Here is a 54,714-nt window from a genome sequence, read left to right as displayed (position 1 = left end):
CACCAAACCCGCGCCCGCAGTAGCCATCACTGGAAACGCTGGCTCCACCACAACCACATCACGATCTAAACCGAAAAGCTCACTGTAGTACTAAGACAGGTCAATGCGACGCTTGAGACCCCGAGCGCATAACCGATCCCCATTTGAATTGCGCACCCGGCTCCGGAGGGTGGTAGCGCATCTCGGGCCGGTTATGGTCCTGACCTGTGGTCGGACAGGTAGCAGGGGAGTCGCTCCCTGGGCGCCATTCCGCGCATATTCCGCAGCCCGGTCGCACCGGTCCGGAGTGCTCTCCCGCGCGTACGGCGGGATGTTGTGACAGACATCAATCGCGCGGGTGAGTGCTCCGGCGCGCGGGGGCCTGGGGGCGGCGGAGCCCCCAGTGTCACACTCGGCCAGCCGATATGACCAACCGACCGCATCTTTTTCAGTTCGATCTTGGTCAAGGTGATCAAGCTGCGGGGCGACGCCGGCACATCCGCCTGCGATCGTGATCGTCTGGTGTTGTCTGCCGGTGTTGCCGTCACCGTTGCCGTCAGCAGCGCATGCGCTTACGGCCTTGCAGGCTTTTGAGCGAGGAAGGTGCCCACCGTCCTCTTCGCTCCTTCGCCGGGCTCTTGCAGGCGCGGTCCTGAGCCATCCCCGAGCCTGAGCGCCCCCGCCGGAGGCATCTTCTACAGCACTCCGCGATCTGGGGAGCGGGGCTGCCGTCTGATGGCCGTAGGCCACCCGTAGGGCGAGCGCATGCGAGTCTGCCGGCGGCCCTGCGCCCGTCCCGCGAGAGATCCAGGCCGATGCCGCTGGAGAGAATCCGCGGTTCGGTCTCCGCCTGGTGGGCCGCCCACGGCCGGAGGGACCGGCGCCCACGCCGCACGCCCGTAGGGCGTGCCGGAGCGGGCGGCCTGCGGCGGCGCGGAGCGCCGTCGCCTTGACGCCGGGATCGTGCGCATCGATGAGACGGTCTACGAACTGGGCCCGCTCGTGAAGGGCACGCCGAAATCCGAGGCCAGCACGCGCAAGGTCGCGATCCCCGATCTGATCATCCCGGACCTTCGTCGGCACCTGGAGGAGTTCGCCGCACCGGGTCCGGAAGGCTTCGTGTTCGTCGGGGTTAGGGGCAATCAACTGCGCCGCAGCAACTTCACGGATCCGTGGAGGCGGGCACTTGACGCGGCGGGCGGCCTGCCTGAAGGCATCCACCTTCATGACCTGCGGCATACCGGCAACACCTTCGCCGCCGAGTCAGGCGCGTCGCTGGCCGAGTTGATGAGCCGGATGGGCCACTCCTCGACCAGGGCGGCGCGAATCTACCTCCACGCTCGGCAGGAGCGGGACAAGGAGATCGCGGCGACGCTGGGCAAGATGGTCCGACGCGAACTCAAGCGCTCGCAGAAGCCGCAGAAGCCCGGCGACGCGGGCGGCGGGAAGCCTGACGAACGCTCGAGCACGCAACGGGCACGGAAGCGACGAAAGGCCTCGTGACGAAAGAAGCCCCAGCGCCTGGGATTCATGTCCTGGCCTGGGGCTTTGCTGTGTGGAGCGGGTGACGGGAATCGAACCCGCGCTACCAGCTTGGGAAGCTGGAGTTCTGCCATTGAACTACACCCGCATCGGTCGTCTTCTCCGGAGACCGCCCGCACATGCTACCGGAACCCGCGCCCTCCATGCTCAAGGGTTCCGGCGTCCCGCCGGACCGCCCCTGGGGTCGGAGAGGCAGGGGTGCTGGCCTGGACCCGTGGGGCGAGGATTCTGGGTGATCCGATCCGGCGTTTACGTGTCGGGGTGATTACCCGGTACTTTCTTGTCGTGCTGCTCTCCGATCGTGATCTCAAGGCCGAGATCGAGTCCGGGCGGATGAAGATCGATCCGTACGACCCCGGGATGGTTCAGCCGTCGAGTATCGACGTGCGTCTGGACCGCTACTTCCGGGTGTTCGAGAACCACAAGTATCCGCACATCGATCCGGCCGTGGAGCAGCCCGACCTCACCCGGCTCGTTGACGTGGAGTCGGACCAGCCGTTCATCCTGCACCCGGGGGAGTTCGTGCTGGCCTCGACGTACGAGGTGTTCGGCCTGCCCGATGATCTCGCCGCCCGCCTTGAGGGCAAGTCGAGCCTGGGTCGACTCGGGCTGCTGACGCACTCGACCGCCGGTTGGATCGACCCCGGCTTCTGTGGGCATGTGACGCTGGAGCTGTCCAACGTCGCGACGCTGCCGATCAAGCTGTGGCCCGGCATGAAGATCGGTCAGATGTGCCTGTTCCGGACGAGTTCTCCGGTCGAGGAGCCGTACGGGTCCAAGCGGCACGGGTCGCGTTATCAGGATCAGCGTGGCCCGACGCCGTCGCGCTCCTACCTCAACTTTCACCGCACGCGTATCTGATGGGCGGCGTGTCGGCCAGGCGGCTGCGTAAGGTGCCGGCGGTGGTGTTGCCGCGGTCGCCGGAGCCGCAGCGGTTGCTCGCCGCGATCCGGCTGTTCGATCCGGAGGCCGCGCCGGTCGACGGCGGGATCACCTTCGGGGCGGGCGTACGGCTGGCCGGGCCGCATCCGGTGACTCCGGACCTCGCCGCCAAGAGCAACCTTCCGCAGGGCCAGGCGTTCGTGGCCAGCGACTCGGGACCGTTCCAAAACTGGCTGGCGCGTGGGCTGGCGCGTCGGTTCGGCGGGTACGCGCATCTGCCGCAGGAGTTCGTCGCCGATGACCCGACGGAGGTCGTGGTGGTGCACACGCCGCGGAAGGTGTCGCCCGGGGAGCTCGCGGCGCGGATCAGCGCCTTCATCCCCGGGCTGGTGCCGAACGGAACGGAGGAGGACGGTTCCTCCTTCCTGACGACGCCGCGCGTGCCGATCAACATTCGCTGTGACGGGCCGGAGGTGCCGAGCCTGCGCTGGCTGCTGCCGTTGGCGCTCGGGCCGATGCGGCGCGAGCCCGGCCTGCACGGCTACCGGTTCGGCATCGCGGGGGAGCGTGACGCTCGGCTCGTACGGCTGGCGGCGACGGCGGCGCTCGAGCTGGCTCAAGGGGTGGGCGGCGTTACCACGGACCTGGACCGGTTCCGGGTCTTCGAGCCGGGCGATCCCGGCCTCTATCGCTGATCGGACCACCCCGGTTTCCCCGATCTTCCCAGGTCAAACCGATCACTAGCGGATTGTGATCGATCGCACACGGATGTGCATTCCTTTTTGCCTGGCGATAAAGTTCCTTGACGCATGACCCATTCGGTCGGTTGGCGACCACAAGAGTGACGTGCGTCACATCTTGTTCCCCTGGGTCGTACAGGCGAACCGGCGGTGGGAGCGGACCGGCGGTTCGCATCGATTGCCGCGCGGTCCGACGGAGGGACATACGACGCTCGGGACGGCGGCGCGGCCGGACCGAAAGGACGATGTGCCCAGAATCCGCGCGCAACATGTGTCAAAGATCTTTGGCCGACGATCGGCCGAAGCCCTCCGAAGAATCAGTCAAGGCGCCGAACCCGACGAGCTCCGCCGCATGGGCGTGACCGCGGCCGTCGCCGACGTCTCATTCGAGGTCGATGAGGGCGAGATCTTCGTCGTCATGGGGCTCTCGGGCTCCGGCAAGTCCACGCTGATCCGCATGCTGAACGGTCTTCTCGAGCCGACGGACGGCAGCATCGAGATCGACGAGGTCGACATCACCGCCATCGGCGGAAAGGACCTGCGCCAACTCCGGCAGGAGAAGGTCAGCATGGTCTTTCAGCACTTCGCCCTCTTCCCTCATCGCACCGTCCTGGAGAACGCGGCGTACGGGCTCGAGACCCGGAACGTTCCAAAGCAGGAACGACTGGCGAAGGCCAAGGAGTTCCTGGAGTACGTCGGCCTCGAGGGCTGGGAGGATCGCTACCCCGACCAACTCTCCGGCGGCATGCAGCAGCGCGTCGGGATCGCCCGCGCGCTCGCCGCCGAGACGGACATCCTGCTGATGGACGAGGCGTTCAGCGCCCTCGACCCGCTGATTCGGCGGGAGATGCAGGACCTCCTGCTCGACCTGCAGGGCGAGCTCGGCAAGACGATCGTGTTCATCACGCACGACCTGAACGAGGCGATGCGGCTCGGCGACCGGATCGCCATGCTGCGTAACGGACGCGTGATGCAGATCGGCACGGCCGAGGAGATCCTCACCGACCCGGCCAACGACTACGTCGCGCAGTTCGTCGCCGACGTCGACCGTACGCGCGTGCTCACCGCGCGCTCGGTCATGGAGACGCCGATCGCCGTCGTGGAGCCGAGCGGCGGTCCCCGCGCGGCCGTACGCGTCATGCGGGAGCAGCAGGCGTCGTTCACGTTCGTCGTGGCGAAGGACCGGCGGCTGGTGGGCGTGGTGTTCGCCGAGCCGGCGGCCAAGGCCGTACGGGAGGGCCGCAACACCCTCGACGGCATCATCGAGAACGGTTACCACCCGGTCGACCCCGACACCGCCGTGGCCGACCTGTTCACCTTCTCGGCGGAGAGTCCGCTGCCCGTGCCCGTCACAGACAAGAACGGCAAGCTCCTCGGGGTGATCCCGCGGGTGACGCTGCTTGCCGCGCTGGGCAACCTGAGCGGTAACGGCCACACCGGGAACGAGGAGGCTGCCGCGTCCGCCGAAGAGGAGAGCGACACCGTCCCGTCGGAGGTGAACGCCGATGCCTAGGATCCACTTCGGCAACTGGGTCACGGACACGGTCAACTTCCTGACCAAGCACGGCAAGCCGGTCTTCAGCGCGGTCAGTGACGTGGTCGGCGGTCTCGTGCACGGGCTGAGCCACGTGCTGACAGCGCCGCCGTCGCTGGCGTTGGCCGCGCTGGTGGCCATGCTGTGCTGGTGGCTGCGCGGCCTGCTCGCGGGCGTCCTGACGTTCGTCGGGCTGATGGTGATCGACGCGCTCGGCCAGTGGAACGCGGCCATGGAGACGCTCGCGCTGGTGCTGGTCGCGAGCCTCGCCGCCCTCATCGTCGGCATCCCGCTGGGAATCCTCAGCGCACGGGTGCCGTCGTTCGGGGCGGCGGCCCGGCCGGTGCTGGACTTCATGCAGACGATGCCGGCGTTCGTCTACCTGATTCCGGCGATCTCGTTCTTCGGGCTCGGGGAGGTGCCGGGCGTCGTCGCGACGATGATCTTCTCGATTCCGCCGGGCGTGCGCCTGACGGAGCTCGGCATCAAGCAGGTCGACAAGGAGATGGTCGAGGCGGCCGAGGCGTTCGGCACGCCGTCGTCGCGGATCCTCACGCGCGTGCAGCTGCCGCTGGCGCTGCCGACCATCATGACCGGCGTCAACCAGGTCATCATGCTGTCGCTGTCCATGGTCGTCATCGCGGGCATGGTCGGTGCGGAGGGCCTCGGCGCGAACGTCTTCGGCGCGATCACGCAGTTCAACCTGGGGGCGGGCGCCGAGTCCGGCCTCGCGGTCGTGCTGCTGGCGATCATCCTGGACCGCATGACGGGCGCTCTCGGGCAGCGTCTGGCGCCGGCCGCGCGGCGGCACGCCGAGCGGGCCGCGCACGGCGGCGTGTCATCCGTGCTGCGGTACCGCCCGCGTCCGGCGCTGGCCCTGTCCGGCGTGGTCATCTTCGCGCTGCTCGCCGCCACGCTCGGCGTCGTCGGCTCCGGTGGGAGCGGCGGCAAGGGCAAGCCGATCACGATCGGCTACATCCCGTGGGATGAGGACGTCGCCGTCACCCAGCTGTGGAAGACGGAGCTGGAGAAGAAGGGCTACCGGGTCACCCTCAAGCAGGTCGACGCCGGTCCGTTGTTCGCCGGGCTCGGCCAGGGCAACATCGACCTGTTCCTGGACGCCTGGCTGCCCGCCACGCACGCCGACTACTACAACCGGTACAAGGACAAGATCACCGACATCGGGATCTGGTACAAGAACGCCAGCATGCAGCTGGCCGTCCTGAAGGACGACCCGGCGAACTCCGTCGCCGACCTCAAGGGGCAGAGCTCCCGGTACCAAGGTCGCGTCGTCGGCATCGAGCCGGGCGCCGGCGAGATGAAGATCGTGAAGAACAAGGTGCTGCCCGGGTACGGCCTCGGCGACTACAAGCTCGTTCAAAGCAGCACCGCGGCGATGCTCGCGGAGCTGAACCGCTCGGCCCAGAGCAAGCAGCCGATCGTGGTGACCCTGTGGAAGCCGCACTGGGCGTACACGAAGTTCCCGATCAAGCCGCTGGCCGACCCGCAGAACGCCTTCGGCTCGGCGGAGAAGATCCACGCGCTCGGCCGTCAGGGCTTCGCGAAGGACTTCCCGCAGCTGAACGGCTGGCTGAAGAAGTTCACGATGTCCGACACCGACCTGTTCCCGCTCGAGGACCTGGTCATGAACAAGTACAAGGACACGCCCGCCCAGGGCGTCGCCGAGTGGGAGAAGCAGCACCCCGACCTCGTCAAGCGACTGACGAGCTGATCCGGCCTCCGGGCCCCTTCCGAGGGGCCCGGCACCGGCCGTCTCAGCAGTGGTCACCCGGATGACATCGTGATTCTTTCCACAACGGGTGGCCAAGCAGGATCAAAGTCGATAGTTTCGGACGACGCGTTACCGACCAATCCGGTTTACGTCGATCCTTGTGGTCTTCGTCACATCGGGGTGGGTACGTCAGGGCGGTGTCATCTCAAATCCCCGCTCCCCCGAGATGGCACCGCCTTTATACGTGGCAAGGGCCCGTCACCGACCGGTGACGGGCCCTTCGCCGTACGTCCTACTCGACGGCAGCGGGCTCGGCGGGCTCGCCCTTCACAGACTTGATCAGCAGCTGGGCGACGTCGACGACCTCGAGCGACTCCTTCGCGTCGCCGCTGTTCTTCTTCTCGTTGATGGCGTCGCCGAGCATGACGAGGCAGAACGGGCAGGCCGTGGAGACGGTGTCCGGGTCCGTGCCCAGCGCCTCCTCGACGCGCTCGGTGTTGATGCGCTTGCCGATGCGCTCCTCCATCCACATCCGCGCGCCGCCGGCGCCGCAGCAGAAGCCCCGCTCCTTGCAGCGGTGCATCTCCTGCGTCTGGACGCCGGGCACCTGGGCCATGATGTCGCGCGGCTGGGCGTACACCTTGTTGTGCCGGCCGAGGAAGCACGGGTCGTGGTAGGTGATCTTCTCCTCGATCGGTGTGACCGGCGTGAGTTTGCCGGTCTCGACCAGGTGCGACAGCAGCTGCGTGTGGTGCACGACCTCGTACGTGCCGCCGAGCTGCGGGTACTCGTTGGCGAGCGTGTTGAAGCAGTGCGGGCAGGACGCCACGATCTTCTTGACGCCCGCCTCGTTGAGCGTCTCGACGTTCTGCTGGGCGAGCATCTGGAAGACGAACTCCATGCCCAGGCGGCGGGCCGGGTCACCGGAGCAGGCCTCCATCGGGCCGAGCACCGCGAACTTCACGCCCGCGATGTGCAGCAGCTCCGCGATGGCCTTGGTGGTCTTCTTCGCGCGGTCCTCCAGCGCTCCGGCGCAGCCGACCCAGAAGAGGTACTCGGTGTCCTCGGGCATCTTCTCCTCGACCACCGGGACCTCGAAGTCGAGCTCCTCGATCCAGTCGAGGCGCTTCATTTCGGACATGCCCCAGGGGTTGCCCTTGTTCTCGAGGTTCTTGAGCATCACGCCCGCCTCGGACGGGAAGTTCGACTCGATCATCACCTGGTAGCGGCGCATGTCGACGATGTGGTCGATGTGCTCGATGTCCACCGGGCACTGCTCGACGCACGCGCCGCAGTTGGTGCAGGACCACAGGACATCCGGGTCGATCACGCCGTTCACGTCCGCCCCGCCGACGAGCGGCCGGCCGGCCTCCTTCAGGACGTCCTCGGGAAGGTTCGCCTGCTCCTCCTCGGAGGCGAAGATGTACGGCGCCTTGACCAGCGCGTGGTCGCGCAGGTCCATGATGAGGGTCTTCGGCGACAGCGGCTTGCCGGTGTTCCAGGCAGGGCACTGCGACTGGCAGCGGCCGCACTCGGTGCAGGAGGCGAAGTCGAGGTAGCCCTTCCAGGTGAAGTCCTCGATCTTGCCACGGCCGAAGGTGTCCTCGTCCGGGTCGGCCTCCTCGAAGTCGATCGGCTTGCCGTCGCTCATCATCGGCTGCACCGGCCCCAGGCCGTCCGGGCGGCGCTTGAACAGGACGTTGAGCGGCGCGACGAAGATGTGCAGGTGCTTGGAGTTCAGCACGATCAGCAGGAAGACGAGCATCACGCCGATGTGCAGGAGCAGCCCGACCGACTCCAGCGCCTCATCGGCGCCGTGCCCCAGCCCCTTGAGGCCGTTGCCGACCAGGTGCGACATGAACGCCGCGTTCCCGTACGGGAACTTCCCCGTGGCCACGCCCGCGCCCCGGAACAGGAACATCGTCCAGATCACGTTGAAGATCATGAACAGGACGAGCCAGGCGCCGCCGAGGTGCGAGCCCTTGAACCGCGACTTGCGATCGAGCTTCTTGGGGGAGTTCTTGACCCGGATGATCGCGAAGGCGATCAGGCCGAGCAGCGCGGCGACCGCGATGAAGTCCTGCAGGAAGCCGAGCACGCCCCACTTGCCGATCAGCGGGATGTGGAAGTCCAGCCCGAAGAACAGCGCGCCGTACGCCTCGAGGTAGACGGTGGCGAGGATGAAGAACGCCCACATGACAAAGAAGTGGGCGAGGCCGGGCACGGTCCACTTGAGCAGCTTGCGCTGCCCGAAGACCTCGACGGCCTGGAGCTTGACGTCCTCACCGACGTTCGCCTTGGCGAGCGCGATGCGGTCGGGGGCGGGCTGGCCGTTCGTCGCGAGCCTGTAGAGGAACAGGACCCGCCGAACGGCGAACACCAACGCGACCACCGTTGCGGCAAGCCCGATGATCAACCTGAGAACCAATGTTCCGTCCTCCTGAAGGTACGGCGTTGGCAATCAGCGTACGGCTCGCGACTGACAGCCATCGACATGGGACCCCAGGAGTCTACCGAGCAGTAGCTTCACTGCCCATCACCGGACAGATCTCCCGATCCCGGCACTGAGCGCGTGCGCGTCCCGCGCCCTGACCAGGCACGGGACGGTCACCCGAACGGCAGGGCCGACGGCGGGGACGGCTTCTCCCCCGTCCAGCCGTAGCTCCACAGGGCCATGTAGTTGATCACGAAGCCCGGCTTCCGGCTCTGGTACTCCCCACCGGGCGTGAGGAGTACGGACTGATCGGCCAGGAGCGCCCCTGCCGCGGGGGGCTCCTTCATCTGATGCCTCATCTATTGGCGTGGGATGGCGGTCACCCCTTCTCCCCCGCAGCCCCGGATCCCCTTCCCCTCTGCCGGCTTTCAGCTCCCCTTACTGGAAGGCCGACGTGTCGGGGCCGGGGGATTCGTTGGTCCAGCCCACCGACGTGTACACCTTCTCGGCCACCACCGCTCCCGCCGGACGGCGGCCCGCGCCGGTGACGACCTCCTGGACGTCCAGCACGCGGGCCACGCCGGGATCGATGATCCAGCGCAGCTCGGTCCGGTCGAGGCCGAGTCCGCTGATCACGACGCCCTCCCCCGTACGGTCCAGCGAGTCCATGACCTTGCCCGCCGCTCGTACGCCCGGCAGGCCGGCCATCATCCGCAGGACGGCCGCGCGGATCTCCGGGCGGATCGGCAGGTCGGTCATCAGCTGCGGCAGGACGATGTGCCCGTATACGGCCAGGCCGCCCTGGTGCGCGGTTGCGAGCTTCGCGTCGATCTGGCGTCGCAGCACGGCAGGGTCCGTCGACAGGTTGTCCAGCCAGATCGGCGAGACCGCGACGTCCGCGAGGCGGTAGTCGGTGGCGGCGGCGAGCTGAGCGTCCCGCTCCGCCGGCCCGGACCCGGCCACGCAGATTCGCGCGCTGGTGGAGTACGCCGGCCACCCCCGAGACGGCAGGCCGCCCTGATCCGCCCGCTCCTGCGCGGTGAGGGGGCGGGCGCCGAGGCACCGCCGGTAGGCGACGGTTCGCCCCCCGCCGGTTCCGGCGAGCCAGATGCCGTCGCGCACCCGCACCTCGATGGGGCCTTCCCCGCCGCCGTTCCCGGCGTTGAGCGTGTACCGGCCGGTCTCGACGACCCGCCAGTACCGCCCGGTGGTCAGGTCCGGGTGGCGGCCCAGGGCGGTGGCCGCCGCGAGGAGGATGTCGCGGCCGGTGGGCGGACCGTGCCGTCGGGCCTCCTGGGCCGACGATCCGACCGACAGCGCGACCGCGACCATCGCTCCGGTGACGGCCAGGCCGAGTGGGACTCCCACGCCGAGACGCGACCGAGCGCGCCGACGATCGCCCCGCGAAGAGGCGGAAGGGTCATCCTCGGTGTCACCGACGACCCGCGTCAGGTCCATCACGCGTCAGGCTCCCTTCCCGGCGGCGCGGCGGCACCGCTCCGGCCATACCTCGGGGAGAGGTCCACGCTACGGAGTCCCTCCGTCACTTCGGGCCCGCTGCGGAAACCGTCTCCTCTTAATCTCCCGATGGGCGACATCGAGTTCCCGGCCCACCGGGGCATTTCGCACCATCTGAAAAACCTCAGGGTGCGTGTCCCCGATGTGTACGGATGCGCCTCCCCTCACGGTTCAGCGGGTTTGAGGCCGAGCCCGAACCCGCACGTCACTTGAAGGGGAGCGACGCCGGCGGGGACGGCTTCTTACCGAAGATCCCGAGATTCTCTTCGCCGGCGGGAACACTGCGTGCCAGGTGGCCGTTGTACAGGTCAGCAAAGTTGAGTCTGGCTGACTCAAGTCATTTGACAGTCACGGCGCCGCTTGGCAGTCTTGCGTCTGCTGGACTCAGCTTCATCGACTTAGCAAGCTCACAGTCGGAGGAACCAACTCATGGCACGTGCGGTCGGTATCGACCTTGGAACGACCAACTCGGTCGTCGCGATCCTGGAGGGTGGCGAGCCCACCGTCATCGCCAACGCGGAGGGGTCGAGGACCACGCCGTCCGTCGTCGCCTTCGCCAAGAACGGCGAAGTCCTGGTCGGCGAGGTCGCCAAGCGCCAGGCGGTGACCAACGTCGATCGCACCATCCGGTCGGTCAAGCGCGAAATGGGCACCGACTGGAAGACCACGATCGACGGCAAGGACTTTACGCCGCAGCAGATCAGCGCGTTCGTGCTGCAGAAGCTCAAGCGCGACGCGGAGGCCTACCTCGGCGAGAAGATCACCGACGCGGTGATCACCGTTCCGGCCTACTTCTCGGACCACCAGCGGCAGGCCACCAAGGAGGCCGGCCAGATCGCGGGCCTCAACGTCCTGCGGATCATCAACGAGCCGACGTCCGCGGCCCTGGCGTACCACCTGGAGAAGGAGGGCGAGGCCACGATCCTCGTCTTCGACCTCGGTGGTGGCACCTTCGACGTCTCCCTCCTCGAGGTCGGCGACGGCGTGGTCGAGGTCAAGGCGACCAACGGCGACAACCACCTCGGCGGCGACGACTGGGACAGCAAGGTCGTCGACTGGCTGGTCACGAAGTTCAAGAACGCCCACGGCGTCGACCTGTCCAAGGACAAGATGGCACTGCAGCGGCTCCGTGAGGCCGCCGAGAAGGCCAAGATCGAGCTCTCCAGCTCCTCGGAGACCAGCATCAACCTGCCCTACATCACGGCCTCGGCCGAGGGCCCGCTGCACCTGGACGAGAAGCTCACCCGGGCCGAGTTCCAGAAGATGACGTCCGACCTGCTCGACCGCTGCAAGAACCCGTTCCAGCAGGTCATCAAGGACGCCGGCATCAGCGTGAGCGAGATCAACCACGTCGTTCTCGTCGGTGGCTCGACCCGCATGCCCGCCGTCGCCGAGCTCGTCAAGGAGCTGACCGGCGGCAAGGAGGCCAACAAGGGCGTCAACCCGGACGAGGTCGTCGCGGTCGGCGCGTCCCTGCAGGCCGGCGTGCTCAAGGGTGAGGTCAAGGACGTCCTGCTGCTGGACGTCACGCCGCTGAGCCTGGGCATCGAGACCAAGGGCGGCATCTTCACCAAGATCATCGAGCGGAACACCACCATCCCGACCAAGCGGTCCGAGGTGTTCACCACCGCCGACGACAACCAGCCGTCCGTGGAGATCCAGGTCTACCAGGGCGAGCGCGAGATCGCGTCGTACAACAAGAAGCTCGGCACCTTCCAGCTGACCGGCCTGCCGCCGGCGCCGCGCGGTGTCCCGCAGATCGAGGTCACGTTCGACATCGACGCCAACGGCATCGTGAACGTCGGCGCCAAGGACCTCGGCACCGGCAAGGAGCAGTCGATGGTCATCACGGGCGGGTCGGCCCTGCCCAAGGACGACATCGACCGCATGATGCGCGAGGCCGAGCAGTACGCCGAGGAGGACCACAAGCGCCGCGAGGAGACCGAGACCCGCAACAACGCCGACACCCTCGCCTACTCCACGGAGAAGTTCCTCCGGGAGAACGACGAGAAGATCCCGGCCGAGGTCAAGACCGAGGTCCAGTCGGCGCTGGACGAGGTCAAGAAGGCCCTCGAGGGCACGGACGTCGACACGATCCGCAACAGCTCCGAGAAACTGGCCCAGGTCAGCCAGAAGATGGGCGCCGCGATGTACGCCCAGAACCAGGCGAGCGCCGAAGGCCCGACGGCCGACGCGCAGGCCCAGGGCGAGCAGCCGAAGGACGACGAGGTCGTCGACGCCGAGATCGTGGACGACGACAAGGACACCAAGGGCGGCGCGGCGTGACCGGGGTCGTCCCCCCACACCGTGACGAACTGGTACTTGAGGAGGAAGCGTGACGGAGCGTCGTGACGACGCCGAGGAGCGCCAGGGCCCGGTGATCCGCGACAAGCGGCGCATCGATCCCAAGACCGGTGAGGTGCGGGAGTCGGCGAAGTCGGCTCCCGCGCCCCCCACCGAGAAAGCGCCCTCCGGCACGGACGGAGAAGAGGTCGCGAAGCTCAAGAAGGAGCTGTCCGAGCGCACGACCGACCTTCAGCGGCTGCAGGCGGAGTACTCCAACTACCGCAAGCGGGTCGACCGGGACCGTGCGGCCGTGCGCGAGCAGGCCTTGGCGTACGTCCTCGGCGAGCTGCTGCCGGTGCTCGACGACATCGGGCGGGCCCGGGAGCACGAAGAGCTGACCGGGGGTTTCAAGCAGATCGCCGAGTCCCTCGAGGGCATCGTCGGCAAGCTCGGCCTGGAATCGTTCGGCACGGCCGGGGAGCCGTTCGACCCGAACGTCCACGAGGCTCTGATGCACTCCTACTCCGATGAGGTCGAGGAGCCGACGGCAATTCAGATCCTGCAGTCGGGGTACCGCATCGGCGAGCGGACCCTCCGGCCCGCGCGGGTCGCCGTGGCCGAGCCGACCGAGGACCTCGGTCCGCAGGCCGAGCCGGAGGAGAAGGCGAAGTCGGAGAGCACGGCCGACGGTGAGAAGCCGGAGGCCGAGTCCGGCGTCGACGGCGCCGGCGACGACTGAGACGAACACCGACAGGGAAGAGGTAAGGGACGCCGGTGAGCACCAAGGACTTTATCGAGAAGGACTACTACAAGGTCCTCGGTGTTCCGAAGACCGCAACCCAGGACGAGATCAAGAAGTCCTACCGCAAGCTGGCGCGGCAGTACCACCCGGACGCCAACCGCGGCGACGCCGATTCCGAGGAGAAGTTCAAGGAGATCTCCGAGGCCTACGACGTGCTGTCCGACGAGAGGCGCCGTAAGGAGTACGACGAGGCCCGCAGCCTGTTCGGCGGGGCCCGTCGCCCTGGCGGCGGGGCGCAGGGCGGCTTCGGCTTCGACCTGGGCGACCTGTTCGGCGGCCAGGCCGGTAGCACGACCGGTACCGGCGAGCGCATCGGCGACCTTTTCGGCGGGCTGTTCGGCGGCGGTCGCCGGACGACGACCACCCGGCGTCCCCGCCGTGGCACCGACGTCGAGTCCGAGGTCACGCTGACCTTCAGCGAGGCCTTGGAGGGCAAGACGGTGCCGCTGCGGCTGACCAGCGAGGCGGCATGTCCCACCTGCCGGGGCACCGGTGCCAAGACCGGCACGGTGCCCCGGGTGTGCCCCCGCTGTGAGGGCACGGGGCAGGAGAGCCGCAACGCGGGCGGGTTCGCCTTCTCCGAGCCCTGCCGCGAGTGCCACGGGCGGGGCCTCGTGGTCGACGACCCGTGCCTCACCTGCCACGGCAGCGGGCGGGCGCAGAGCACCCGGACCATCCAGGCGCGCATCCCGGCCGGGGTGGGCGACGGGCAGCGGATCCGGCTCAAGGCCAAGGGCGCGCCCGGTGAGAACGGCGGCCCCAGCGGTGACCTCTACGTCGTCGTGCACGTGACGGGGCACAAGGTGTTCGGCCGGTCGGGCGACAACCTGACCGTGACGGTCCCGGTGACGTTCCCCGAGGCGACGCTCGGCGCGGAGATCAAGGCGCCGGTCCTCGGCGGCCAGCCGGTGACCCTGCGGATCCCGGCCGGCACCCCCAACGGGCGCACCTTCCGTGTCCGCGGCAAGGGCGCGACCCGCCGCGACGGCACCAAGGGCGACCTGCTCGTGACCGTCGAGGTCCAGGTGCCGCAGAAGGTCGACGAGACCACGCGAGAGGCGCTGGAGAAGATTCGCGCGAGCAGCAACGGTGAGGATCTGCGTAGCGAGCTGCTGCGGATGGCGAGAGAGGAGTGATCGTCATGGATCCGTTCGGCGACGACAGTCCGGTCTACGTCATCTCGGTGGCGGCTCAGCTGTCCGGGCTGCACCCGCAGACGCTCCGCACGTACGACCGGATGGGCCTGGTGTCCCCCGGTCGTACGGCCGGGCGCGGGCGCCGCTACTCCATGCGCGACATCGTCATGCTGCGGGAGATCCAGCGGCTCTCCCAGGACGAGGGCATCAACCTCGCCGGCATCAAGCACATCCTCGACCTCCAGCGCGAGTCCGACGTGCTGCGCACCGAGGTGGCACGCCTCCGCGCGCTGGTCGAGGAGCTGAGCAACGAGCTGGAGTCCACGCGCGCCGTGGCGGCCCGGCTGGCAAAACTGAAGAACGCCCACGGTTCCGACACTGGAGCCGACCTGGTGCCGATCCGGCAGACCAGCGTGGTGCTGTGGCGGTCGCGGGGGGAGGAATAAGTGGATTACAAGCTGACCCAGAAGAGCCAAGAGGCCGTTTCGGTCGCGGTACGACGTGCCGCGACGGAGGGCCACCCTCAGGTCGAGCCGGTGCACCTGCTGGTCGCGCAGCTCGGCCAGGCCGACGGCATCACCGCGCCCCTCCTCGAGGCCGTCGGCGCGGACCCGCAGGCCATCCGGCGCCGCGCCGAGGAGCAGATCGCGGCGCTGCCGAAGGCCGCCGGCTCGACCGTCAACGCGCCGGACACCTCCCGGCTGCTGCTCAAGGTGCTGAACACCGCCGCCAACCGGGCCAAGCAGCTCGAGGACGAGTACGTCTCCACCGAGCACCTGCTCGTCGGCCTGGCCACCGACGGCGGTCCCGTCGCCACCCTCCTCAAGGAGAACGGCGCGACCCCCGACGCGCTGCTCGAGGCGTTCGAGAAGGTCCGCGGCCACGCCCGCGTGACCAGCGAGAACCCCGAAGAGACCTACCAGGCGCTGGAGAAGTACGGCGTCGACCTGACCGCGCAGGCCCGCGACGGCAAGCTCGACCCGGTCATCGGCCGCGACACCGAGATCCGCCGCGTCGTGCAGGTGCTGTCGCGCCGTACGAAGAACAACCCGGTCCTCATCGGCGAGCCCGGCGTCGGCAAGACCGCGGTCGTCGAGGGCCTGGCCCAGCGGATCGTCGCCGGCGACGTGCCGGAGACGCTGAAGAACAAACGCCTCGTCTCCCTCGACCTGGGCGCCATGGTCGCGGGCGCGAAGTTCCGCGGCGAGTTCGAGGAGCGCCTCAAGGCGGTCCTGAACGAGATCAAGCAGAGCGACGGCCAGGTCGTCACGTTCATCGACGAGCTGCACACCGTCGTCGGGGCGGGCGCGGCCGAGGGCGCCATGGACGCGGGCAACATGCTCAAGCCCATGCTGGCCCGCGGCGAGCTGCGGATGATCGGCGCGACCACGCTCGACGAGTACCGCGAGCGGATCGAGAAGGACCCGGCGCTGGAGCGGCGCTTCCAGCAGGTCCTCGTCGGCGAGCCGACGGTCGAGGACACCATCGCGATCCTGCGCGGCCTCAAGGGCCGGTACGAGGCGCACCACCAGGTGGTGATCTCCGACGCCGCCCTCGTCGCCGCCGCGGCGCTCTCCGACCGGTACATCACCGCCCGGTTCCTGCCCGACAAGGCCATCGACCTGGTCGACGAGGCCGCCTCCCGGCTCCGCATGGAGATCGACTCGCGACCCGTCGAGATCGACGAGCTGCAGCGCTCCGTGGACCGGCTCAAGATGGAGGAGCTGGCCCTCGAGAAGGAGTCCGACGAGGCGTCCAAGCGCCGCCTCGAACGCCTCCGCGCCGAGCTCGCCGACAGGCAGGAGCACCTCAACGCCCTCGTCGGCCGCTGGGAGCGGGAGAAGGCCGGGCTGAACAAGGTCGGTGAACTCAAGAAGCGCATCGACGACCTGCGCGGCCAGGCCGAACGCGCCCAGCGCGACGGCGACCTGGAGACCTCCGCACGTCTGATGTACGGCGAGATCCCGGTGCTGGACAAGCAGCTCGCCGAGGCGTCCGAGGCCGCCGAGACCCGCGAGACCATGGTCAAGGAGGAGGTCGGCGCCGACGACGTGGCCGAGGTCGTGTCCTCATGGACCGGCGTCCCCGTCGGCAGGCTCCTCGAAGGCGAGACCGCCAAGCTGCTCCGCATGGAGGACGAGCTCGGCCACCGTCTCATCGGCCAAGCCGACGCCGTACGCGCCGTGTCCGACGCCGTACGCCGGGCGCGGGCGGGCGTCTCCGACCCCGACCGGCCGACCGGGTCGTTCCTGTTCCTCGGCCCGACCGGCGTCGGCAAGACCGAGCTTGCCAAGGCGCTCGCCGACTTCCTGTTCGACGACGAGCGGGCCATGGTCCGCATCGACATGAGCGAGTACGCCGAGAAGCACTCGGTCGCCCGCCTCGTCGGCGCGCCTCCCGGCTACGTCGGGTACGAGGAGGGCGGCCAGCTCACCGAGGCGGTCCGCCGCCGCCCGTACTGCGTCGTCCTGCTGGACGAGGTCGAGAAGGCCCACCCTGAGGTCTTCGACGTCCTCCTGCAGGTGCTCGACGACGGACGGCTCACCGACGGCCAGGGACGTACGGTCGACTTCCGGAACGTCATCTTGATCATGACGTCGAACCTCGGCTCCCAGTTCCTGGTCGACCCGGCCCTGGACAATGGAGCCAAGCGCGAGGCCGTCCTGGCCACGGTACGGGCGAGCTTCAAGCCTGAGTTCCTCAACCGGCTCGACGACGTCATCATCTTCGACGCCCTGTCGACCGAGGAGCTCACGAAGATCGTCGACCTGCAGATCGACCGCCTGGCCCGCCGCCTCGCCGACCGTCGCCTGACCCTGACGGTCACCGAGGCCGCCCAGGAATGGCTGGCCCTCACCGGCTACGACCCGGCGTACGGCGCCCGCCCGCTCCGGCGCCTCGTCCAGAGCGCGATCGGCGACCAGCTGGCGAAGGAGCTGCTGGCCGGCGACATCCGCGACGGCGATGAGGTCGTCGTCGACCTGGACGAGGGCGCCGATACGTTGACCGTCAAGCCGGCCGTCACCGTCAGCTGACCCGCTCCACGTGATCGAGGGGCCCGCGCGCAAGCCGGGCCCCTTCTCATTCATCTCCGGTGCCGGGGCGGACACCGCGAATCCGTGAGGATCGTGCCCCTTACTCCATGACCGAGATCATCTGGAAAGCGATCTTGCGAGACCGGCCGTCGCCTTAGGCTCCTGAGCATGCCAACAGCCCGGTCCATCATCGTCAGCTCGCCTCCCCGCGGCCGGATCCACGATTTCGACCTCGTCGTCCTCGATGGTCGGCTGCTTTTCGTCGGCACCCATGACATCAGCCGGCATGCCTGTACCTGGGACCCGGCGACCGACCTGTGGACGGAGTACCCGCTCGAAAACCCCTGGGTCGACTGGGACGGCGACTACACCGAACTCACCGCGCTCGGCGCCGCGGTCGTGGACGGCCGGATCGTGATCGGCGGTGGCGGAGACCACCAGGGCTTCGCCATGTGGGACCTCCAGTCCGGCAAGGTGCGGCTGACCGCGCAGGAGGGCGGCGTGGCCTCCACGGCCAGGGCCGACCTCGGGGGACGCTCAATGCTCGTCGTCGGAGGCTCGTCCTTCACGAACGTGCAACTGTGGGACCCGTCGGTCGCCGAATACGACGGCGATGAGGGGCCCGACGGTTCCGGGCCCGATCGGCCTTCGCCCCATGACTTCCAGGTCGACGTCGAGGAGTTGGCCGCAGGGTCAGGCGCCGGCAGTGCCGTTGCGGCGGGAACGCTGGGGGATCGGCCGGTCGTGGTCGCCGGTGGCCACGACGGTGGCGTGCTCGTATGGGACATCGACCAGCAAGGTTCCCTCGCAGAATTCGATGATCTCGACGAGACACTCACCGACTTCGCGCTGGCGGCCGTGGACGGCCGTACGCGTGTCGTGGCGGCGGGCGGGCAGAGCCTGCTGCTGGGCGATCCTGAAACCGGTGAGTGGGACGAGCCGCTCACCCTCCCCGGTGGCGACGTCTCCTGCCTGGACACGGACTCGGTGATGGGTCGCCCGGTCGCCGTCACCGGCGCCAAGAACGGCACGATCTGCGTGTGGGATCTCGCCGAGCGCCGGCTGCTCGGCGAGCCGTTCCGCGAATACGACAGCGAGGTGTTCGGCGTCCGCCTGACCGAGCTCGACGGCCGCCCCGTGGTCATCGCCGCCGCTCACGTCGACTCCGTACGCGTCTGGGAACTCCCCCTCTAAACCGGCAAGACCGCCCGGAGCCGTTACACGAGGTCAGCGGGGGGTGAGGAGGCAGAACTCGTTGCCTTCGGGGTCGACGAGGACCGTCCAGTGGAAGTCGGACTGGTCGATGCCGGGGTCGGTGGCGCCCAGGGTGCGCAGGCGGGCTTCCTCTGCCGCCAGGTCGTCGCCGGGGTAGGGACAGATGTCGAGGTGGACGCGGTTCCACACGGTCTTGGGGTCGGGGGTGCGGATGAACTCCAGGTAGGGGCCGACGGCCTTGGCGGAGCGCATGACCGCGTGCTCGTCGGTGACCTCGCGCAGGGTCCAGTCCATCGCCTCGCCCCAGAAGCGGGCCATGGCGCGTGGGTCGGTACAGTCGACGACCACTGCGGCGATCGGGCCGGTGTCCTGGTAGATCGGCCGAGGTTCCAGGACGCAGAACTCGTTGCCCTCCGGGTCGGCCATGACCGTCCAGGGGACGTCGCCCTGGCCCATGTCGGCGGGGGTCGCGCCGAGCTCCTTGAGGCGTGCGACCAGTTCCGCCTGGTGGGCGGCCGAGGTGGTGGCCAGGTCGAGGTGCACCCGGTTCTTGACCGTCTTGGGTTCCGGGCGGGCGATGAGGTCGATGCAGACGGCCGCGGGGTCGGGGTAGGCGAAGCCGACGGGTGCGAGGCTGGCGCCGATAGGTTCCTCGCTGTCGGTAGCCCAGCTGTCGATCGCCCAGCCGAGCGCCTCCGCCCAGAACCGGCCGAGCGCGGAGGCGTCATGGGCCTTCATATTGATCTGCACCAGTCTCGTTGCCATGCCAAAGATCGTAAAGGCTGCCGTCACCTTGGGGGGTCGGACGCGACGGGTCGCGCCGAACCGGTCTCAGGCGGGCCGACGCTGAAGTCGCCGTACGGTCCCGCCCCCGCCGCTGCGGGATCAGGTGGGGGCGCAAAGCGGCACAATTTCCCTAATGGGCGACCGCTTCCCTTACGCGGGGAGTCAACACTCGCGCGGCGAACGGGCAGAGTGCGACACGGCCCGCCGCAGTGGGTCAGGCGGGGGCGGGGCCGCCGGCGCGGGCGAGGGCGAGGCCGTCGAGGATGCGGTCGAGGCCGTACGCGAACTCCTGCTCGCGGAGCCGTACGGGGTCTTCGTCCGCGTGTGCGGTGAACAGCGCGCCGAGGCGCGGGTGTGTGCGGGTGAGTCCTTCGAGGGCGGGCTTCAGGCGCTCGGCCCATTCGTCTTCGGACTGGCCGCTGCGAGCGAGCATGGTCAGCCATGCCGCCTCGCTACTCGTCATCCCGATGACGTAGGCGAAGACGGCGCTCATCGCGCTGTTGGCCTCGGCCAGGGAGAACCCCGCGGTCTCCAGTGTGCCGAGCAGGTCCTCCGACAGGCGCATGAGGTTCGGCCCGTAGTTGGCCATCGCGCCCAGCATGGAGGCGATCCACGGGTGTCGCAGGATCACGGCGCGCAGGCCCTGCGCACAGGCGGCGGTCGCCTCGCGCCAGCGCTCGGGGTCGCCCATGTCGGGTGCCCGCAGCTCGCCGAAGACCTCGTCGACCGCCAGCTCGACCAGTTCGTCCTTGTTGGCGACGTGTCGGTAGAGCGAGGTCGCGCCCGCGCCGAGGCGGGTACCGAGCTTGCGCATGCTCAGTGCGTCGACGCCTTCCGCGTCGAGCAGCCGGACCGCCTCGGCCACGATCTGCTGCCGGCTCAGCGCCGGCTGCTCGCGCTTCTCTCGGCCGGGACGCGCCCATACCGACGGGATCGGCCTGTCATCGGCGGTCACGGCATCTCCTCCTCGTCGCTGCCAGAAGCCTAGCGCACAGCGTATGCGGATGCGTACATCGTTCACCGCTTGCGCACAGCGTTCCGCCATGCGTACAGTGTTCGCCAGTTGGCGCACACTGTACGCATCGAAGGGAAGTCGCGATGACTCGCCATCCACGCCGCTGGCTCATCCTGGTCGTCCTCTGCCTCAGCACGCTGGTGCTGGTCATCGACAACATGGCCCTCAACGTGGCGATCCCCTCGCTCACCGAGGACCTCGGTGCGAGCGCCCAGGACATCCAGTGGATCCTGGACTCCTACATCCTCGTGTTCGCCGGGCTGCTGCTCACGGCGGGAAGCCTGTCGGACCGGTTCGGCCGGCGGCGGATGATGGTCATCGGGCTGGCCCTCTTCGGCGGCGCCTCGCTGGCGGCGACGTTCGCCACCGGGCCCGGACTGCTGGTCGCGGCTCGGGTGCTCATGGGCGTGGGCGGCGCGCTGGTGATGCCCAGCATGCTGTCCATCCTCATCACCGTGTTCGACGAGGCGGAACGGCCGAAGGCGATGGCCGCGTGGAGCGCCGTCGCCATGCTCGGACTCGTGGGCGGCCCGGTCGTCGGCGGTCTGCTCGTCGCCCGGTTCGGCTGGAGCGCGGTCTTCCTGATCAACATCCCGATCGCCGCTCTGGCGATCATCGCGGCGGTCGTCCTCATGCCCGAGTCCAAGGGCCCCTGGCGCAAACCCGACCCGCTCGGCGCGGTCCTGTCGGTCGTCGGCATGACGGCGCTCGTCTGGACGATCATCGAGCTGCCGAGGAACGGATTCGGCCCCGCCACCATCACCGGAACCGCCGTCGCCGTCGCCGCGCTCACCGGCTTCGTGATCTGGGAGACCCGCACCTCGTCTCCGATGGTCCCGCTGGGCCTCTTCCGCGACCGGAACTTCACCGGCGGCAGCCTCTCCCTCACCCTCGCGGAGATCGCCAACGGCGGTCTGCTGCTCGCGGCCACCCAGTACCTGCAGTTCGTCCTCGGCTACTCGCCCATGAAGACCGGGCTGGCGTTCATCCCGCTGGCGGTCGCCGCGCTCGTGTTCAACGGCATCGGCGCGAGCCTGGGTCAGAAGCTCGGGAACCGCGTCATGGCCGCCACCGGGCTGGTCATCACCGCGGCCGGGTTCGGCGTGCTGGCGACGGTCGCACCGGGCGACGGGGTCGCGGTACTGGGCGTCGCGCTCGCCCTGATGGGCATCGGCGGCGGGCTGGCGGTGCCGGCGGCGATCGCGGCCCTGATGGGCGCCGTCCCGGCCGAGCACGCCGGGGTCGGCTCCGCGCTGAACGACACGATCCAGCAGGCGGGCGCCGCACTCGGCGTCGCGATCCTCGGCAGCGTCCTGTCCAGTACCTTCACCGGCGCCATGCCCAAGGCGGCCCCCGAGCAGGCCCGGCACTCGATCGGCGAGGCGCTCGCCGCCGCCGCCCGGACCGGGAACACCGGCCTGGCGCACACCGCCCGCGACGCCTTCGCGACCGCGATGTCCACCACCTTCACGGTCGGCGCGGCCGGCGTCCTCGCCGCGGCGGTGCTCGCCCTGCTGGTGCTCCGCGACCGCAAGGCCGACCCGGCCCAGCCGGAGCAGGAGTCCGGCGCGGCGCTCACCGCCTCCTGAGACCCTTCCTCGGTCGGGCCCCGCACCTCGGGTGCGGGGCCCGACCGTTCTCCGGGACTAACCGCCGGTGGCGCGGAGGGCGCGGGCACCGAGTGACCGCAGGTACGCGACGAGTTCTGGCGGCTCGTGCACGGTGAACTCGCAGCCGAGCATCGTGAGCCGCTGGGCGAGCCATTCGATGGTGTCCGTGTGGGTGCGCAGGCGGCAGCCGTACGCGTCGATCGGCTCGACCTCGCCGAGCCGGGCCGCCGGGACCTCGTCGGCCGGAACACGCAGGGTGACCAGCGCCCGGTACGTCGGGGCCAGCGAGTAGAGCTTGCGCGTGACGTAGGCGGCCGCGTCCTCGTCGGGAGGCCGGCGGGGTGTGTTCGGCACGCCGGTCGGGCGCGGCCTCCGGACACGGTCCATCCGGAAGATCCGCCAGTCGTCCCGGCCGAGGTCGTACGCGACGAGGTACCGGCGGCGACCAGCCGGTACGGCTCGACCAGGCGGTCGCCCTCGCCCTCCTCGCCCGCGCGCGGGACAGGGCGATCTTGGGAGGTGGTGCACGGGTTGGTGGGCGTGGTCGGTTGAATTCGTGGAGTTCGACGCCGATGTCGGTGCGCACTTGTAAGGTCACTGGTCGTGAAGTTGGTGGTGCAGGTGAAGCTGCTGCCGACGCCTGAGCAGGCGGCGGCGCTCGCGGCGACCCTGCCCCTATGCAACACGGCGGCGAACGAGGTGTCAGCGGTCGCGTTCGAGAAGGGTGTGTTCGCCCGGCAGACGCTGCAAAAGCTCGTCTACGCGGATCTGAAGGCACGAGGGCTGTCGGCGCAGCCCGCACTGCATGTGATCCGTAAGGTCGCCGACGCCTACACCACCCTGCACGCCCAGATCGAAGCCGGCCTGCTGGGAGATGAGCATTCACCCCGGCGCCGCAAAGCCGAGTCCAAGCCGATCGCCTTCCGGGTTGATGCGGCCCAGCCGTTCGACGACAGGTGTTTGTCGTGGCAGATGGATGCCCGGACCATCTCGATCTGGACCGCTGCCGGCCGAGTCCGGAACATCGCCTTCACCGGCGAACCCGGGCAGCTCAAATTCCTGGCCGCCCACCGCAAAGGCGAAACCGACCTGGTACACCGCGACGGGATGTTCTTCCTGATCGCCACCTGTGAGGTCGAAGCAGCCCCGCAGTTCGAGCCGACCGATTGGATCGGGGTCGATCGGGGGATCGTGAACCTGGCCACCACCTCCGACGGCGACAACCACCAGGGCAAAGGCCTGGCCCGCTATCGCAAGCGCCAAGCCCGGCTGCGCGCCGAACTACAGGCCAAGAAAGCCGCGGGCAGCCGGTCGGCCGCCCGTCGTCTGGCCCGCCGGTCAGCACGGGAGGCCCGGCACGCCTCCAATGAGAACCACAAGATCAGCAAGAGCATTGTGGCCGATGCCCGACGCACCGAACGCGGTATCGCACTCGAGGAACTGAGTGGGATACGCGATCGGGTACGGCTCAGGCGGCACCAGCGCGCCACGCTCTCTACCTGGCCGTTCCACCAGCTCGGTGAGTTCCTCCAGTACAAGGCCCTGCGGGCCGGGGTGCCGTTCGTGGAACTGGACCCGGCCTACACCTCCCAGAGCTGTCCCGTGCCCTGGTGCGGGCACACCACGCGGGCCAACCGGCCCGACCGGGACACCTTCTACTGTCGCCGGTGCGGGTTCGCTGGCCCCGCCGACGTCATCGCCGCCACCAACATCCGGAAACGGGCGTGCGTGGCGTGGGCATTCGTCAGCATGCCCGTCCCCAACCCCAACTCCAGGGGGAAGGGAGATGCGACCCCGGCACGACAGCCAGCCGCGACGGGGAGCGCAACAAGGCGTGAACTCCCGAGCCGCAAGCCCGGCCGTCCACGGCCAAGAAGCTGACGGAGTTCGGCTACGCGGTGGCTGTCCCCGAGGACGCCATCGACCGGGACCTGCTCCTGACCAACGTGAGCCTGTACTGGTTCACCGGGACCTCGGGGCAGTCCGCGGTGCCGACCGGCCTCTACAGCGGCCCGCCCGGCATCCGCCGCCTCGCCGAACGCCACAACGACATCGTCCACTGGGGCGAGAACCGCCCCGGCAGCCATCACTTCATCGCCATGGAGCTCCCCGAGGTGTTCGCCGAGGACATCCGGGAGTTCTTCGGCAAGCTCCGCTGACGACACCCGGGCGAGGTGGACGCGGTCCGCCTCGGCGCGGTAGTCCGTTGGTCATGACACGACTCATCCTCGGGCCGTTGCTGCGCCACGTCGGTGCGCGTACGGCGACGGTCTGGGTGGAGACCGATCGGCCGTGCGAGGTCCGCGTCCTGGACGCCGCGAGCCGTACGTTCACGGTCCACGGGCACCACTATGCGCTCGTGGACGTCGACGGCCTCGAGCCCGGCTCCGATACCCCGTACGACGTGCTGCTCGACGGTGAGCGGGCGTGGCCGGAGCCCGGGACGCCGCCCGGACGCATCCGCACCCGTGTGCCCGGCGGGGCGCGGCGGTTCGCCGTCGGGTCCTGCCGGGTCGCGCCGGCCTCGGAGGAGACGCACGGCGTCGACGCGCTGGCGGTGTGCGCGCGGCGGCTCATGGCGGGCGACGATCCGCCGGACGAGCTGTTGCTGATCGGCGACCAGGTGTACGCCGACGAGACGACGCCGGAGGTACGCGAGTTCATCGCGGCGCGGCGTGACATCGGCGCGCCGCCGTACGCCGAGATCGCCGACTTCGAGGAGTACGCCCACCTCTACCGGCTGGCCTGGGGGACGGATCCGGCGGTGCGGTGGCTGCTGGCCACGGTGCCCAGCTCGATGGTCTTCGACGACCACGACATCCGCGACGACTGGAACACCTCCGAGGCGTGGCGGCGGGAGATGCGGGCCCATCCCTGGTGGGAACGGCGGATCACCGCCGGGCTCGGCACGTACTGGATCTACCAGCACCTCGGGAACCTGTCACCGGCGGAGCGCGCCGCCGACCCGGTCTACCAGGCCGTGCTCGCGGCCGACGGTGACGCCGGGAAGCTCGTGGACGAGCTCGCCGAGCGGGCGGACCAGGCTCCCGGCGAGGTCCGGTGGAGCTACGTCCGTGATCACGGGCGGACGCGGATCGTCGTCGTGGACAGCCGGTGCGGGCGCGTGCTGGAGGAGGGCCGACGGGCGATACTCGACGACGCGGAGCTCGCGTGGTTCGGCGAGCAGTGCCGCGCCGACGTCGACCATCTCCTCATCGCGACGTCCCTGCCGTTCCTGCTGCCCGCCGCGATCCACCACATGGAGGCGTGGAACGAGGCCGTCGCGGGCGGCGCGTGGGGACGGCGGGCGGCCGGGTTCGGCGAGCGGCTCCGGCAGACCCTCGACCTGGAGCACTGGGCGGCGTTCGACGCGTCGTTCCGGGCGGTGGCGAACATCCTGCTCGAGGTCGCGAACGGGCCGCGCCCGCCGGCGAGCATCACGCTGCTCTCCGGCGACGTCCACTACTCCTACCTGGCGCGCGTGCGCCGGACCCGTACGCCGATCTCCCAGGTCGTCTGCTCGCCGCTGCGCAACCCGCTGAGGGGACCGTTCAAGGCGGCCAACCAGGTCGCCTGCCGACGGGTCGGCGACCTGCCCGCGCGGGCGCTGGCCCGGCTCGCCGGCGTACGGAGGCCGCCGCTCGGGTGGCGGGTCACCGACGGGCCCTGGTTCGACAACGCGCTGGCGACCGTGCACGTCGACGGGCGAACGGCCTCGGTACGTTGGGATGCCGCCGCCGAGGACGGGCTCCGCGAGCTCGGCCGTGCCCCTCTGTCGTGAATCCCCGATAAGCGATGAATGCCGACGACGGTGAATGCCCGTCCGGCCCGCCGCTCACCGCACGGGCGCGGTGTCGATGCGGGCCGGAGTCGCTGACGCACTAGTGGAACTGCTGGTCCGGGGCGTCGTCGGTCTTCTTCAGCAGATCGTCGAGGAGCGCGTCGTACTCGTCCTCGGGGCGGCCGAGGTCGAGACGGCAGCGGTAGCGGATCCGCAGCAGGCCCTCGAGGGCGTCCGGATCGGTCGACCGGGCGATGTCGGCGCCTTCGGTCGACCAGTCGTGCGCGCCGACCAGGTCGCCCTGCTCATGCAGCAGCTCGGCGACGGCACGGAAGATCTCGGGGTCCTTCGGCGCGTCGGCGCGTACCTGGTCGATCAGTGCCCGTGCCTCATCGGCACGGTCCAATTCGAACAGGGCGCCGGCGAGGTAGATGCGCGGATCGCCGTACGTCTCTCCGCCATCGTCCAGGGCACCGCGGTAGGCCTCGGCCGCCCTGTCGTGCTCTCCCGCGTGCTGCCACTGTTCACCGGCACGTAGCAACAGGCTGGCGCGGGAAACGCCGCCTGAAACGGTATCGGCCAACTCGACGAACCGTGTCGCCGCCGCGGCGTGATCACCGGTGCGGAGAGTCTCGAACTCGAGGTCATCGAGATCGTCTTCGGTCACATGCGTCACCTTCTAGACGCTACCCGGCGTACCTGCTGCGAATCTGGTCATTTCGGATGATCGCCCGACCAGTAGCCGACCCGGAGGCCGACCAGTAGCCGACCGGAGCGAACCGGCCGGTAGAGACGTTACCGCGATCAGCTGCGCCGCGAGCGTTCGAGCGCATCCCAGAAACCGCGTCGCAGTGCGTGGCGTACCTCGTCGTGAAGCAGAAAGTCGATCGGCAGGGACGAGCCCTGGAGCAGCCGCGCCTCCAGGTCCGACGGCATCCGCGGCTTGCGCGCCAGCACGGCCTCCAGCCACAGGGCGGGGGCGTCCCGGGCGACCGACTCGCCGAAATCCTGCCCTTCCTTGTGCGCCGCCTTCACGGCGTCGGCCAGCGTCGGGGTCGACTGCTGGACCGGGGCCGGCGTGATCTGCTGGGGGCCGGTGTACGGGCCGACGGGCTGCTGGGGGTACTGCGGGCCGGTGGCGTTGCTGCCGGTCTGCGGCCCGGTCGACGGCGGAGCCGGCGGCGTCGGCGCCGCGTGCATCGGGGTCGAGCGCAGTGGCGGGGTCGGCGTGCTCGGCTGTCCACTGCCGGAGGAGCCGATGAGGCCGGAGGAGGTGGTGTTCGTCGAGGAGCCGAGCTGCGACGGCGTCACCGTGATCGGCGTGCTCGGCGGTGCGGCGCCGTGCTGCGGCGACGGCCGCAACGGGGCCAGGGCACCGCCCGAGCCGTTGGACGCACCGTTGGCCAGCGGCGCGGCCGAGGTGTCGACCCCGGCCAGCAGATTGACGTACGGCCGGAGGTGCCCGGAGCCGATCTCGATGAGGTCGTCGCACTCCTGCCGGAGCACCCGGGAGATCGTCCAGTTGCCGTCGACGGCCACGTGCACGACCGTGACGCGGACGCCGAGGTCCTGCGCGTCGGCGATGACCTGGGCGAGATCCTCGTCGCCGCTCACGATGACGGCGTCGGCGACCCCGCCGTTGCGGGCCAGCGTCATGAGGTCACGGTGGATCTCGGTGTCGACGCCCTCACGGCGGCCCGGGCGGAGCCGGGAGAGGCGGAGCTTGATGCCCGGCAGGTCGGCCAGCGCGTCATGCTCCGGCGTGCGCCGGCCCTCGACCGTCGCCTCGAACCAGTAGCAGCGCAGCAGCGGCAGGCCCGTACGCTCCCGGGCGAGGTTTCCGAGGAGCTGGAGCAGGCCTCCGAAGTCGAACGACACCGATTCGCGACGGCGGGTACCGTGCACCGCCATCGCGCCGTCGGCCAGCAGATAGCCGGCATCTACGAACAGCGCACAGCGATCCACGCGACACCGCCCCTTTCTCGGCACGAGACCCTTATCAGTGACCCACGGGTGAGCTTTCGAGCCGGCGAGCGACCTCGGGAACCACAGCGTAGTGAAGTCCGTCGTCGGCGTGGGCCGATCCAGTGATTGGCTGCTCCACGAGATTATGAGGGAAATGCGGCTTTCCGCACCCTGGCGAGACCCCTCCTCCCGCGTGTCACCGTTGACTCGGTCGCTCGCCACTGTATGACGGGGCGCGCCGCGACACGGCTGACTTGGTGAGACGGCCGAGATCGGATGCCCGATGGGCGACGGTACCACCCGCTTCAGACGCGAGGAACCTCTCGCTCGCCTCCCCCAAAGGACACAGTGATCACCCCTCCGGGACAGCGGCCCCGCACCGTAGCCCTGGCGTGTCGCACGGTCGGAGAGCCGCGATCAACTCGGTGAGGCGGACCGCAGTCAGAGGGCCGCGATCAGGTCGGTGAGGGCGCGCGCCGTCGCGAGCGGGTCGGCGACGGCGGCGAAGTGACCGGCGTCGACGGCGGTCACGGTCCAGCCGCGCAGCCGCGCCTGCGCGGCAAGCCCGTCGTACGCCGGAGACGTGCGGAGGTACCCGCAGGGAGCGTCAGGCCAGTCCTGCGGCATCGGCAGCGTCTCGGTGAAGAAATCCTCCTCACGCGGCCGGGACGGCACGCCCGCGGGCGGCTCCTCGTCCGGGAACCGGCCCCCGTTCTTCAGCGACTCGGCGAACTCCGCGCCGAACGCCGTCGCCTGGTCCAGCCGGCTCGAACCCGCCGGCGGTGGAAGCTCGGCGTCCACGAAGACGTAGCCGCCGACGAGGCGGTGCGCCGCGCGCTGAGCCGCTCCGATCGGCGGCAGCAGCGGACCCGCCCCGCCGTGGCCGACCAGGACGACGGGCGGCCGCACGCCCGCCTTGGTGATCTCCAGCGCGGCCCGCGCGACGTAGCGGCCGGCGTATGGCGGCCGGTCGTCGTCGGTGATCTCCGGCACCACGACCTCGTACGCGCCGAGCGCCTCGGGGAGGGATCCCCAGGCGGCCGCAGTGGTCAGCGGGCTGTGCAGCAGGACGAGGGTGCCGGGTGTCATGGATAGAGTTTCCCTTATGACGGATCGCGACGATCTCCTGGCCGAGATCAAGAGCAAAGCGGTGGTGCACGGCAGGGTCGTCCTGTCGTCCGGCCAGGAGGCCGACTTCTACATCGACCTGCGTCGCGTGAGCCTCGACGGGCGTGCGGCGCCGCTCGTCGGGCGGGTCATGCTCGATCTCACCGCCGACCTCGACTACGAGGCCGTGGGCGGGCTGACGCTCGGCGCCGATCCGGTCGCCACTGCGATGCTGCACGCCGCCGCCGCGCGCGGCCGGCACCTCGACGCCTTCGTCGTCCGCAAGGCGGGCAAGGCGCACGGTCTGCAGCGTCGCGTCGAAGGGCCCGACGTCACCGGACGGCGCGTGCTCGCCGTGGAGGACACCTCCACGACCGGCGGCTCCGTGCTGACCGCCGTGGAGGCGCTCCGTGAGGCGGGCGCCGAGGTCGTCGGCGTGGCCACCATCGTCGAGCGCGGAGCGGCTCCCCGCATCGCCGAGGCGGGGCTGGACTACCGCTCGGCGTTCACCCTGAGCGACCTCGGGATCGGCTGAGCCCACTCGGCCGAGCCCCGGCCTGCGTCACTGCTTGGCCGGGGCCTTGTAGGTGCGCGCCTGCCCACGGTGTCCCCTGGGCTGCTTCTGGCCGTTGACGGTCACGCTGACCGTGCTCGCGTCGTCGACCTGCAGGATGACCCGTGTTCCGGTGTATTGATGGGTCTCGCCCTTGACGAGCGAGCCCTGCCAGATGACGTCGGTGGCTCCGGGGCCCGCGACGAAGATCGGACACTGGGCCGCGAGGCACTGAACGTCGATCTCGTTGCCGGACTGCACCCTGGGCTCCGAGCTGGCGTGCTTGCTTGGGGCAGTCGACGTGGCCTGTCCGCTGGTCGACGGGTCGGGCGAGGAGGACGCGGTCTTGGACGCGTCCTTGGTGAGTGCCCCATAGAGCGACACGCCACCGACGATCACGAGACCCAATGCCAACGTGACGGCGAGTACCGCGATGGCGATGCGTGCGAGACCCATAGGGTCTGATCGGTGACGTCCCACAGGGGGAGGTTAGCGATAACCGGGACCGTCAGCGACGGTGACGGCCAGATGGCATCGCCTGCTTCTTACGATCATCCGTGTCTCCCGACTTCTTGGGGCCTTTCAGGATCTCCCGGATCACCGGAATCACCGAGATCAGCACGGCGATGGCGACGACGGGGAGGACGTACTTGTCGATCCCCTTGACCCGATCGCCGAGAAAACGGCCGAGCAGGATGATCGACTCCGTCCAGAGCACGCCGCCGATGCTGTTGAAGATGAAGAACCGGCCCGCGGACATCTCGAGCATCCCGGCGAGCGGGTTGAGGAAGGTGCGCACGACCGGGGCGAAGCGGGCCAGCACCACGGCCTTGGCCGGGCCGAACTTGTTGAAGTAGTGCTCGGCCTTCTCCACGTGGTCCTGCCGGAACAGTCGCGAGTCGGGCCGGTCGAAGAGTTTTCGCCCGTACTTGGCGCCGAGGAAGTGCCCCACCTGGGCCCCCGCGACGGCGCACACCGGCGCGCCGATCAGGAGTGCCGGGAGCGGCAGCGGCGTGATGTTGGCGGCGTGGGCGGCGGTCGTCGTGGTGAAGACGCCCGCGGTGACCAGCAGGGTGTCGCCGGGCAGGAAGAACCCGACGAGCAGGCCGGTCTCAGCGAAGATGACGGCGAGGATCCCGATCAGTCCGAACGTCGCGATGAGGGACTTGGGATCCATGATGTTCACGGCGAGGGCCACGCGCCGAGCGTACCGGTAGGCGTGCCATGGTCCGGGCCACAGATGTATTTCGGGATACTGGTGTTGAGACCGCCGGGAGCCACGCCCAAGGAAGGAAGAGCCATGCCGATCGCGACCCCAGAGGTATACGCGGAGATGCTCGATCGGGCAAAGCGTCAGGGCTTCGCCTACCCCGCGATCAACGTCACCTCGAGCCAGACGCTGAACGCCGCACTGCGCGGGTTCGCCGAGGCCGAGAGCGACGGGATCGTTCAGGTCTCCACCGGCGGCGCGGAGTTCCTCTCCGGCGCCACGGTGAAGGACATGGTGACAGGCGCGACGGCGCTCGCGGAGTACGCGCGCGTGGTCGCCGAGAAGTACCCGGTGCAGATCGCGCTGCACACCGACCACTGCCCGAAGGACAAGCTCGACGGCTTCATGAAGCCGCTGGTCAAGATCTCTCAGGAGCGGGTGGCGCGCGGCGAGGAGCCGCTGTTCCAGTCGCACATGTGGGACGGCTCGGCCGTGCCGCTCGAGGAGAACCTCCAGATCGCCGCGGAGCTCATCGAGGAGTGCGCCAAGGCCCGCGTCGTCATGGAGATGGAGATCGGCGTCGTCGGCGGCGAAGAGGACGGCGTCGTCGGCGAGATCAACGAGAAGCTCTACACGACGCCCGGTGACGCCCTGGCCACGGTCGAGGCCGTCGGGCTCGGCGAGAAGGGCCGCTACCTCCTCGCCGCGACGTTCGGCAACGTGCACGGCGTCTACAAGCCGGGCCACGTAAAGCTGCGGCCGGAGGTCCTCAAGGAGATCCAGGACGTCGTCGGCGAGCGCTACGGCAAGGACAAGCCCTTCGAGCTGGTCTTCCACGGCGGCTCCGGCTCCACGCTGGAGGAGATCCGCGAGGCGGTGTCGTACGGCGTCGTGAAGATGAACATCGACACCGACACCCAGTACGCCTTCACGCGGCCGGTCGCCGACCACATGTTCAAGAACTACGACGGCGTTCTGAAGATCGACGGCGAGGTCGGCAACAAGAAGGCCTACGACCCGCGCGCGTACGGCAAGGCCGCCGAGGCGGGCATGGCCGCGCGCATCGTCGAGGCCTGCGAGCACCTGCTCTCGCAGGGCACCAAGATCAAGTAAGGCATCGATGCGGGGCACGGGGACGGCCGGAGGATGCGGCCGTCCCCGCGTTGCTTGACGCAACTCGGCGACTTACGCTGGACGCGTGCTCAACCGCACGTACGACGCCCAGAACTGCTCGATCGCCCGCGCCCTCGAGATCGTCGGCGACCGCTGGACCCTGCTGGTGATCCGGGACGTCTTCGAGGGCGTCCGCAGGTTCGACGACTTCCAGGCGAGCCTGGGCGTGGCACGCAACGTGCTCACCGACCGGCTGAACCGCCTGTGCGACGAGGGCATCCTCCGTCGGCATCTCTACCAGGAGCGGCCGGAGCGCTACGAGTACCGCCCGACCCGCAAAGGCGTGGGCCTGTGGCCGGTGATCATGTCTCTGCTGCTGTGGGGCGATCAGCACTACGCCGAGAACGGCGCACCCATGGTCCTCGTCCACCGCGGCTGCACCGGGCAGCTGACGCCGGCCCTGACCTGTTCGGAGTGCGGGGCGTCGCTGGGCCCGACCGACATCGACCCCCGGCCCGGCCCCGGCGCCCTGCCGACCGACCGGGTCGTCCAGCAGGCCGCCGCCTCGGGCACACCCTGATCATTTTTTTCTTGATCATTTTTGGGAAACCTCGAACGATCTTGCTCGCGCGAGCGTCTCAATGTCTGAACGCAAAAATCCCTGGGCGCACTTGCGCCCGCTGACCCTCGGGGAGTTCAGGATGCGAGACAACACCCGTCGCCGGATGCAGATCGCCGTCGTCACCGGCGCCGTCGCGGCCGGCTCGATCGCGGCCGCCGTGCCCGCCATGGCCGCCACCACCAGCGTCATACCCGCCTGCAAGGCCGCGAACGTCAAGGTCACCCTCGGCCACGTCGACCCGGGCGCGGGCCAGCGGTACGCCCACCTCAACTTCCGGAACACCGGCAAGAAGGCCTGCGTCCTACGCAACGGCCTGAAGGGCTTCACCTACCTGGTCAAGGGCAAGGAGGGCGGCGCGCGCAGCGTTCCGGTCCACGCCTACGGGGACAAGAGCCTCGGCTACTCCGCCAAGCAGTCGGTCGTCCTCACGTCCGGCAAGCACGGCAAGGTGGGCCACCTCGTCATTCACTGGAACGTCATGTCGGTGCCGACGATCACCCCTCAGTCCCTGCGATTCGCCCTTCCGGCGGGTGGCGGCCACACCGCCCTGCCGTGGAAGCAGCTGGTCGGCGGTGACCACCGCCTCGGCCTGGGGCGCCTCTCCGCCTGACCGTACGACCGAGGGCCGGAGGGATCTTCCCCTCCGGCCCGTTTTTCGTTCCTGAGGGTTGCTTCACGCAACTCGCGGATGCTCCAATGGGTTTCGTGACGAAACTGATGGCGCGGGCGGCACCCGGCGTGCCGACGGTCGAGGTACGGCCCTACGACGACGGTGACCGGGAGGGCGTCCTGGCGATGCGGCTGTCCCGGCGGAGCCTCTACCACCGGTTCTTCGCCGGCACCCCGCGCATCCCGGTGTTCTACGCCCGCACGCTCGACGGCATCGACCACGTCGACCGCGACGCGCTGGTCGCCGTGGCCGGTTCCGAGGTCGTCGGGATCGCCGAGTACACGCGCGACACCGGCCTGCCATGGCGCGCCGACCTCGCCGTCGTGGTCGCGGATCCCTGGCAGCGGCAGGGCGTCGCCACGCGGCTTATCGGGGACCTGACCGGATCGGCCCGGCGGCACGGGATCACCGAACTGCGCGCCGACGTGCTCGCGGGCAACCACGCCGCGCGCGCCGCGATCCACAACCTGTGGCCGCGTGCCCTCGCCGCCCGCGGCGACGAGGGCACGGTGATCTACCGACTGCCTGTTTAGGAAAGCGCGGCTTTAGGAGGGCGGGGCTTTAGGAGAGCGCGGCGAACTGCTCGTCGGTCAGGGTGAGGTTCGCGCCGCCCATGTTCTCCTCCAGGTGCGCCACCGAGCCGGTGCCGGGGATCGGCAGGATGACCGGCGAGCGCCGGAGCAGCCACGCCAGCGCGACCTGCGACGGCGTCGCGTCCAGCTCCTTGGCGATCTCGTCGAGCCGGCTGCCGGGCTTGGCGAGGTCTCCCACGGCGAGCGGGAACCACGGGATGAAGCCGATGTTCTCCCGTTCGCAGTGGTCGAGGACGTCCTCGGACTGCCGGTTCGTCAGGTTGTAGAGGTTCTGGACGGTGGCGATCGGAACGATCTGCCGGGCCTTCTCGATCTCCTCGACGCTGACCTCGGACAGCCCGATGTGCCGAATCCTCCCCTCGTCCCGCAGGTCGCGCAGCTCCCCGAGCTGGTCGCCGAGCGGCACCTCCGGGTCGATGCGGTGCAGCTGGAACAGGTCGATCCGCTCCAGGCCGAGCCGGCGCAGGCTCATCATCACCTGCTGGCGGAGGTACTTCGGCCGGCCGACCGGATGCCATTCGTTCGGTCCCGTTCGGACCAGCCCGGCCTTCGTGGCGATCGTCACGCCGTCGTACGGGTGCAGCGCCTCGTGGATCAGCTCCTCCGACACGTACGGCCCGTACGAGTCGGCGGTGTCGATGAAGTCCACCCCGAGCTCGACGGCGCGGCGCAGCACGCGGAGGGCCTCGTCACGGTCGGCCGGCGGCCCCCATATGCCGGGCCCGGTGATCCGCATGGCGCCGAACCCAAGGCGATTAACGGTCAGGTCCCCACCGATGGTGAACGTGATTTCGGTCATGCGTGCCACGCTACGCGCCGTGAAAACAACGAACTTTCCCGCCCTCCGCAATAGGAGATCGCCGCCGAATTGGGCAGGATGACCCCATGGAGCCACAGAACCTTCTCGGCGGGCCGGCCCCGACCGAGCTGCCGGACAACGAAGAGGCCCGACAGTCCCTGGAGGCCGGCGTCGACCCGTTCGAGGTCGCCGCGCGCTTCCCGGCGAACCCGGCCGCCTGGGCCGAGCTCGCCGACCGCGCGTTCGGGAAGGGCGATGTGATCGAGAGCTACGCGTACGCGCGTACGGGCTACCACCGTGGCCTCGACCAGCTCCGCCGCGCTGGATGGAAGGGCCACGGGCCGATACCGTGGGAGCACGCGCCGAATCGCGGATTCCTGCGCGCCCTGCACGCCCTCGCCCGCGCGGCCGCCGCTATCGGCGAGGACGACGAGGCCGAGCGCTGCCGGACTTTCCTGCGGGACTCCAGCCCAACGGCCGCCGAGGTTCTGGCCACTTGACCGGCTCCTGCCGTTTTCCTCGCGGTCATCCTGCGGGTACTCTCTGATCGCAAGAGCCCCTGTCGCTGCTGCTTGCGCCAGGGGCTTCGTCGATGCCAGGGGAGAGAACTCCTATGCCGGCCATCGTGCTCGTCGGCGCCCAGTGGGGTGACGAAGGCAAAGGCAAGGCCACCGATATTCTCGGCGGCGACGTCGACTATGTCGTCCGGTACCAGGGCGGCAACAACGCGGGGCACACGGTCGTCATCGGCGACCAGTCCTACGCGCTGCATCTGCTTCCGTCAGGGGTGCTCTCCCCGGACGTCGTACCCGTGATCGGCAACGGCGTGGTCATCGACCCCGGCGTCCTACTGGAGGAGATCGACGGCCTTCAGGCGCGGGGGGTGAGCTGCGACCGGCTGCTGATCTCGGCCAACGCGCACCTGATCATGCCCCACCACAAGGCCCTGGACAAGGTGAGCGAGCGGTACCTCGGCAAGGCGCGGATCGGCACCACCGGCCGCGGCATCGGCCCGGCGTACGGCGACAAGATCGCGCGCATGGGCATCCGCGTGCAGGACCTGCTCGACCCCGGCATCCTGCGGCAGAAGCTCGACCTCGCGCTGCGCGACAAGAACCAGATCCTCGCCAAGGTCTACAACCGGCGCGCGATCGAGATCGACCCGATCATCGACGAGTACATCGCGTACGGCGAGCGGCTGCGCCCGCACATCGCCGACACCGCCCTCGTGGTCAACAAGGCGCTCGAGCAGGACAAGCTGGTCCTGCTCGAGGGTGCCCAGGGCACTCTGCTGGACGTCGACCACGGCACGTACCCCTTCGTCACGTCCTCCAGCCCGACCTCGGGCGGGGCGTGTGCGGGCTCCGGCGTCGGCCCGACCCGGATCACCAAGGTGATCGGCATCTTGAAGGCCTACACGACGCGCGTGGGCTCGGGGCCGTTCCCGACCGAGCTGCTCGACGAGACGGGTGACTGGCTGCGCACCACCGGCCACGAGTACGGCGTCACGACGGGCCGCAACCGCCGCTGCGGCTGGTTCGACGCGGTGATCGCCCGGTACGCCACGCGGGTGAACGGTGTCACCGACTACTTCCTGACCAAGCTCGACGTGCTGTCCGGTCTGGAGAAGGTTCCGGTCTGCGTGGCGTACGAGGTCGACGGCGAGCGCTGCGACGAGCTGCCCATGACGCAGACCGGGTTCCACCACGCCAAGCCGATCTATGAGGAGCTCGACGGCTGGCAGGAGGACATCTCCGAGTGCAAGACGTTCGAGGATCTCCCGAAGAAGGCGCAGGACTACGTCCGGGCGCTGGAGGAGATGTCGGGCGCCCAGATCAGCGCGATCGGCGTCGGCCCGGGCCGCGACCAGACGCTCCAGCTGCGCTCCCTGGTCTGATCCACCGACTCGGCGGCTCCGGTGTCCCGGGGCCGCCGAGTCGTCTGTGACCGAGTGTTCACGGGCATGGCCTTTTTTCGTATCGCGCTGGCACAAGAAGATCACGGGCTGTAGCTTTGCGATCTGCATGAGTTCTGTCCCGTAATGCGGCATTCTCGCCCCGAGGTGCAAATGGAGCGATACATGACGGCGGTCGCGTTCGTGTGCCTGGCGGCCGGACTCCTGGTCGCCGTGGTCCTGCTGATCCGGCAGCAGCAGATCACCACCCGGTTTCGCCGACGGGCCAACGAGCTCGAGGAGACGGCGCGCGTCCGCGATGAGGAGCTGCGCCACCTCGTCACGGTTCGCGTCCCGGCCCTGGTGGAGTCCCTGTACGGCAAGCCGGTCGAAGTGCCCGGCCCGCGCAATCCCAGCTTCGCCGGGACGTCCGCCGAACAAGGCATCCGGGCGATCCTGAGGATCTTCGCCGAACACGCCGAACGCGCCAAGGAGCGCGCCGACCAGTCGGCGAAGGCGACGCTGAAGGCGATGATGCGCGCGGTGCAGAGCCTCGGCAACGAGCAGCAGCTGGCCATCTCCACGATGCAGGACCGGCACGACGACCCGGATGTGCTCGAGGGCCTTATGAAGATCGACCACATGAACGCCCAGCTCGGGCGGCGCGCCCAGGCCACCGCGGTGCTCTGCGGATCCTGGCCGGGCCAGCAGCGGTCCGCCGCCTCGCTGGTCGACGTCCTCCGCGGGGCGACCTCCCGCATCCGCGACTACCTCCGCGTCCAGGTCCCGCCGCAGGTCAACATCGCGGTCGTCAGCCGCGCCGTCGAGCCGGTCGTCCTGGCCGTCGCCGAGCTCCTGGACAACGCCGCCCGGCACTCCCAGCCGAACACCACGGTGGAGGTCAACCTCCGGCAGGCGCACAACGGCGTCGCCATCGTGATCGACGACGCCGGCGTCGCCATGGACCCGGAGGAACTGCAGCGGGCGGAGCGGCTCCTGTCGGGGCGCGAGTCCGTGGACATCAACCGGCTCGGCGACCCGCCCCAGGTCGGATTCGCCGTGATCGGCGTGCTCGCCGCGAGGTACGGCTTCCGGGTAGCGGTCGACAGCCGCTCCCCGTACGGCGGGGTGCGCGCCGTGCTGTTCCTCCCGAGCGAACTGCTCACCCAGATCGACACCGGCCCCGCGCCCGTACACGCCGAACCGCGGCCCGCGCCGATCGAGGCGCCCGCCGCCCCGCCGACCCCGAGGAGTCCGGTGTCGCCACCCGCACGGGAGGAGCAGACGACGACAGCCCACGGTCTACCGAAACGCCGACGCGTCACCGCCGGGAACGGCACCGGCGAGCAGCCGCTCCCCTCCGTCGGGGCGCCGGCCCCCTCCACCCGGCCGGCGCGCGAGACCGCCGCCGGGATGGGCGCGTGGCAGCGGGGGACCCGCGCCGGTCGTTCCATCGTTTCTCCCGACTCTGAAGGGAATGTCGCCGAATGACCAAGGATCCGAACAACAAGCTCGGCTGGATGCTCGACGATGCCCTGAAGATGCCGGAGACGCGGCACGCGATCCTGCTGTCCGCCGACGGCCTCCTGATGGCCTACTCCGACCGCATCGGCCGCGACGACGCCGAACGCCACGCCGCCGGGATGTCCGGGCTGCAGTCGCTGGCCCGCAGCTCGGCGGAGTTCTGCGGCGACCCGCGCACCACCTGGCGCCAGACCGTCAGCGAGTTCGACGGCGGATACGTCTTCCTCGTCGCCGCGGGCCCCGGCGCGTACCTCGCGGTCTCCACGACGGAGAACGTCGACATGGAGGCGATCTCGTTCCGCCTCCAGGAGCTCGTCCAACGCCTGGGCAAGGAGCTGTCCGCCCCGCCGAGGCAGACCCCGGGCGCGTCCCTATGAGCGCGCCCCGCCGTGAACGCGCGCTGGTCCGGCCGCACGTGGTGACCGGCGGGCGTGCCCGTCCGACCCGCAACATCTTCGACCTGGTCACGCTGGTGATGGCGGCGCGCTCCGAGGTCGCCGGCCTCAACCCCGAGAAGAGGCGGGTCATGGAGCTGTGCCGGGGCGGGGCCCTCTCGGTGGCGGAGGTCGCCGGCCACCTCTCCCTGCCCGTCAGCGTCACCAAGGTCCTGCTGTCCGACCTGGTCGACAGCGGCCACATCGTAACCCGGGCGTCCGTGCCGGACACCGGCCAGCCCCCGACCCGAGTGCTTCAGGAGGTGCTCGATGGACTCCGCGCTCGTCTCTGACGGCACCTATGTGCGCGACACCGTACGGACCTCGGTCAAGCTGCTGATCGTCGGTCATTTCGCCGTCGGCAAGACCACGTACGTCGGCACGCTCTCGGAGATCCGGCCGCTGCGCACCGAGGAGCGGATGACGCAGGCCGGTGCCCTGATCGACGACCTTGCCGGAGTACCGGACAAGGAGACGACCACCGTCGCCATGGACTTCGGCCGTCTGACGCTGAGCGACGACCTCGTGCTCTACCTGTTCGGGACGCCGGGACAGCACCGGTTCACGCAGCTGTGGCACGACCTGTCGCGCGGGGCCCTCGGCGCGCTCGTGCTGGCCGACACCCGGCGGCTCGAGCAGTCCTTCGACATCATGGGGTTCCTCGAGGAGCAGAAGCTCCGGTACGCCGTCGCGATCAACCAGTTCGACGGCGCGCCGGCCTTCCCGGAGGAAGAGCTCCGCGAAGCCCTCGACCTGCTGCCCTCCACACCGCTCATCACCTGCGACGCGCGCGATCAGGCGTCCTCCACGCGCGCGCTGATCGCCCTCGTCGAGTACCTCATCGACGTCGAGAAGAACACCCCCGATGACCTCTGACGCCGGGGCGCGGGGCTGTCCCGCGCACCCCGGTCGGACGCCGCTGTACGGTCCGGAGTTCGCCGCGAATCCGGCTCGGGTGTACGACGCCCTGCGTCGCCACGGCCCGGTCGCCCCCGTCGAGCTGGCCCCGGGCATCCCGGCGTCCCTGGTCATCTCCTACGACGCCGCCCTCGCGGTGCTGCGTGACCCCGAGAGGTTCCCCAAGGACGCCCGCCGATGGGAGCGGACCGTCCCGCCGGACTCGCCGGTCGTGCCGTTCATGAAGTACCGGCCGGCCTGCAACAAGACCGACGGTGCCGAGCACGCCCGGTTGCGCGCGGCGGTCTCCGACAGCCTGTCCCGCATCGACCTGAACACGCTGCGCGCGTCCGTCGAACGCCACTCCGAGACGCTCATCCGGCGATTCGCCGGGCGCGGCGCGGCCGACCTGCGCGCCGAGTACGCGCTGGTCCTGCCCCTGCTGGTGTTCAACGAGGTGCTGGGCTGCCCTCCGGAGATCGGCGACCGCATCGTCGTCGCGATGCAGGGGTTCGTCGAGAACGTCGACACGGCGAAGAGCAACCGGATCCTGCTGGAGGCCATCGGTGAGCTGGTCGCGCTCAAGCGCGAGCGGCCCGCCGACGACCTGACCACCTGGATACTCGACCACCCGGCCCGGCTGACCGACGAAGAGGTGACCGAGCAGTTCATCCCACTGATCGGGCTCGCCACCGAGCCGGAGCAGAACCTCATCGCCAACGGCCTGCGGCTGCTGCTGTCCGATGGTCGGTTCGCCGGCGACCTGTCGGGTGGCAGCCTCCCCGTCGCGGACGCTCTGGACGAGGTGCTGTGGACCGACCCGCCGATCGCCAACTGGGCGATCAGCTACCCCGTGGATGACGTCGAGTTCCGGGGCGTACGGCTGCCGGCCGACCAGCCCGTCGTCATCGGGTTCGCGGCCGCCAACACCGATCCGTCGACCGCGTCCGCGAACCGGGCGGGCAACCGCGCCCACCTGGCCTGGGGCGCGGGCCCGCACACCTGCCCCGTCCAGGGCCAGGCACGCCTGATCGCCTCCGTCGCCATGGAGAAGCTGCTCGACGCACTGCCGGACATGGAGCTGGCCGTCCCCGCCGGCCAGTTGGAATGGCGGCCCGGCTTCGCACAGCGGGCGCTCAAGGCCCTGCCCGTACGGTTCCCGCCCGCCCAAGCGCCGCCACCCCCGCCGTCTGCCGCGGCCGTCTGGGAGGGCGATCCCGCCCAGCGGTCGAACGCCACATCGGGGCCGGCCGCCGCCCCGGCTCCGCGTCCCGTGGCGGTCCCGGAACGTCGGCGCGGTGCCCTGGCCCGCTGGTGGCACGGCAAATGAGCGGACTGCAGTAGGCGAGAAGGATTCTTGATGTCTGACAACCTCACTCCCGAGACCGCGGGCTCCTCCACATCGGGTCCGGAGTGCCCCGCACACGGCGGCCGGGCACCGCTGTACGGCCCCGAGTTCGCGGCCCGTCCCGCCCGGATGTACGAGGCCTTGCGCCGGTACGGGCCGGTCGCGCCCGTCGAGCTGGCCCCGGGCGTTCCGGCGTCCCTGGTCATCTCGTACGAAGCCGCCCTGGAGGTGCTGCGCGACCCCGGCACCTTCCCCAAAGACGCCCGCCGCTGGCAGCAGACGGCTCCGCCGGACTCCCCGGTCGTGCCGTTCATGATGTACCGGCCGGCCTGCAATCTGTCCGATGGCGCCGCCCACGCCCGGTTGCGCGCGGCGATCTCCGACAGCATGTCCCGGATCGACCTGAACACGCTGCGCGAATCCGTCGAGCGCCACGCCGAGCTTCTCATCCGGCGATTCGCGACGAAGGGCTCGGCCGATATGCGCGCCGAGTACGCGCTGGTCCTGCCGCTCCTGGTGTTCAACGAGGTGCTGGGCTGCCCGACGGAGATCGGCGACCGCATCGCCGTCGGCATGCAGGGACTCGTCGAGAACGTCGAGACGGCCAAGAACAACCAGATGCTGGTGGAGGCCGTCGCCGAGCTGGTCGCGCTCAAGCGCGCGCGGCCCGCTGAGGACCTGGCCACGTGGCTGGTCGAGCACCCGGCCCGGCTGACCGACGAGGAACTGGTCGAGCAGATCGCGCTACTCGTCGGCCTCGCCACCGAGCCGGAGCAGAACCTCATCGCCAACGGCCTGCGGCTGCTGCTGTCCGACGACCGGTTCGCCGGCGACCTGTCGGGTGGCAGCCTCCCCGTCGCGGACGCTCTGGACGAGGTGCTGTGGACCGACCCGCCGATCGCCAACTGGGCGGTCAGTTACCCGGTCCAGGACCTCGACTTCCATGGAGTGCGGCTGCCGGCCGACCAGCCCGTCGTCATCGGGTTCGCGGCCGCCAACACCGATCCGTCGACCGCGTCCGCGAACCGGGCGGGCAACCGCGCCCACCTGGCCTGGGGCGCGGGCCCGCACACCTGCCCCGTCCAGGGCCAGGCACGCCTGATCGCCTCCGTCGCCATGGAGAAGCTGCTCGACGCACTGCCGGACATGGAGCTGGCCGTCCCCGCCGGCCAGTTGGAATGGCGGCCCGGCTTCGCACAGCGGGCGCTCAAGGCCCTGCCCGTACGGTTCCCGCCCACCCAGGCGCCGTCGGCCGGTTCCTCCGCCGACCCGGTCCAGGCCGCCTGGCAGGGTGCTCCCGCGCATGGACCGCGGCAGGGGAGCCCCGCGCCCGCACCGGAATCGGGTTCCTCTTCGCTCGCCCCGGCCCGGGGCCCGCAGGCGCCCGCTCCGCGCCCCTCCGCCGCACCGGTACGCCGGCGCAACCCGCTGAGCCGCTGGTGGCACGGCGAATGACCCGTCTCACGGTCGCGGCCGGGCGATGCCTGAGCCGTCTCACCCTCGTGGTCGGCTGCGCCTGACCCGCCTTTCCGTCGTGGCCGGGCTGCGCCTGACCCGTCTCACCGTCGTGGCGGGGCTGCGCCTGACCCGCATCACGGTCGTGGGCGGGCGATGCCGCTTCACCTGAGCGACGGGAGCCGGACCGTCACCGCGAGGCCGCCGCCCGCCCGGGGGTCGGCGGTCACGGCGCCGCGGTGGGCGGTCGCGATGGCACGGACGATCGACAGGCCCAATCCGGTACCCCGGTCGGAGCGCACCCGGTCGCTCCGGAGGCGCCGGAACGGCTCGAACAGCGTCTCCACCTCGTACGCGGGGATCACCGGGCCGGTGTTCGCGACGACCAGTTCGGCGCCGCCCTCGTGTCGGCGGGTGGCCAGCCGCACTTCGCCGCCGTCGACGTTGTACCGGATCGCGTTCTCGACCAGGTTCTGGACGAGGCGCTCCACCAGGACCGGGTCGCCCTCGGTCGGCGCACGGCCGAGGGCGCGGTGCACGGTCAGACCCCGTCCTTCCAGCTCGGTCTTGGCCTGGTCCAGGACGTGCCCGGCCACGTCGGCGAGGTCGAGCGGTGCGGTGTCGACGACGGTGTTCTCGCTGCCGGCGAGGGTGAGCAGCCCTTCGATGAGGCGCTCGTGCCGGTCGCCGACGACGAGCAGCGACTCGCCTAGCCGCTTCACGTCCGCGCTCGCGTCGGGGCGGCGTACGGCCACGTCGATGAGGGTCCGGTTGATGGCCAGAGGCGTGCGCAGCTCGTGGGAGGCGTTGTCGACGAACCGCCGCTGCCCCTCGAAGGCCCGGGCGAGCCGCTCCAGCATGGTGTCGAACGTGTCGGCCAGTTCCTTCACGTCGTCGCGCGGCCCGGCGTAGGCGATCCGCTCGGTGAGATTACGGCTGTGCGCCACCCGCCGGGCGGTCTCGGTGATCTTGTGGATGGGGCGCAGCGCCCGGCCGGCGAAGATCCAGCCGAGCCCGAGTGCGGCCGTGCCCACGACGGCGAGCGCGATGCCGCCCTGGGTCAGCAGCGAGTTCAGGGTCTGCCGCGCCGACACCTGCTTCGCCTGCACGACCAGGCCCTGGGTCTGCCGGGCCGTGTACAGCACGCCGGGAGACGGCTCGCTCTGGGCGAGCAGGGCGCCGGACTGCTTCGGCGAAATCACCTGGGTGTCGGCAGGGCCGGACCCGGCGACCCGGACGGCGGCGAGGTCGGCCGACCGGTGCTCCATGCTGTTCTTGACGAGGAAGTAGGTCAGCGTCAGCAGCACGAGGCCGCCGACCAGGAACAGGCCGCCGTACAGCAGGGTGAGCCGGACGCGGATGGTGGGCTCCGGTCTCCGGGCGATCGTGTTCATGTGATTCGGTACCCCACTCCCGGGACGGTCTCGATGACGGGTGGATCGCCGAGTTTGCGGCGGAGCTTCATCAGCGTCACCCGCACGGTGTTGGTGAACGGGTCGGTGTGCTCGTCCCACACCTTCTCCAGGAGCCGCTCCGCCGAGACGACCGTGCCGTCCGCGCGCAGCAGCTCGGCCAGCAGACCGAACTCCTTGCGCGCCAGGTGCACGAAGCGGCCGTCCCGGTAGACCTCCCGGCGGGCGGGGTCGAGCCGGATCCCGGCGCGCTCCAGAGTCGGCGGATCGGCCGGCCGCGCCCGCCTGCCCAGCGCGTGGATCCGGGCCACCAGTTCCTCGAACGCGAACGGCTTGATCAGGTAGTCGTCGGCGCCGATCCCGAGTCCCTCGACCCGCGCTCGCACGGTGGCGGCGGCGGTGAGCATCAGCACCCGGACGGCCGCCTCGGACTCCACGACCGCGCGGCAGACGTCGTCGCCGTGCACGACCGGCAGGTCGCGGTCGAGGACGAGCACGTCGTAGTCGTTGACGCCGAGGAGTTCGAGCGCGGCGTCACCGTCATAGGCCACGTCGACGGCCAAGGCCTCCGCCCGCAGCCCTTCGGCGATCGAGTCGGCGAGCATCCGCTCGTCCTCGGCGATGAGTACGCGCACCGTTCCCCGTCCATGCCTCGTTCGGCGACCGTTCCGGCACAGCGTGCGGCATCGGGCATAACGCCGGCGTAACCCGAACCGGTTACGCCCGGGTTATCGGCCGGTGATTTGACTCCTCGCAGTTCGCCGGGGTCCGCCCGGCGGAGTCGACGAGGAGACGATCGATGCGACGAACGGCGGTTGCGGCGCTCATCCTGGCGCCCGCGCTCACCCTCGGACTGTCGGCCTGCGGGGCCGGCCACAAGAAGGCCGGTGCCAATGCGAGTGCGGCCAGTGACGTGCAGAAGATGCGCGCCTACGCCAAGTGCATGCGGGCCAACGGCGTGAACATGGCCGACCCGGAGACCGACGGAAACGGTGGTATCCGGATCAAGGCCCAGGGCCCCGCGAACGGCGGCAGCGCCAAGCTCGGAGCGGACGACAAGGCGATGAAGGCCGCCCAGGCCAAATGCGGCCACCTGATGCCGAACGGCGGCAAACCGATGAAACCCAAGCCGGAGGATCTGGCGAAGATGCGCGCCTACGCGAAGTGCATGCGCCAGCACGGTGTGAACATGCCCGACCCGAACGCCGACGGCGGCATCGTGGTCAAGAGCGGGAGCGGGAAGAGCAACAACGTCGGCGGCGGTGACGTGAACCCGGACGGCCAGGCGTTCAAGGACGCCGACAAGGCCTGCGCGAACTATCGGCCCGGCGGTAGCCGGTCCCTCACGCGGAGCACGAATTGAGCAGGGCCCGCGCCGCCGTCCTGAGCGGCGTCGGCGTGATCCTGGTCGGCGTCGCGGGCCTGGCGGCGGCCGGCCTGGGCGGCGGGGGCGGCACGCCCACCGGGCGCAGCACCCTGCCGCCCGCGACCGCGCGGATCGAACGGACCACCCTGGTGGAGACCCAGAAGGTGGACGGCACACTCGGCTACGGCACGACGGGCACGGCGGCCGGCGCGGGCGGTCGCGGCGTACTGACGTGGCTGGCCGCACCCGGCACGGTGGTGTCTCGCGGCCGGCCCGCCTACCGGGTGGACGACCACCCGGTGCCGCTGCTGTACGGATCGCTGCCGATCTACCGAACCCTCTCCGACGGCACCAAGGGCCGGGACGTCCTGCAGTTCGAGCAGAACCTCCAGGCCCTGGGCTACACCGGCTTCACCGTCGACAAGACCTACACCGCCGCCACCGCCGCCGCGGTGAAACGCTGGCAGAAGGACCTCGACCTCGAGCAGACGGGTCGGATCGCACCCGGATCCGTGCTGGTCGCACCCGGGGAGATCCGGGTCGCCGAACGGAAGGCGCAGGTCGGTGACCGGCCGAGCGGCCCGGTGCTCACCTACACCGGCACCACCCGCGAGGTGGACATCGCCCTCGACGTGCAGTACCAGCGGCTCGCCAAGAAGGGCGCCAAGGTGTCGATCGAACTGCCCGGCGGAGGCACCACCAAGGGCCGGATCACCAAGGTCGGCAAGGTCGCCACGGCAGGGCACGGCGACAACCCCACCACCGTCGCGGTGACCGTCACCGTCGAAGACCAGGGGGCGCTGGGCTCCTTCGACAAGGCACCGGTGCAGGTCTACCTGACCAGCGAACAGCACGCGAACGTCCTCGCCGTGCCGATCGAGGCGCTGCTCGCCCAGGCCGATGGCGGCTACGGCGTGCAGGTCGTCGAAGGCGGGCACGTCCGTACCGTCCCTGTGGAGACCGGCGCGTTCACCGAGGGCAAGGTGGAGATCTCCGGTTCCGGCCTGGCCGAGGGCATGAGCGTAGGGGTGCCGAAGTGAGCGGGCCGGTCGTGGAACTCCGGGAGGTCCGCAAGGAGTACCCGGGCGACGTCACGGCGCTGGACGGGGTGACGCTGACGGTCGAGACCGGAGAACTCGCCGCGATCGTCGGGCCATCCGGCTCCGGCAAATCGACGTTGCTGCACCTCATCGGCACGCTGGACCGGCCCAGCGACGGCACGGTGCGCATCGAGGGCCGCGACGTGTCGTCCCTGCCGGACCGGCGGCTCTCGGCGCTGCGCGCCCGGCGGATCGGGTTCGTCTTCCAGCAGTTCCACCTCGCCGCCGGGGTCAGCGCGCTGGACAACGTCGCCGACGGCCTGCTGTACGCCGGCGTCCCGCCGGCGGAACGTCGCCGCCGTGCGCGCCTGGCCCTCGAGCGGGTCGGCCTGGCCCACCGGCTCGGCCACCGGCCGCACCAGCTGTCCGGCGGTGAGAAGCAGCGCGTGGCGATCGCCCGTGCGGTGATCGGCGAACCCGCGTTGCTGCTGGCCGACGAGCCGACCGGGGCGCTGGACACCGCCTCCGGCGCCGGGGTGATCGACCTGCTCCGGGAGCTGGCCGACGGCGGCACCACGGTCATCGTGATCACACATGACCGCGACATCGCCGCGACGCTGCCCCGCCAGATCCGGATGCTCGACGGCCGGGTCGTCCAGGACGACGCACGAGCGGAGGCCGCACGATGAGGCGCAGACGAGACGACCCGCAGCCGCCCGAGACGTACGGCGACGGCCCGGCGGCAGCGAACGGCGGCCGACCCGCGGGGGCGGACGGCGGCCAGTCGGCGGGTGGCGATCAGCCGGCCAGACTGGGTCCCCGGGACGTGGTGCGGGTCGGTGCGGCCGGGCTGCGCGCCCGCCCGCTGCGAGTGTTCCTGTCCGCCCTCGGTATCGCGATCGGCATCGCCGCGATGATCGGTGTGGTCGGCATCTCGGCCTCCAGCCGGGCCCAGCTCCAGGCCACGCTGGACCGGCTGGGCACCAACATGCTGACCGTGGCGCCCGGCAAGGACCTGTTCGGCTCCGACGCGGAGCTCCCCAAGGAGTCGGTCGCGATGATCGGCCGGATGACCGACGTGATCTCCGCTTCGGCGACGGGCAAGATCTCCGACACGAACGTCTACCGCAACGATCACATCGACGCGGGGGAGACCGGCGGCATCGGCGTCCTGGCGGCCCGCCTCGACCTGCCTCGTACGGCCGGTCTGCGGATGGCCGCCGGGACCTGGCTCAACGCGGCCACGAGCCGGTACCCGGCCGTCGTGCTGGGCTCGGACGCGGCGGACGCGCTCGGCGTCGCACAGCCGGGCGTCCAGGTCTGGCTCGGCTCGCAGTGGTTCACCGTCGTCGGCATCCTGGAGCCGGCGCAGCTCACGCCGGAGCTGAACTCCGCCGCGCTGGTCGGCTGGGACGCGGCGGTCTCCCGGCTCGGCTTCGACGGCCACCCCACCACCGTCTACACGCGAGCGAAGAAGGAGTCGGTCGAGCACGTGCGGGACCTGCTCGCCGCCACTGCCAACCCGAGCTCACCGACGGAGGTGGAGGTCAGCCGCCCGTCGGACGCGCTCGCCGCCCAGAACGCCAGCGACAAGGCGTTCACCGGGCTCCTGCTGGGGCTGGGCGCGGTGGCTCTCCTGGTCGGCGGGGTCGGGGTGGCGAACACAATGGTGATCTCGGTCCTGGAGCGCCGTGCCGAGATCGGCCTGCGGCGTTCCCTGGGCGCGACGCGCGGTCAGATCAGGGCACAGTTCCTCACCGAGTCGCAGCTGCTGGCCGCGCTCGGCGGCGTGGGCGGCGTGACGCTCGGCATCCTCGCCACCGCGGTCTTCGCGGTGACGCAGGGCTGGCCGACGGTGGTGCCGCCGTGGGCGATGGCCGGCGGCGTCGGTGCCACGCTGGTCATCGGCGGGATCGCCGGCCTGTACCCGGCGATTCGCGCGGCCCGGCTCTCCCCCACCGAAGCTCTCGCCGCCCCATGACCCTCGCCCACGACCGCGGAGCCGGGCGGGGCCGGGGCCGTACGGAATGCTCGGTGAACGCAATCACAAATCGGAGCGAATGCCGCAGATCGCCTCCCGGTTCGCGTGTTCACCGAGCCTTCTCCACCCGAGGCGCGAAGGTACCGACACGGCCTCGTACGCTGGGGCGGGTGGAGATCCAGGGACACCGCGGAGCGCGGGGACTGTGGCCGGAGAACACCCTTCCGGGGTTCGCGAGAACGCTCGAGCTGGGTGTCGACGTGCTGGAGCTGGACGTCGCACTCACCGCGGATGGCGTCCCGGTGCTCCATCACGACCAGTCGCTGAACGCCGGGGTCGTACGGGACCGGGGACCGTACCGGCCGCGCGACCCGATGTTCCCGTACGTCGGCCGGCCGATCGGGGAGCTGACGCTCGCGCAGATCAAGACGCTCGACGCGGGCATCCAGAACAAGCGGTTCGCGTCGACGCAGACGGCGATCCCCGGTGCCGAGATGCCGACGCTGGCGGAGCTCTGCGAGCTGGTCGCCCCGCACGACGTACGGCTGGCGGTGGAGATCAAGACCGATCCGTCCTGGCCGGACGTCGAGACCATCACGGTCGCGGCGGTGAAGGTGCTGGAGTCGTACGGGCTGACGGAGCGGTCGCGGCTGCTGGCCTTCGACTGGCGGGTACTGGCGGTGGCGGGGGAGCTGCTGCCCGGCGGGCAGCGGGTGGCGCTGGTCGAGCCGGACACGCTCGACGCGTCGTGGCTGGCCGGGCGGGATCCGGCGGGCGGCCTGATCGCCGCCGCGGCCGATGCCGGGGCGACCATGATCTCCCCGAAGCGGGTCATGGTCACCCCGGAACTGGTCGCGGCAGCGCACGCCCGGGACCTGCGCGTCGTTCCGTGGACGGTCAACGACCCGGTCGAGATGGCGCGGCACATCGCGTTCGGCGTGGACGCGATCGTGACCGACTACCCCGACCGGCTCCGTACCGTGCTGGGGCGGTCAGCTACTCAGCCCTGACGGCCTCGTCGGATCCTCTTGCAGCGCCTTGAGCGACAGTGTCACGCGTTCGCGCACCATGTCGACGTCGAGGATCTGTGCAGTGATCTCCTGGCCAATGGTGAGGATCTCGGAAGGGTGATCAAAGGGCCGCCAGGACAGTTCGGAAATGTTGATCATTGCGGTGCAGCCGCCGATGTCGACGAACGTCACCCCGAAGCCGGCGATCTCGCTGACGGTGCCGTTACAGATCTGGCCTTGGCGAAGGGTCTTCAAGAAGGCCCATTCGTCGTCGCTCGGGGTCGGTTCGGTTCTCCACCGGGCCCGCAGGATGCCGTCGCTGTCGGGTAGGACGGCGGTGAACAGAGGGTGGCGTTCGTCGGTGAACAGAGAAAGCACGGTAGCGGCACGTGCGCTGGTGATCTGCGCGGCCAGTTCGGTGAACTGGCTCTCGTCGGCGATCGTGCTGGTGATCTGTCCGTCTTCGTTCTCCCAGACAAGTTCGATCAGGTCCTTGTCGGAGAGAACGGCCAGAATCTCGTCGACGTCGGTGGACAGGTCTGGCCAGACGGTGAGTCGAGCACGAGGGGTGAGCCGGGCGCGTACCGCGTCGACGGTGTCGCCGGTGAGGCGGTGCCAGCGGGACGCGTTGTGGAGGTAGCCCTCTTCCAAGATGACGGCTTGGTGCGTGGCGATACACCAGCGCAGCCGAGCCCAGAAGGTGTCGTCGGCGGGTCGCTGTTCGCCGGGCTCGTCATCGAAATCCGCATCGTAGGGGGAGGCGTCGATCCGTTCGGGGAACAGCCCCAATGCCCGGGTCCGGTCCAACGCCCCTTCACAAGGCTCGCTGCTGCCGACGTAGACGTACTGGTCCCACCCGACATGCACGGCGAACACGTTCTCTACCTCGAGGCGGCACCAGACACCATTGTCGCGGAGCATCGCCCGGACCAGCTCGAGGCCGACGGACACCGGCACGTGCGTGCCGTCATGGAAACCGGTGAGGTCGGGCGGGAAGAGCCCGGCCAGGCCGTGGCCTTCGACGGCCGGCTCCCGGCCGAAGTGGGCGAAGGCGGTGACCTACGGCTCTCGTATGGTCAGCTCATGGACGCCGGTGTCTTCGGCGAAGGCGGCCACCGCTTCCAGGTAGGCCGTTTCGACCGGTCCATGGTCGCTGACCGCTTCCTCCGCGCCGGTATATCCGCCGCTCTCGTCGCGGTCGGCGGGGTCGTACTTGGTGACCCGGTAGACGTAGGGCAGCACGTCACTGCCCTGCACGGGTGGATGCGGACACGGTGGTCTTCTGGCATTCCAGGACCCGGTAGAGGCCCGGCTGACGGAAACGAGGTCGGCGAGGGTGTGCTCGCTGAGCCTCAGAGCCAGCCATTGCGGCGAAAGCCCCGGTAGAGGACGAAGCAGGAGCCGACGATGACGCCGAGGGCGAGCAGGTAGCCGTACTTCCAGTGCAGCTCCGGCATGAACTTGAAGTTCATGCCGTACACGCCGGTGATCGCTGTCGGCATCGCGAGGATCGCCGCCCAGGCGGAGATCTTGCGCATGTCGTGGTTGTCGGTGACGGTCACCTGGGTGAGGTGCGCCTGGAGGATCGGCGTGAGCAGCTCGTCACACGACTCGACCTGCTCGCGCACGCGGGCGAGATGGTCGTCGACGTCGCGGAAGTACTCCCGGATCTCGGTCGGCACGAATCGGCGGGCGGCCAGGTTGCGCACCGGGCCGGCGAGGGGACCGACGGCCCGCTTGAGCTGGATGACCTCGCGCTTCAACCGGTAGATGCGCTCGGCCTGGTTGGTGGCGTCGGCGGAGAAGACGTTCTCCTCGACCTCGTCGATGTCCTGCTGGACGGCGTCACCGACGGAGATGTAGTCGTCCACGACCCGGTCGATGATCGCGTGCAGGACCGCGGCGGGACCGAGCGCGAGACGCTCCGGTGTCTTCTCGAGGCGGCGCCGGACCGGCGCGAGCTCGCCGTGCGCACCGTGCCGCACGGTGACGATGAAGTCGGGCCCGCAGAAGATCATGATCTCGCCGGTGTGCACGGTTTCCGTGCCGCCGCGCTCGACGTACCCGATGGTCTTCATGACGACGAACTGCACGTCGTCGTAGCGCTCCAGCTTGGGCCGCTGGTGGGCGTGGACGGCGTCCTCGACCGCGAGGGGGTGCAGGCCGAACACCTCCGCCAGCCGCTCCAGCTCGTCCGCGTCGGGCTCGTGCAGCCCCACCCAGACGAAGCCGCCCCGCGGCTCGGCGCCGTCGTTCTCGGGGGCGCGGACGAGCTCGACGGCGTCGGCGAGGCTGTCGGTGTCGACGCGCTTCCCGTCGACGTACGCGGCCCAGTCGATGAGCGCCGACCGCTGGTTGATCGACTCACCGGCCGCGATGCGGCCCGGACGGGCGAGCGGCTTGAACAGGACGCGGGTGGCGCGCCCGGGACGAACCCTGGTCATGGCCATGGGGGAACTCCTTCCCCGGCCCCGGCCCCACGCGCGGCAGCGCGCGTCAACCCGGGATCAGAGCGGGGAGCGCGCGCCGGAGGCGGCCGGACGCCGAGTAGAGATGCTCGGACTGTGAGGAGGCTCGGCGTTACTGCAAGGATCGCCAGGGCTCATTCCAACCACCTCCTTAGGTTCGTCGGCGCTCAGAGCTCGGAGCTCTGAAGGTACACCGGGAATTAAGGACGCCTGACAGCCGTGGGCGGTTCACAGGATTCCCAGAATCTTTCAACAGTCACCGCGATCACCGTCTGATCAGATCAACGCGGGACGGCCGTCCGCGCTTCCCGCACCGGCCCGGAAACCCGAGATCTGGATAGGCTTTGCGACGTGCGAGTCCTCGTTCTCGGCTCGGGCGGGCGCGAACACGCGCTGGTCCGCTCCCTTTCCCGCGACCCTGACGTCACCGCGCTGCACTGCGCGCCCGGCAACGCCGGCACCGCCGCGCTCGCGGACAACCATGTCCTGGATCCGACCGATCCGGTCGCCGTGGTCGAGCTCGCGCAACGCCTCATGGCGCAGCTCGTCGTGATCGGGCCGGAGGCTCCGCTCGTCGCGGGCGTCGGCGACGCCCTGCGCCGGGCCGGGTTCCTGTGCTTCGGCCCGGACGCGGCGGCCGCGCGGATCGAGGGTTCCAAGGCGTTCGCCAAGGAGATCATGCAGGCGGCCGGCGTCCCGACCGCCGACGCCCACGTCTGCGAGAGCGCCGGCGAGGTCCGCGAGGCGCTGGACGCGTTCGGCCCGCCGTACGTGGTGAAGGACGACGGCCTGGCCGCCGGCAAGGGCGTCGTCGTCACCGAGGACCGCGCGGCGGCCGAGCGGCACGCCGACGAGTGCGAGCGCGTCGTCATCGAGGAGTACCTCGATGGACCCGAGGTCTCGCTGTTCGCGCTGACCGACGGCACCACCGTCGTGCCGCTGCTGCCCGCCCAGGATTTCAAGCGCGCCCACGACGGCGACAAGGGGCCGAACACCGGCGGCATGGGCGCCTACACCCCGCTGCCCTGGGCCCCCGCGGACCTGGTCGACGAGGTCGTGCGCACGGTCGTCCAGCCGACGGTGGACGAGCTGCGGCGCCGCGAGACGCCGTACATCGGTGTGCTGTACGCCGGGCTCGCGCTGACGTCGAAGGGCGTCCGGGTAATCGAGTTCAACGCCCGGTTCGGCGACCCGGAGACCCAGGTCGTGCTCGACCGGCTGGCCACTCCGCTCGCCGGGCTGCTGCAGGCCTGCGCCGTCGGGGGGCTGGGCTCCGCGCCGGCGCTGGAGTGGCGGCCGGGCGCGGCGGTCACCGTGGTGATCGCGGCGGAGAACTACCCCGGCAAGCCCGTCACCGGCGACCCCATCGCGGGTGTCGACGAGGCCGAAGCGGTCGAGGGCGCGTACGTCCTGCACGCCGGCACCAAGCTGCACGAGGGGCTGCCGGTCTCGGCCGGCGGGCGGGTGCTGAACGTCGTCGGCAGCGGTCCCGACATCGCCGCCGCCCGCGCGGCGGCGTACACCGCCGCAGAGCGAATCCGGCTGCGCGGCGCGCACTACCGTACGGACATCGCGGCAAAGGTCTGACCGGCCGGAGCGGCGAGCCGACGAGCGAGTGAGAGGCTGGGGGTGGGTCCCCGATAGGGGGCTGGGGACCAGCACGGGCCGGTGAGGGACGAGCCGGCCTCGGAGCGAGTGAAGAGGCGAACCGCACCCTGGAGCGAGGTCGGACCACGGGAAGGGGTCGGCGGTAGGGTTGCGGCCTGGAGCGGCGGTGGCAAGGCCGCGGAAGGTGTGGGGTCCGTGGAGCGACATGAGATCGAGACGTTCCTGGCCCTAGCCGAAGAGCTCCACTTCACGCGCACCGCTGAACGTCTCCACGTCTCGCCGGGCCGGGTCAGCCAGACGATCAAGAAGCTGGAACGCCACTTTGGTGGCGCATTGTTCGAACGCAGCAACCGCCACGTGGCCCTCACCCCGGTCGGGCGACGGCTCCACGCCGAACTGCTCCCCGCATATCAGCAGGTCCAGCGTGCCATAGCCAATGCCTCGGCGGCCTGTCGGGGCCTCAGCGGTGTGCTGCGCGTCGGTTTCTCCGCCCTATGGTGCGGCGATCTCATCGTGCGGGCGGCGGAGGAGGTCCAATCCCGCCATCCCCAGTGCACCGTCGAGATCCATCGAGTGACGTTCGCTGCCGCCTTCACAGCGTTGCGAGGCGACGAACTCGACATCCTGGTCAAAGAGCTTCCCGTCGACGGGCCCGACATCGTCGCCGGGCCCGTCCTCTTCTCCGAACGCCGTGCCCTCGTGATGCCCGCCTCCCACCGGCTCGCGGCTCAGGAAACGGTCTCGCTGGAGGATCTCGCCCTCCTGCCACTGATCACGCCCGTCGGTGCGTCCCAGAACTTCCTCGATGCCCACTATCCACGCCGTACACCAGGCGGCCGATCCGTCCCTCAAGGGCCGGCTGCCTTCGGCTGGGAGGAGATTCTGTCGTTGGTCGGGGCGGGCAAGGGGGGTACTCCGGTCGGTGCGAGGGGGGCTGATTACCACGCCCGGCCGGACGTCACCTATGTCTCATTCGACGACGCACCGCCCGTCTACTACGCGCCGATGTGGCTGAAAAGCAGTGAATCCGCCAAGCTCCAAGCCTTCGTGGAAATCCTCCTCGAGTTCGCCCCAACTCGTGGAGATGGACTCCCGGTCAGGCGGTCCTCATAGCAAGCCCGCTCGCGGCAGGCCTCACGCCTGCCTGCCCCGCGGCAGCGTCAGGGTCGCCCCCGCCGTCAGTACGAGCCCGGCCGCTGCGAGGAGCATGCTCCAGCGCATGCCGGCCAGGAATGTGTCCGCGCCCGCCAGCAGCGCCCCGAAGACCGCCACCGCGATCGCTCCGCCGACCTGGCGGCCGGTGTTGAGCACGGCGCCCGCGGTGCCGGCCCGGTCCGCGGGCACCGCGTCGAGCAGCATCGCGGTCAGCGCCGGCACCGCAAGCGCCCCGCCCAGGCCGACCGGCACCATCAGCAGCGCCACCGCCCACACGTCGGTGTGCGCGCCGACCGTGGTCAACGCCACCAGCCCGGCCGTCCCGAGTAGCTGTCCGGCGACCATCGGCACCCGCGGGCCGAACATCGCGGCCAGCTTCGCCGAGGCCAGGTTCACCACCGCGACCAGTGCCGTCATCGGAATGAACATCAGGCCCGTGTCCAGCGCGGACTGCCCGCGCTCC

The 54,714-nt window shown here is 69.9% G+C and carries 54 protein-coding genes, 1 tRNA gene and 1 pseudogene; 37 read left to right on the top strand and 19 right to left on the bottom strand.

The features are described from left to right. The first annotated feature begins 438 nt into the window (after positions 1 to 438). Positions 439 to 573, top strand: coding sequence for a hypothetical protein (locus AB0I04_RS48230; protein WP_360901205.1), 135 nt, complete (start codon positions 439 to 441; stop codon positions 571 to 573). 312 nt (positions 574 to 885) lie between these two features. Then, positions 886 to 1,482, top strand: a complete 597-nt coding sequence (locus tag AB0I04_RS48225) for a tyrosine-type recombinase/integrase (RefSeq protein WP_360901202.1) — start codon at positions 886 to 888, stop codon at positions 1,480 to 1,482. Between the two features lie 53 nt (positions 1,483 to 1,535). Here the strand turns inward: AB0I04_RS48225 and AB0I04_RS48220 are convergent. Beyond that, positions 1,536 to 1,609: transfer RNA gene (locus tag AB0I04_RS48220), tRNA-Gly, on the bottom strand. Between the two features lie 197 nt (positions 1,610 to 1,806). Here AB0I04_RS48220 and dcd point away from each other — a divergent pair. From dcd to AB0I04_RS48200, 4 genes are all read left to right on the top strand, one after another. Beyond that, on the top strand, positions 1,807 to 2,382 hold the full coding sequence (gene dcd, locus AB0I04_RS48215; RefSeq protein WP_360901208.1) for a dCTP deaminase: 576 nt from the start codon (positions 1,807 to 1,809) through the stop codon (positions 2,380 to 2,382). Positions 2,383 to 2,423: 41 nt separating this feature from the next. Continuing rightward, positions 2,424 to 3,098, top strand: coding sequence for a hypothetical protein (locus tag AB0I04_RS48210; protein ID WP_360901199.1), 675 nt, complete (start codon positions 2,424 to 2,426; stop codon positions 3,096 to 3,098). 397 nt (positions 3,099 to 3,495) lie between these two features. Then, a complete protein-coding gene (locus AB0I04_RS48205) occupies positions 3,496 to 4,656 on the top strand; it encodes a glycine betaine/L-proline ABC transporter ATP-binding protein (protein WP_360901196.1) in 1,161 nt (386 codons plus the stop codon). Then, the gene (locus tag AB0I04_RS48200) at positions 4,649 to 6,409 is read left to right on the top strand and encodes an ABC transporter permease/substrate binding protein (RefSeq protein WP_360901193.1); all 1,761 of its coding nucleotides are present in this window, start codon (positions 4,649 to 4,651) and stop codon (positions 6,407 to 6,409) included. The genes AB0I04_RS48205 and AB0I04_RS48200 overlap by 8 nt, the downstream gene beginning before the upstream one ends. A gap of 292 nt (positions 6,410 to 6,701) precedes the next feature. Here the strand turns inward: AB0I04_RS48200 and AB0I04_RS48195 are convergent, their stop codons facing one another. From AB0I04_RS48195 to AB0I04_RS48185, 3 genes are all read right to left on the bottom strand, one after another. Further along, positions 6,702 to 8,837 carry a (Fe-S)-binding protein gene (locus AB0I04_RS48195; protein ID WP_360901190.1) on the bottom strand — a complete coding sequence of 712 codons (2,136 nt, stop codon included), beginning with the start codon at positions 8,835 to 8,837 and terminating at the stop codon, positions 6,702 to 6,704. A 179-nt stretch (positions 8,838 to 9,016) separates the two neighbouring features. Continuing rightward, the gene (locus AB0I04_RS48190; RefSeq protein WP_360901187.1) at positions 9,017 to 9,190 is read right to left on the bottom strand and encodes a hypothetical protein; all 174 of its coding nucleotides are present in this window, start codon (positions 9,188 to 9,190) and stop codon (positions 9,017 to 9,019) included. A 91-nt stretch (positions 9,191 to 9,281) separates the two neighbouring features. Then, positions 9,282 to 10,211 carry a hypothetical protein gene (locus AB0I04_RS48185; RefSeq protein ID WP_360901184.1) on the bottom strand — a complete coding sequence of 310 codons (930 nt, stop codon included), beginning with the start codon at positions 10,209 to 10,211 and terminating at the stop codon, positions 9,282 to 9,284. A gap of 579 nt (positions 10,212 to 10,790) precedes the next feature. Between AB0I04_RS48185 and dnaK the strand changes: the two genes are divergently transcribed. The 6 genes from dnaK (at position 10,791) to AB0I04_RS48155 (ending at position 18,814) form a co-directional block, all read left to right on the top strand. Continuing rightward, positions 10,791 to 12,647, top strand: coding sequence for a molecular chaperone DnaK (gene dnaK, locus AB0I04_RS48180; protein WP_360901181.1), 1,857 nt, complete (start codon positions 10,791 to 10,793; stop codon positions 12,645 to 12,647). 49 nt (positions 12,648 to 12,696) lie between these two features. After that, positions 12,697 to 13,386, top strand: coding sequence for a nucleotide exchange factor GrpE (grpE, locus tag AB0I04_RS48175; RefSeq protein ID WP_360901178.1), 690 nt, complete (start codon positions 12,697 to 12,699; stop codon positions 13,384 to 13,386). Positions 13,387 to 13,421: 35 nt separating this feature from the next. Continuing rightward, entirely contained in the window at positions 13,422 to 14,585 is a 1,164-nt protein-coding gene (gene dnaJ / locus AB0I04_RS48170) for a molecular chaperone DnaJ (protein ID WP_360901175.1), read from the top strand. 5 nt (positions 14,586 to 14,590) lie between these two features. Next, on the top strand, positions 14,591 to 15,031 hold the full coding sequence (locus tag AB0I04_RS48165) for a helix-turn-helix transcriptional regulator (RefSeq protein WP_360901173.1): 441 nt from the start codon (positions 14,591 to 14,593) through the stop codon (positions 15,029 to 15,031). Then, on the top strand, positions 15,032 to 17,620 hold the full coding sequence (gene clpB, locus AB0I04_RS48160; protein WP_360901170.1) for an ATP-dependent chaperone ClpB: 2,589 nt from the start codon (positions 15,032 to 15,034) through the stop codon (positions 17,618 to 17,620). 168 nt (positions 17,621 to 17,788) lie between these two features. Continuing rightward, positions 17,789 to 18,814: a hypothetical protein gene (locus AB0I04_RS48155; protein WP_360901167.1), complete on the top strand. Its 1,026-nt coding sequence runs from the start codon at positions 17,789 to 17,791 to the stop codon at positions 18,812 to 18,814. A gap of 33 nt (positions 18,815 to 18,847) precedes the next feature. Here the strand turns inward: AB0I04_RS48155 and AB0I04_RS48150 are convergent, their stop codons facing one another. Together AB0I04_RS48150 and AB0I04_RS48145 are read right to left on the bottom strand one after the other, a co-directional pair. Beyond that, positions 18,848 to 19,600 (bottom strand): VOC family protein, encoded by a 753-nt coding sequence (locus tag AB0I04_RS48150; RefSeq protein WP_360901164.1) that lies wholly within the window; start codon positions 19,598 to 19,600, stop codon positions 18,848 to 18,850. A 235-nt stretch (positions 19,601 to 19,835) separates the two neighbouring features. Continuing rightward, positions 19,836 to 20,576 (bottom strand): TetR/AcrR family transcriptional regulator, encoded by a 741-nt coding sequence (locus AB0I04_RS48145; RefSeq protein WP_360901161.1) that lies wholly within the window; start codon positions 20,574 to 20,576, stop codon positions 19,836 to 19,838. Between the two features lie 143 nt (positions 20,577 to 20,719). On the opposite strand from AB0I04_RS48145, the gene AB0I04_RS48140 reads away from it, so the two are divergent. Beyond that, entirely contained in the window at positions 20,720 to 22,225 is a 1,506-nt protein-coding gene (locus tag AB0I04_RS48140; RefSeq protein WP_360901158.1) for an MFS transporter, read from the top strand. A 57-nt stretch (positions 22,226 to 22,282) separates the two neighbouring features. On the opposite strand, the gene AB0I04_RS48135 is transcribed toward AB0I04_RS48140, so the two are convergent. After that, complete coding sequence (locus AB0I04_RS48135; protein WP_360901155.1) at positions 22,283 to 22,774, bottom strand: WYL domain-containing protein; 492 nt, start codon at positions 22,772 to 22,774, stop codon at positions 22,283 to 22,285. A 75-nt stretch (positions 22,775 to 22,849) separates the two neighbouring features. Here AB0I04_RS48135 and AB0I04_RS48130 point away from each other — a divergent pair, with 75 nt between their 5' ends. From AB0I04_RS48130 to AB0I04_RS48120, 3 genes are read left to right on the top strand one after another with little or no spacing between them, the layout of a single operon-like run. Next, positions 22,850 to 24,127: a transposase gene (locus AB0I04_RS48130; RefSeq protein ID WP_360901152.1), complete on the top strand. Its 1,278-nt coding sequence runs from the start codon at positions 22,850 to 22,852 to the stop codon at positions 24,125 to 24,127. A gap of 17 nt (positions 24,128 to 24,144) precedes the next feature. After that, entirely contained in the window at positions 24,145 to 24,405 is a 261-nt protein-coding gene (locus tag AB0I04_RS48125; RefSeq protein ID WP_360901149.1) for a hypothetical protein, read from the top strand. A gap of 53 nt (positions 24,406 to 24,458) precedes the next feature. Next, entirely contained in the window at positions 24,459 to 26,027 is a 1,569-nt protein-coding gene (locus tag AB0I04_RS48120) for an alkaline phosphatase D family protein (protein ID WP_360901146.1), read from the top strand. 100 nt (positions 26,028 to 26,127) lie between these two features. On the opposite strand, the gene AB0I04_RS48115 is transcribed toward AB0I04_RS48120, so the two are convergent. The 3 genes from AB0I04_RS48115 to AB0I04_RS48105 form a co-directional block, all read right to left on the bottom strand. Then, entirely contained in the window at positions 26,128 to 26,694 is a 567-nt protein-coding gene (locus AB0I04_RS48115; RefSeq protein ID WP_360901143.1) for a tetratricopeptide repeat protein, read from the bottom strand. 137 nt (positions 26,695 to 26,831) lie between these two features. Beyond that, entirely contained in the window at positions 26,832 to 27,992 is a 1,161-nt protein-coding gene (locus AB0I04_RS48110) for an NYN domain-containing protein (RefSeq protein WP_360901140.1), read from the bottom strand. A 441-nt stretch (positions 27,993 to 28,433) separates the two neighbouring features. Further along, entirely contained in the window at positions 28,434 to 29,081 is a 648-nt protein-coding gene (locus tag AB0I04_RS48105) for an alpha/beta fold hydrolase (RefSeq protein ID WP_360901136.1), read from the bottom strand. 16 nt (positions 29,082 to 29,097) lie between these two features. Between AB0I04_RS48105 and pyrE the strand changes: the two genes are divergently transcribed. After that, entirely contained in the window at positions 29,098 to 29,634 is a 537-nt protein-coding gene (pyrE, locus tag AB0I04_RS48100) for an orotate phosphoribosyltransferase (RefSeq protein WP_360901133.1), read from the top strand. A gap of 27 nt (positions 29,635 to 29,661) precedes the next feature. Here pyrE and AB0I04_RS48095 read toward each other — a convergent pair whose 3' ends face one another. Both AB0I04_RS48095 and AB0I04_RS48090 read right to left on the bottom strand, forming a co-directional pair. Further along, positions 29,662 to 30,108: a hypothetical protein gene (locus AB0I04_RS48095; protein WP_360901130.1), complete on the bottom strand. Its 447-nt coding sequence runs from the start codon at positions 30,106 to 30,108 to the stop codon at positions 29,662 to 29,664. A 52-nt stretch (positions 30,109 to 30,160) separates the two neighbouring features. Beyond that, positions 30,161 to 30,850 carry a DedA family protein gene (locus AB0I04_RS48090; RefSeq protein WP_360901127.1) on the bottom strand — a complete coding sequence of 230 codons (690 nt, stop codon included), beginning with the start codon at positions 30,848 to 30,850 and terminating at the stop codon, positions 30,161 to 30,163. Positions 30,851 to 30,952: 102 nt separating this feature from the next. Between AB0I04_RS48090 and fbaA the strand changes: the two genes are divergently transcribed. From fbaA to AB0I04_RS48070, 4 genes are all read left to right on the top strand, one after another. Beyond that, positions 30,953 to 31,975, top strand: coding sequence for a class II fructose-bisphosphate aldolase (fbaA, locus tag AB0I04_RS48085; protein WP_360901124.1), 1,023 nt, complete (start codon positions 30,953 to 30,955; stop codon positions 31,973 to 31,975). Positions 31,976 to 32,060: 85 nt separating this feature from the next. Further along, the gene (locus AB0I04_RS48080; protein ID WP_360901121.1) at positions 32,061 to 32,555 is read left to right on the top strand and encodes a helix-turn-helix domain-containing protein; all 495 of its coding nucleotides are present in this window, start codon (positions 32,061 to 32,063) and stop codon (positions 32,553 to 32,555) included. 121 nt (positions 32,556 to 32,676) lie between these two features. Beyond that, positions 32,677 to 33,207 (top strand): DUF4232 domain-containing protein, encoded by a 531-nt coding sequence (locus AB0I04_RS48075; RefSeq protein ID WP_360901118.1) that lies wholly within the window; start codon positions 32,677 to 32,679, stop codon positions 33,205 to 33,207. Between the two features lie 86 nt (positions 33,208 to 33,293). Next, positions 33,294 to 33,800: a GNAT family N-acetyltransferase gene (locus tag AB0I04_RS48070; RefSeq protein WP_360901115.1), complete on the top strand. Its 507-nt coding sequence runs from the start codon at positions 33,294 to 33,296 to the stop codon at positions 33,798 to 33,800. Between the two features lie 28 nt (positions 33,801 to 33,828). Here the strand turns inward: AB0I04_RS48070 and AB0I04_RS48065 are convergent, their stop codons facing one another. After that, positions 33,829 to 34,659, bottom strand: a complete 831-nt coding sequence (locus tag AB0I04_RS48065; protein WP_360901112.1) for an aldo/keto reductase — start codon at positions 34,657 to 34,659, stop codon at positions 33,829 to 33,831. Positions 34,660 to 34,745: 86 nt separating this feature from the next. On the opposite strand from AB0I04_RS48065, the gene AB0I04_RS48060 reads away from it, so the two are divergent. The 9 genes from AB0I04_RS48060 (at position 34,746) to AB0I04_RS48020 (ending at position 42,383) form a co-directional block, all read left to right on the top strand. Further along, positions 34,746 to 35,159 (top strand): DUF3151 domain-containing protein, encoded by a 414-nt coding sequence (locus AB0I04_RS48060; protein ID WP_360901109.1) that lies wholly within the window; start codon positions 34,746 to 34,748, stop codon positions 35,157 to 35,159. Between the two features lie 113 nt (positions 35,160 to 35,272). After that, positions 35,273 to 36,556, top strand: a complete 1,284-nt coding sequence (locus AB0I04_RS48055) for an adenylosuccinate synthase (protein WP_360901106.1) — start codon at positions 35,273 to 35,275, stop codon at positions 36,554 to 36,556. A gap of 183 nt (positions 36,557 to 36,739) precedes the next feature. After that, positions 36,740 to 38,044, top strand: a complete 1,305-nt coding sequence (locus tag AB0I04_RS48050; RefSeq protein ID WP_360901103.1) for an ATP-binding protein — start codon at positions 36,740 to 36,742, stop codon at positions 38,042 to 38,044. Beyond that, on the top strand, positions 38,041 to 38,454 hold the full coding sequence (locus AB0I04_RS48045; protein ID WP_360901100.1) for a roadblock/LC7 domain-containing protein: 414 nt from the start codon (positions 38,041 to 38,043) through the stop codon (positions 38,452 to 38,454). Before AB0I04_RS48050 ends, AB0I04_RS48045 begins: the two co-directional genes overlap by 4 nt. Continuing rightward, positions 38,451 to 38,804 (top strand): DUF742 domain-containing protein, encoded by a 354-nt coding sequence (locus AB0I04_RS48040; RefSeq protein ID WP_360901097.1) that lies wholly within the window; start codon positions 38,451 to 38,453, stop codon positions 38,802 to 38,804. Before AB0I04_RS48045 ends, AB0I04_RS48040 begins: the two co-directional genes overlap by 4 nt. Further along, on the top strand, positions 38,782 to 39,387 hold the full coding sequence (locus AB0I04_RS48035; RefSeq protein WP_360901094.1) for an ATP/GTP-binding protein: 606 nt from the start codon (positions 38,782 to 38,784) through the stop codon (positions 39,385 to 39,387). Before AB0I04_RS48040 ends, AB0I04_RS48035 begins: the two co-directional genes overlap by 23 nt. Then, positions 39,377 to 40,738, top strand: a complete 1,362-nt coding sequence (locus AB0I04_RS48030; RefSeq protein WP_360901091.1) for a cytochrome P450 — start codon at positions 39,377 to 39,379, stop codon at positions 40,736 to 40,738. The genes AB0I04_RS48035 and AB0I04_RS48030 overlap by 11 nt, the downstream gene beginning before the upstream one ends. 30 nt (positions 40,739 to 40,768) lie before the next feature. After that, on the top strand, positions 40,769 to 42,211 hold the full coding sequence (locus AB0I04_RS48025) for a cytochrome P450 (protein ID WP_360901088.1): 1,443 nt from the start codon (positions 40,769 to 40,771) through the stop codon (positions 42,209 to 42,211). Positions 42,212 to 42,236: 25 nt separating this feature from the next. Next, positions 42,237 to 42,383: a hypothetical protein gene (locus AB0I04_RS48020; RefSeq protein ID WP_360901085.1), complete on the top strand. Its 147-nt coding sequence runs from the start codon at positions 42,237 to 42,239 to the stop codon at positions 42,381 to 42,383. On the opposite strand, the gene AB0I04_RS48015 is transcribed toward AB0I04_RS48020, so the two are convergent. Together AB0I04_RS48015 and AB0I04_RS48010 are read right to left on the bottom strand one after the other, a co-directional pair. Beyond that, on the bottom strand, positions 42,376 to 43,605 hold the full coding sequence (locus AB0I04_RS48015) for a HAMP domain-containing sensor histidine kinase (protein WP_360901083.1): 1,230 nt from the start codon (positions 43,603 to 43,605) through the stop codon (positions 42,376 to 42,378). The genes AB0I04_RS48020 and AB0I04_RS48015 overlap by 8 nt on opposite strands. Continuing rightward, the gene (locus AB0I04_RS48010; protein ID WP_360901080.1) at positions 43,602 to 44,258 is read right to left on the bottom strand and encodes a response regulator transcription factor; all 657 of its coding nucleotides are present in this window, start codon (positions 44,256 to 44,258) and stop codon (positions 43,602 to 43,604) included. Before AB0I04_RS48010 ends, AB0I04_RS48015 begins: the two co-directional genes overlap by 4 nt. Positions 44,259 to 44,422: 164 nt before the next feature. Here AB0I04_RS48010 and AB0I04_RS48005 point away from each other — a divergent pair, with 164 nt between their 5' ends. From AB0I04_RS48005 to AB0I04_RS47985, 5 genes are all read left to right on the top strand, one after another. Further along, positions 44,423 to 44,986, top strand: coding sequence for a hypothetical protein (locus AB0I04_RS48005; protein WP_360901077.1), 564 nt, complete (start codon positions 44,423 to 44,425; stop codon positions 44,984 to 44,986). After that, the gene (locus AB0I04_RS48000; RefSeq protein ID WP_360901074.1) at positions 44,983 to 46,029 is read left to right on the top strand and encodes a peptidoglycan-binding protein; all 1,047 of its coding nucleotides are present in this window, start codon (positions 44,983 to 44,985) and stop codon (positions 46,027 to 46,029) included. Before AB0I04_RS48005 ends, AB0I04_RS48000 begins: the two co-directional genes overlap by 4 nt. Further along, positions 46,026 to 46,718 carry an ABC transporter ATP-binding protein gene (locus tag AB0I04_RS47995; protein ID WP_360901071.1) on the top strand — a complete coding sequence of 231 codons (693 nt, stop codon included), beginning with the start codon at positions 46,026 to 46,028 and terminating at the stop codon, positions 46,716 to 46,718. Before AB0I04_RS48000 ends, AB0I04_RS47995 begins: the two co-directional genes overlap by 4 nt. Continuing rightward, the gene (locus tag AB0I04_RS47990) at positions 46,715 to 48,010 is read left to right on the top strand and encodes an ABC transporter permease (protein WP_360901068.1); all 1,296 of its coding nucleotides are present in this window, start codon (positions 46,715 to 46,717) and stop codon (positions 48,008 to 48,010) included. Before AB0I04_RS47995 ends, AB0I04_RS47990 begins: the two co-directional genes overlap by 4 nt. Before the next feature lie 170 nt (positions 48,011 to 48,180). Then, complete coding sequence (locus AB0I04_RS47985) at positions 48,181 to 49,020, top strand: glycerophosphodiester phosphodiesterase family protein (protein ID WP_360901065.1); 840 nt, start codon at positions 48,181 to 48,183, stop codon at positions 49,018 to 49,020. Positions 49,021 to 49,029: 9 nt separating this feature from the next. On the opposite strand, the pseudogene AB0I04_RS47980 reads toward AB0I04_RS47985, so the two are convergent. From AB0I04_RS47980 to corA, 3 genes and pseudogenes are all read right to left on the bottom strand, one after another. After that, positions 49,030 to 49,278, bottom strand: a pseudogene (locus AB0I04_RS47980) (S1 RNA-binding domain-containing protein); the annotation flags it as partial. Positions 49,279 to 50,079: 801 nt separating this feature from the next. Beyond that, positions 50,080 to 50,277, bottom strand: a complete 198-nt coding sequence (locus AB0I04_RS47975) for a hypothetical protein (RefSeq protein ID WP_360901062.1) — start codon at positions 50,275 to 50,277, stop codon at positions 50,080 to 50,082. Positions 50,278 to 50,372: 95 nt separating this feature from the next. After that, the gene (gene corA / locus AB0I04_RS47970) at positions 50,373 to 51,470 is read right to left on the bottom strand and encodes a magnesium/cobalt transporter CorA (protein WP_360901059.1); all 1,098 of its coding nucleotides are present in this window, start codon (positions 51,468 to 51,470) and stop codon (positions 50,373 to 50,375) included. 369 nt (positions 51,471 to 51,839) lie between these two features. Between corA and purD the strand changes: the two genes are divergently transcribed. Next, positions 51,840 to 53,075, top strand: coding sequence for a phosphoribosylamine--glycine ligase (gene purD, locus AB0I04_RS47965; RefSeq protein ID WP_360901056.1), 1,236 nt, complete (start codon positions 51,840 to 51,842; stop codon positions 53,073 to 53,075). A 216-nt stretch (positions 53,076 to 53,291) separates the two neighbouring features. After that, entirely contained in the window at positions 53,292 to 54,209 is a 918-nt protein-coding gene (locus AB0I04_RS47960; RefSeq protein ID WP_360901053.1) for a LysR family transcriptional regulator, read from the top strand. A gap of 21 nt (positions 54,210 to 54,230) precedes the next feature. Here AB0I04_RS47960 and AB0I04_RS47955 read toward each other — a convergent pair. Further along, the coding region (locus AB0I04_RS47955; protein ID WP_360901050.1) for an MFS transporter at positions 54,231 to 54,714 on the bottom strand (484 nt) is incomplete at its 5' end.

Origin of the sequence: Actinoallomurus sp. NPDC050550, from assembly GCF_040655075.1 — a bacterium.
In the GTDB taxonomy this organism is placed as follows: domain Bacteria; phylum Actinomycetota; class Actinomycetes; order Streptosporangiales; family Streptosporangiaceae; genus Actinoallomurus.
Note: the sequence above shows the minus strand (reverse complement) of the source record. Positions and strands in the feature narration are given on the sequence as shown.

What these genes read in the sequence shown, in the direction of transcription:
- AB0I04_RS48205 (WP_360901196.1), top strand. Translation starts at nt 3,496, where the DNA reads ATGGGCGTGACCGCGGCCGTCGCCGACGTCTCATTCGAGGTCGATGAG.
- AB0I04_RS48200 (WP_360901193.1), top strand. Translation starts at nt 4,649, where the DNA reads ATGCCTAGGATCCACTTCGGCAACTGGGTCACGGACACGGTCAACTTC.
- AB0I04_RS48190 (WP_360901187.1), bottom strand. Translation starts at nt 9,190, where the DNA reads ATGAAGGAGCCCCCCGCGGCAGGGGCGCTCCTGGCCGATCAGTCCGTA.
- dnaK (WP_360901181.1), top strand. Translation starts at nt 10,791, where the DNA reads ATGGCACGTGCGGTCGGTATCGACCTTGGAACGACCAACTCGGTCGTC.
- AB0I04_RS48165 (WP_360901173.1), top strand. Translation starts at nt 14,591, where the DNA reads ATGGATCCGTTCGGCGACGACAGTCCGGTCTACGTCATCTCGGTGGCG.
- AB0I04_RS48155 (WP_360901167.1), top strand. Translation starts at nt 17,789, where the DNA reads ATGCCAACAGCCCGGTCCATCATCGTCAGCTCGCCTCCCCGCGGCCGG.
- AB0I04_RS48150 (WP_360901164.1), bottom strand. Translation starts at nt 19,600, where the DNA reads ATGGCAACGAGACTGGTGCAGATCAATATGAAGGCCCATGACGCCTCC.
- AB0I04_RS48140 (WP_360901158.1), top strand. Translation starts at nt 20,720, where the DNA reads ATGACTCGCCATCCACGCCGCTGGCTCATCCTGGTCGTCCTCTGCCTC.
- AB0I04_RS48120 (WP_360901146.1), top strand. Translation starts at nt 24,459, where the DNA reads ATGACACGACTCATCCTCGGGCCGTTGCTGCGCCACGTCGGTGCGCGT.
- AB0I04_RS48105 (WP_360901136.1), bottom strand. Translation starts at nt 29,081, where the DNA reads ATGACACCCGGCACCCTCGTCCTGCTGCACAGCCCGCTGACCACTGCG.
- pyrE (WP_360901133.1), top strand. Translation starts at nt 29,098, where the DNA reads ATGACGGATCGCGACGATCTCCTGGCCGAGATCAAGAGCAAAGCGGTG.
- AB0I04_RS48095 (WP_360901130.1), bottom strand. Translation starts at nt 30,108, where the DNA reads ATGGGTCTCGCACGCATCGCCATCGCGGTACTCGCCGTCACGTTGGCA.
- fbaA (WP_360901124.1), top strand. Translation starts at nt 30,953, where the DNA reads ATGCCGATCGCGACCCCAGAGGTATACGCGGAGATGCTCGATCGGGCA.
- AB0I04_RS48075 (WP_360901118.1), top strand. Translation starts at nt 32,677, where the DNA reads ATGCGAGACAACACCCGTCGCCGGATGCAGATCGCCGTCGTCACCGGC.
- AB0I04_RS48070 (WP_360901115.1), top strand. Translation starts at nt 33,294, where the DNA reads ATGGGTTTCGTGACGAAACTGATGGCGCGGGCGGCACCCGGCGTGCCG.
- AB0I04_RS48065 (WP_360901112.1), bottom strand. Translation starts at nt 34,659, where the DNA reads ATGACCGAAATCACGTTCACCATCGGTGGGGACCTGACCGTTAATCGC.
- AB0I04_RS48060 (WP_360901109.1), top strand. Translation starts at nt 34,746, where the DNA reads ATGGAGCCACAGAACCTTCTCGGCGGGCCGGCCCCGACCGAGCTGCCG.
- AB0I04_RS48055 (WP_360901106.1), top strand. Translation starts at nt 35,273, where the DNA reads ATGCCGGCCATCGTGCTCGTCGGCGCCCAGTGGGGTGACGAAGGCAAA.
- AB0I04_RS48050 (WP_360901103.1), top strand. Translation starts at nt 36,740, where the DNA reads ATGACGGCGGTCGCGTTCGTGTGCCTGGCGGCCGGACTCCTGGTCGCC.
- AB0I04_RS48045 (WP_360901100.1), top strand. Translation starts at nt 38,041, where the DNA reads ATGACCAAGGATCCGAACAACAAGCTCGGCTGGATGCTCGACGATGCC.
- AB0I04_RS48040 (WP_360901097.1), top strand. Translation starts at nt 38,451, where the DNA reads ATGAGCGCGCCCCGCCGTGAACGCGCGCTGGTCCGGCCGCACGTGGTG.
- AB0I04_RS48035 (WP_360901094.1), top strand. Translation starts at nt 38,782, where the DNA reads ATGGACTCCGCGCTCGTCTCTGACGGCACCTATGTGCGCGACACCGTA.
- AB0I04_RS48030 (WP_360901091.1), top strand. Translation starts at nt 39,377, where the DNA reads ATGACCTCTGACGCCGGGGCGCGGGGCTGTCCCGCGCACCCCGGTCGG.
- AB0I04_RS48025 (WP_360901088.1), top strand. Translation starts at nt 40,769, where the DNA reads ATGTCTGACAACCTCACTCCCGAGACCGCGGGCTCCTCCACATCGGGT.
- AB0I04_RS48020 (WP_360901085.1), top strand. Translation starts at nt 42,237, where the DNA reads ATGCCTGAGCCGTCTCACCCTCGTGGTCGGCTGCGCCTGACCCGCCTT.
- AB0I04_RS48015 (WP_360901083.1), bottom strand. Translation starts at nt 43,605, where the DNA reads ATGAACACGATCGCCCGGAGACCGGAGCCCACCATCCGCGTCCGGCTC.
- AB0I04_RS48005 (WP_360901077.1), top strand. Translation starts at nt 44,423, where the DNA reads ATGCGACGAACGGCGGTTGCGGCGCTCATCCTGGCGCCCGCGCTCACC.
- AB0I04_RS47990 (WP_360901068.1), top strand. Translation starts at nt 46,715, where the DNA reads ATGAGGCGCAGACGAGACGACCCGCAGCCGCCCGAGACGTACGGCGAC.
- corA (WP_360901059.1), bottom strand. Translation starts at nt 51,470, where the DNA reads ATGGCCATGACCAGGGTTCGTCCCGGGCGCGCCACCCGCGTCCTGTTC.